The sequence below is a fragment of the Paenibacillus amylolyticus genome (assembly GCF_003719335.1).
Lineage (GTDB): Bacteria > Bacillota > Bacilli > Paenibacillales > Paenibacillaceae > Paenibacillus > Paenibacillus amylolyticus_D.
The window spans coordinates 1-57671 of sequence record NZ_RIAS01000022.1; the positions used below are offsets into that span (position 1 = coordinate 1).

Annotated in this window: 55 protein-coding genes and 1 riboswitch (1 of these 56 running past the window's edge); of the genes, 3 read left to right on the forward strand and 52 right to left on the reverse strand. The window is 46.6% G+C overall.

Annotated features, from left to right (window positions below):
- Positions 1–378: 378 nt before the first annotated feature.
- The gene (locus EC604_RS26565) at positions 379–927 is read right to left on the reverse strand and encodes a hypothetical protein (protein ID WP_123067031.1); all 549 of its coding nucleotides are present in this window, start codon (positions 925–927) and stop codon (positions 379–381) included.
- Positions 928–1015: 88 nt separating this feature from the next.
- On the opposite strand from EC604_RS26565, the gene EC604_RS26570 reads away from it, so the two are divergent.
- Entirely contained in the window at positions 1016–1618 is a 603-nt protein-coding gene (locus EC604_RS26570; RefSeq protein WP_123067032.1) for a TetR/AcrR family transcriptional regulator, read from the forward strand.
- Between the two features lie 71 nt (positions 1619–1689).
- Here EC604_RS26570 and EC604_RS26575 read toward each other — a convergent pair whose 3' ends face one another.
- From EC604_RS26575 to pth, 37 genes are all read right to left on the reverse strand, one after another.
- The gene (locus tag EC604_RS26575) at positions 1690–3027 is read right to left on the reverse strand and encodes a TrkH family potassium uptake protein (protein ID WP_123067033.1); all 1338 of its coding nucleotides are present in this window, start codon (positions 3025–3027) and stop codon (positions 1690–1692) included.
- A 157-nt stretch (positions 3028–3184) separates the two neighbouring features.
- Positions 3185–4696 carry a lysine--tRNA ligase gene (gene lysS / locus EC604_RS26580; RefSeq protein ID WP_123067034.1) on the reverse strand — a complete coding sequence of 504 codons (1512 nt, stop codon included), beginning with the start codon at positions 4694–4696 and terminating at the stop codon, positions 3185–3187.
- Between the two features lie 114 nt (positions 4697–4810).
- Positions 4811–5290 carry a transcription elongation factor GreA gene (gene greA / locus EC604_RS26585; protein ID WP_090924651.1) on the reverse strand — a complete coding sequence of 160 codons (480 nt, stop codon included), beginning with the start codon at positions 5288–5290 and terminating at the stop codon, positions 4811–4813.
- A 251-nt stretch (positions 5291–5541) separates the two neighbouring features.
- Positions 5542–6561 carry a tRNA dihydrouridine synthase DusB gene (gene dusB, locus EC604_RS26590; RefSeq protein WP_090924641.1) on the reverse strand — a complete coding sequence of 340 codons (1020 nt, stop codon included), beginning with the start codon at positions 6559–6561 and terminating at the stop codon, positions 5542–5544.
- A gap of 167 nt (positions 6562–6728) precedes the next feature.
- Positions 6729–6923: a helix-turn-helix domain-containing protein gene (locus EC604_RS26595; RefSeq protein ID WP_123067077.1), complete on the reverse strand. Its 195-nt coding sequence runs from the start codon at positions 6921–6923 to the stop codon at positions 6729–6731.
- Positions 6884–7432 (reverse strand): 2-amino-4-hydroxy-6-hydroxymethyldihydropteridine diphosphokinase, encoded by a 549-nt coding sequence (folK, locus tag EC604_RS26600; RefSeq protein WP_123067035.1) that lies wholly within the window; start codon positions 7430–7432, stop codon positions 6884–6886. Before folK ends, EC604_RS26595 begins: the two co-directional genes overlap by 40 nt.
- Before the next feature lie 9 nt (positions 7433–7441).
- Positions 7442–7804 (reverse strand): dihydroneopterin aldolase, encoded by a 363-nt coding sequence (gene folB / locus EC604_RS26605; protein ID WP_123067036.1) that lies wholly within the window; start codon positions 7802–7804, stop codon positions 7442–7444.
- A 133-nt stretch (positions 7805–7937) separates the two neighbouring features.
- Positions 7938–8804 (reverse strand): dihydropteroate synthase, encoded by an 867-nt coding sequence (gene folP, locus EC604_RS26610; protein WP_123067037.1) that lies wholly within the window; start codon positions 8802–8804, stop codon positions 7938–7940.
- On the reverse strand, positions 8801–9694 hold the full coding sequence (locus EC604_RS26615; RefSeq protein WP_123067038.1) for an aminotransferase class IV: 894 nt from the start codon (positions 9692–9694) through the stop codon (positions 8801–8803). The genes folP and EC604_RS26615 overlap by 4 nt, the downstream gene beginning before the upstream one ends.
- 1 nt (position 9695) lies before the next feature.
- The gene (gene pabA, locus EC604_RS26620; protein WP_123067039.1) at positions 9696–10274 is read right to left on the reverse strand and encodes an aminodeoxychorismate/anthranilate synthase component II; all 579 of its coding nucleotides are present in this window, start codon (positions 10272–10274) and stop codon (positions 9696–9698) included.
- Positions 10275–10325: 51 nt separating this feature from the next.
- Complete coding sequence (locus tag EC604_RS26625; protein WP_123067078.1) at positions 10326–11969, reverse strand: anthranilate synthase component I family protein; 1644 nt, start codon at positions 11967–11969, stop codon at positions 10326–10328.
- Positions 11970–12236: 267 nt separating this feature from the next.
- Positions 12237–13175, reverse strand: a complete 939-nt coding sequence (gene cysK, locus EC604_RS26630) for a cysteine synthase A (RefSeq protein ID WP_123067040.1) — start codon at positions 13173–13175, stop codon at positions 12237–12239.
- 627 nt (positions 13176–13802) lie between these two features.
- Positions 13803–14753 (reverse strand): peptidylprolyl isomerase, encoded by a 951-nt coding sequence (locus EC604_RS26635; protein WP_123067041.1) that lies wholly within the window; start codon positions 14751–14753, stop codon positions 13803–13805.
- Positions 14754–14776: 23 nt separating this feature from the next.
- Complete coding sequence (gene hslO / locus EC604_RS26640) at positions 14777–15694, reverse strand: Hsp33 family molecular chaperone HslO (RefSeq protein WP_123067042.1); 918 nt, start codon at positions 15692–15694, stop codon at positions 14777–14779.
- 77 nt (positions 15695–15771) lie between these two features.
- On the reverse strand, positions 15772–16542 hold the full coding sequence (locus tag EC604_RS26645) for a type III pantothenate kinase (RefSeq protein WP_123067043.1): 771 nt from the start codon (positions 16540–16542) through the stop codon (positions 15772–15774).
- Positions 16543–16548: 6 nt separating this feature from the next.
- Positions 16549–17415 carry a carboxylating nicotinate-nucleotide diphosphorylase gene (gene nadC / locus EC604_RS26650; RefSeq protein WP_123067044.1) on the reverse strand — a complete coding sequence of 289 codons (867 nt, stop codon included), beginning with the start codon at positions 17413–17415 and terminating at the stop codon, positions 16549–16551.
- The gene (gene nadB / locus EC604_RS26655; protein ID WP_123067045.1) at positions 17412–19049 is read right to left on the reverse strand and encodes an L-aspartate oxidase; all 1638 of its coding nucleotides are present in this window, start codon (positions 19047–19049) and stop codon (positions 17412–17414) included. Before nadB ends, nadC begins: the two co-directional genes overlap by 4 nt.
- Positions 19050–19084: 35 nt before the next feature.
- Positions 19085–20023 (reverse strand): quinolinate synthase NadA, encoded by a 939-nt coding sequence (nadA, locus tag EC604_RS26660; RefSeq protein WP_123067046.1) that lies wholly within the window; start codon positions 20021–20023, stop codon positions 19085–19087.
- Positions 20024–20319: 296 nt separating this feature from the next.
- Complete coding sequence (ftsH, locus tag EC604_RS26665; RefSeq protein ID WP_123067047.1) at positions 20320–22362, reverse strand: ATP-dependent zinc metalloprotease FtsH; 2043 nt, start codon at positions 22360–22362, stop codon at positions 20320–20322.
- Positions 22363–22462: 100 nt separating this feature from the next.
- A complete protein-coding gene (hpt, locus tag EC604_RS26670) occupies positions 22463–23002 on the reverse strand; it encodes a hypoxanthine phosphoribosyltransferase (RefSeq protein WP_123067048.1) in 540 nt (179 codons plus the stop codon).
- Positions 23003–23054: 52 nt separating this feature from the next.
- Positions 23055–24494, reverse strand: coding sequence for a tRNA lysidine(34) synthetase TilS (gene tilS, locus EC604_RS26675; protein WP_123067049.1), 1440 nt, complete (start codon positions 24492–24494; stop codon positions 23055–23057).
- 43 nt (positions 24495–24537) lie between these two features.
- Positions 24538–25485 (reverse strand): protein kinase domain-containing protein, encoded by a 948-nt coding sequence (locus tag EC604_RS26680; protein WP_123067050.1) that lies wholly within the window; start codon positions 25483–25485, stop codon positions 24538–24540.
- Positions 25469–26221, reverse strand: a complete 753-nt coding sequence (locus tag EC604_RS26685; protein WP_123067051.1) for a VWA domain-containing protein — start codon at positions 26219–26221, stop codon at positions 25469–25471. Before EC604_RS26685 ends, EC604_RS26680 begins: the two co-directional genes overlap by 17 nt.
- A 147-nt stretch (positions 26222–26368) precedes the next feature.
- Positions 26369–28876, reverse strand: a complete 2508-nt coding sequence (gene spoIIE, locus EC604_RS26690; protein WP_192895165.1) for a stage II sporulation protein E — start codon at positions 28874–28876, stop codon at positions 26369–26371.
- A gap of 500 nt (positions 28877–29376) precedes the next feature.
- Entirely contained in the window at positions 29377–29901 is a 525-nt protein-coding gene (locus EC604_RS26695) for a S1 domain-containing RNA-binding protein (RefSeq protein WP_056697430.1), read from the reverse strand.
- A 197-nt stretch (positions 29902–30098) separates the two neighbouring features.
- Entirely contained in the window at positions 30099–30434 is a 336-nt protein-coding gene (locus EC604_RS26700) for an FtsB family cell division protein (protein ID WP_123067052.1), read from the reverse strand.
- A complete protein-coding gene (yabQ, locus tag EC604_RS26705; protein ID WP_123067053.1) occupies positions 30427–31020 on the reverse strand; it encodes a spore cortex biosynthesis protein YabQ in 594 nt (197 codons plus the stop codon). Before yabQ ends, EC604_RS26700 begins: the two co-directional genes overlap by 8 nt.
- On the reverse strand, positions 31017–31301 hold the full coding sequence (yabP, locus tag EC604_RS26710) for a sporulation protein YabP (protein ID WP_123067054.1): 285 nt from the start codon (positions 31299–31301) through the stop codon (positions 31017–31019). Before yabP ends, yabQ begins: the two co-directional genes overlap by 4 nt.
- 181 nt (positions 31302–31482) lie before the next feature.
- Positions 31483–31761 (reverse strand): RNA-binding S4 domain-containing protein, encoded by a 279-nt coding sequence (locus tag EC604_RS26715; protein WP_090924618.1) that lies wholly within the window; start codon positions 31759–31761, stop codon positions 31483–31485.
- Complete coding sequence (locus EC604_RS26720) at positions 31761–32033, reverse strand: HU family DNA-binding protein (RefSeq protein ID WP_090924617.1); 273 nt, start codon at positions 32031–32033, stop codon at positions 31761–31763. The genes EC604_RS26715 and EC604_RS26720 overlap by 1 nt, the downstream gene beginning before the upstream one ends.
- Before the next feature lie 304 nt (positions 32034–32337).
- The gene (gene mazG / locus EC604_RS26725) at positions 32338–33831 is read right to left on the reverse strand and encodes a nucleoside triphosphate pyrophosphohydrolase (RefSeq protein WP_123067055.1); all 1494 of its coding nucleotides are present in this window, start codon (positions 33829–33831) and stop codon (positions 32338–32340) included.
- Between the two features lie 315 nt (positions 33832–34146).
- Entirely contained in the window at positions 34147–36021 is a 1875-nt protein-coding gene (locus EC604_RS26730; RefSeq protein ID WP_123067080.1) for a putative polysaccharide biosynthesis protein, read from the reverse strand.
- Between the two features lie 433 nt (positions 36022–36454).
- Entirely contained in the window at positions 36455–36997 is a 543-nt protein-coding gene (gene spoVT / locus EC604_RS26735; protein ID WP_123067056.1) for a stage V sporulation protein T, read from the reverse strand.
- 345 nt (positions 36998–37342) lie between these two features.
- Positions 37343–38488 carry a peptidylprolyl isomerase gene (locus EC604_RS26740; RefSeq protein ID WP_123067057.1) on the reverse strand — a complete coding sequence of 382 codons (1146 nt, stop codon included), beginning with the start codon at positions 38486–38488 and terminating at the stop codon, positions 37343–37345.
- Complete coding sequence (mfd, locus tag EC604_RS26745; RefSeq protein WP_123067058.1) at positions 38472–41999, reverse strand: transcription-repair coupling factor; 3528 nt, start codon at positions 41997–41999, stop codon at positions 38472–38474. Before mfd ends, EC604_RS26740 begins: the two co-directional genes overlap by 17 nt.
- 334 nt (positions 42000–42333) lie before the next feature.
- Entirely contained in the window at positions 42334–42564 is a 231-nt protein-coding gene (locus EC604_RS26750) for an anti-sigma-F factor Fin family protein (protein WP_123067059.1), read from the reverse strand.
- Between the two features lie 111 nt (positions 42565–42675).
- The gene (pth, locus tag EC604_RS26755; RefSeq protein WP_123067060.1) at positions 42676–43236 is read right to left on the reverse strand and encodes an aminoacyl-tRNA hydrolase; all 561 of its coding nucleotides are present in this window, start codon (positions 43234–43236) and stop codon (positions 42676–42678) included.
- 116 nt (positions 43237–43352) lie between these two features.
- Here pth and EC604_RS26760 point away from each other — a divergent pair, with 116 nt between their 5' ends.
- A complete protein-coding gene (locus EC604_RS26760) occupies positions 43353–43553 on the forward strand; it encodes a hypothetical protein (protein WP_090924609.1) in 201 nt (66 codons plus the stop codon).
- 107 nt (positions 43554–43660) lie between these two features.
- On the opposite strand, the gene EC604_RS26765 is transcribed toward EC604_RS26760, so the two are convergent.
- The 13 genes from EC604_RS26765 to EC604_RS26825 all read right to left on the reverse strand — a co-directional run bounded on the left by EC604_RS26765 (position 43661) and on the right by EC604_RS26825 (position 56698).
- The gene (locus EC604_RS26765) at positions 43661–44614 is read right to left on the reverse strand and encodes a ribose-phosphate diphosphokinase (RefSeq protein WP_017691370.1); all 954 of its coding nucleotides are present in this window, start codon (positions 44612–44614) and stop codon (positions 43661–43663) included.
- A gap of 99 nt (positions 44615–44713) precedes the next feature.
- Positions 44714–46105 carry a bifunctional UDP-N-acetylglucosamine diphosphorylase/glucosamine-1-phosphate N-acetyltransferase GlmU gene (glmU, locus tag EC604_RS26770; protein ID WP_429352085.1) on the reverse strand — a complete coding sequence of 464 codons (1392 nt, stop codon included), beginning with the start codon at positions 46103–46105 and terminating at the stop codon, positions 44714–44716.
- A 355-nt stretch (positions 46106–46460) separates the two neighbouring features.
- Positions 46461–46745, reverse strand: coding sequence for a septation regulator SpoVG (gene spoVG / locus EC604_RS26775; protein ID WP_017691372.1), 285 nt, complete (start codon positions 46743–46745; stop codon positions 46461–46463).
- A gap of 188 nt (positions 46746–46933) precedes the next feature.
- A complete protein-coding gene (gene purR, locus EC604_RS26780; RefSeq protein WP_090924607.1) occupies positions 46934–47761 on the reverse strand; it encodes a pur operon repressor in 828 nt (275 codons plus the stop codon).
- 97 nt (positions 47762–47858) lie between these two features.
- On the reverse strand, positions 47859–48713 hold the full coding sequence (ispE, locus tag EC604_RS26785; protein ID WP_123067081.1) for a 4-(cytidine 5'-diphospho)-2-C-methyl-D-erythritol kinase: 855 nt from the start codon (positions 48711–48713) through the stop codon (positions 47859–47861).
- Positions 48714–48861: 148 nt separating this feature from the next.
- On the reverse strand, positions 48862–49038 hold the full coding sequence (locus EC604_RS26790) for a small, acid-soluble spore protein, alpha/beta type (RefSeq protein WP_090924606.1): 177 nt from the start codon (positions 49036–49038) through the stop codon (positions 48862–48864).
- Between the two features lie 251 nt (positions 49039–49289).
- Entirely contained in the window at positions 49290–49565 is a 276-nt protein-coding gene (gene veg, locus EC604_RS26795; protein ID WP_090924605.1) for a biofilm formation stimulator Veg, read from the reverse strand.
- A gap of 198 nt (positions 49566–49763) precedes the next feature.
- Complete coding sequence (yabG, locus tag EC604_RS26800) at positions 49764–50660, reverse strand: sporulation peptidase YabG (RefSeq protein ID WP_123067082.1); 897 nt, start codon at positions 50658–50660, stop codon at positions 49764–49766.
- Between the two features lie 57 nt (positions 50661–50717).
- On the reverse strand, positions 50718–51620 hold the full coding sequence (gene rsmA / locus EC604_RS26805; protein ID WP_429352078.1) for a 16S rRNA (adenine(1518)-N(6)/adenine(1519)-N(6))-dimethyltransferase RsmA: 903 nt from the start codon (positions 51618–51620) through the stop codon (positions 50718–50720).
- Positions 51621–51624: 4 nt separating this feature from the next.
- Positions 51625–52170, reverse strand: coding sequence for a ribonuclease M5 (gene rnmV / locus EC604_RS26810; RefSeq protein WP_123067062.1), 546 nt, complete (start codon positions 52168–52170; stop codon positions 51625–51627).
- 155 nt (positions 52171–52325) lie between these two features.
- Positions 52326–53510, reverse strand: coding sequence for a 3D domain-containing protein (locus EC604_RS26815; protein WP_123067063.1), 1185 nt, complete (start codon positions 53508–53510; stop codon positions 52326–52328).
- Positions 53511–53779: 269 nt separating this feature from the next.
- A riboswitch (cyclic di-AMP (ydaO/yuaA leader) is annotated at positions 53780–54033 on the reverse strand.
- 242 nt (positions 54034–54275) lie between these two features.
- On the reverse strand, positions 54276–55043 hold the full coding sequence (locus EC604_RS26820; protein WP_123067064.1) for a TatD family hydrolase: 768 nt from the start codon (positions 55041–55043) through the stop codon (positions 54276–54278).
- A 377-nt stretch (positions 55044–55420) separates the two neighbouring features.
- Entirely contained in the window at positions 55421–56698 is a 1278-nt protein-coding gene (locus EC604_RS26825) for an HD domain-containing protein (RefSeq protein WP_123067065.1), read from the reverse strand.
- 328 nt (positions 56699–57026) lie between these two features.
- Between EC604_RS26825 and EC604_RS26830 the strand changes: the two genes are divergently transcribed.
- On the forward strand, positions 57027–57281 hold the full coding sequence (locus tag EC604_RS26830) for an AbrB/MazE/SpoVT family DNA-binding domain-containing protein (protein WP_017691383.1): 255 nt from the start codon (positions 57027–57029) through the stop codon (positions 57279–57281).
- Between the two features lie 236 nt (positions 57282–57517).
- Here EC604_RS26830 and rsmI read toward each other — a convergent pair whose 3' ends face one another.
- Positions 57518–57671, reverse strand: partial view of a 16S rRNA (cytidine(1402)-2'-O)-methyltransferase gene (rsmI, locus tag EC604_RS26835; protein ID WP_123067066.1) — the final stretch only. 731 nt of this gene lie beyond the right edge of the window; 154 of the gene's 885 nt are visible here — the last part of the coding sequence; the start codon falls outside the window, past its right edge; it ends in the stop codon at positions 57518–57520.

Here is a 57671-nt window from a genome sequence, read left to right on the forward strand (position 1 = left end):
GTACCAATTTTTCCAGCGTCGATCTTGCAAAGCAAGATCGTTACTCACTCGTTGTTCAGTTTTCAAAGATCAAACTTATTTCGCCGCTGACTTTCTCTCGCCTCAGCAACTTTTATATCATATCACTTCCGAACCAACTTTGCAAGCTCTTTTTTTTAAGTTTCTTTCGAAGCTTTCTTAATTCATTGCTTGCCGCACCGTGTAAACCGTGTTTTCTTGGCCGGAATTAGAATATACCATGTGTAGAAGATGAATGCAAGTGTTTTTTTGATTTTTAATTACAATGTTGATCTTCTCCTCCATTGAGGATAAATTCTATGGAGATATGCATATCAGTGCTTCACCCTATATAACAAGTTAATCCTTATTTTTAGATAATTATCCTATATCTTTAACAGGAGCTTTCCTCGGCCACAAGCTATAGCTAATGCTTATCAACAGGTCAATACCCAGCACTATTGCCCATACTCGGATCTGACCTGAAAACACCTCTGTTCGAGCCGGATCACCAATCCACCATATCATAATATACAAAAGCGCACTCCCTATACTCCAAGCCAAAAGATGTCTGGCCCACCCTATACGCTCGTTCCTTGCATGTTCTCTTCCATATAACTTGCTCTGCCTAGGATTCTCCCCCCCTCTAAACCAGTATTGGAAGTAACGATCAGCCCAAGCAATCATCTGATGTCCAAAAGCAATGCTTACTCCAATATAGATAGCTGCTATGCCATGAACCATACTTGCTGTTGCTCCGGCTTGGAGATCTACTACAGTGGCTATGAGCAACAAAATATCAACAATCGGTGTGGCCGCCAACAAAGTCAATCCCAATCGCTTCATACCAAGCATATACCGAACGCTTAGCCCTGCAGCAACAAATATCCAAAATGCAATCTCACAGGCAACAATGAAATAAACAACCATAATTACCCCCCTTTTTATATAGTACAACTGTATTATAAATATTTTAACACATTTGTACCAAAATAAGCAATGATGTTATAATAAAGCCATGCCTAAAATCGTAGATCATGACAAACAGCGCGTGCTCGTAGCCGAGGCCGCTTGGCGTATTATCCGGAAAAATGGTATGGAACAAGCTTCTGTTCGAAATATCGCTGAGGAAGCTGGAATCTCGGTCGGATCCATGCGCCACTATTTTTCCACTCAATCGGAGCTTCTTTTATATGCAATGAATCTTGTATCGGAACGGGTCACTTCCCGGATTCAAAGCATGTCTTTCGACGGGCCTCCGATGGAACACATGAAACAGTTACTGCTTGAATTCATACCAAATACGGATGAGAAAATGGCGGAAATGGAGGTGTGGTACGCTTTTACTGCCAAATCCAAAACAGATCCTGCACTCAAAAAACTGGCTGACACTGTATATAATGATATTAGACGAGCTGTCGAGATCGTTATTACATCTCTGGTGAAGCTGAATATCTTCAGAGCAGATCTAAATCAGGAACTTGAGATCGAGAGGCTATATGCTCTCGTTGATGGTTTAGCGATCCACGCGGTGCTTCGACCCGATCAGATGAGCAGCAAACTTATGGATCAAACCCTCACCTTACATCTGGCATCTCTATGCCCAGAGAGTGCAAAGTAAAAAACGCAGAACATTTAATGTCACCCCTTTCCACATAGGGAGTAGATATCGAATGCCTGCGTTTTTTTGTTTTATCCAATAATAATCCGGCCCTCCGGATGGCGATACAATTTCTTCTCTTTACGGGGACGAAGTGCATACGCAATCGTTAGCGGACCGATCCGACCAACAAACATGGTGAAGGTAATAATGATTTTGCCCCAATTGGTCATCTCATGGGTTACCCCTACTGATAAACCTACCGTGCCAATAGCTGATGCAGCCTCAAACATGAGGGAAAGGAATGGAGCATCTTCTGTTGTAAGTAACAGCATCACCACAATCATGAAAATACTGAGGGAAACCATAATAATCGTCAATGCTCTCATAAGCAGCTCTTTAGGTACACGTTGCCGGAAAAAGACAATGTCCTTGTTGCCCCGAATCATGGCATATACTGCACCAATCATGATCAGAAATGTGGTTGTTTTGATTCCCCCACCTGTAGAACCTGGAGAAGCGCCAATAAACATGAGCAAGATGAAGAAGAATTGAGTCGCTTGTCGCATCTGCGTAATATCAATTGTACTTGTCCCGGAAGAACGAGTTGAGACGGACTGGAAGAACGATGCGTAGATCTTCTCGCTCCAGGTCAGTGGACCCAGCGTATGACTGTTGGTGAATTCGAAAATAAACAACACCACTGCTCCTATACCGATCAACGCACCGGACACTGACAGCACCAATTTCGATTGCAAGGATAAACGGCGGCGTTTACGGTATTCAAACAGGTCATTTAACACTACAAACCCGAGTCCACCAGATATCACGAGAATCGAAGCAGTGATGTTAAAAATCCAGTCTCCGGTATAATATTGAAAACTGTTGCCAAACAGATCAAATCCACCATTGTTAAACAAGGAAACGGAATGAAATATGCCGTAGTATACAGCCTGCATAAACGGCATCTCGGTAGCCCAGCGCAAAGCCAGAATGACCGCAGCTACCCCTTCAATAGTGAACGAAAAGATCAGAACCTTGCGGATAATCCGCACAATCCCCTCCATGCTGTCCGCATTAATAGCCTCTTTCAGTAGTAGTCTGTCTTTAAGAGATATGCGTTTGCCCAGCACAAGTGCAAACAACGTGGCCATGGTCATGAAACCGAGCCCGCCAAGCTGCATCAAGATCATGATGACAATCTGACCAAACAGATTGAAAGTTGTTCCTACATCCACCACAACTAATCCAGTTACACATGCCGCTGATGTAGCTGTAAATAAAGCATCAATAAAGGCGAGATGTGTACCACTCTGATTGGAAAACGGCAACATCAACAAAACGGTACCAATCGAAATAATCAGCAAGAAACCGCCAACCAATATTAACGGGGGAGATATGAACCTGGCGATGTGAAGCCTGAACTTCATGAAGGGCACCTCTTTTACCAAAATAAAAATGGGAGCAACTTGTGGCCCGTAGCCTATCTGCCTGAGTTACCTATGTAAACCCAAAGAGGAACTTGCCCCAGTTTGAAGCACGGTGGCAGGTTCCTCTTCTATTATGAACGAAAGATACGTTCCTTATTTACTCTTGTGTACGTGGACGCATATGCGGGAAGAGCAGTACGTCACGGATAGACGGTGAATTGGTCAGCAACATGATCAGACGATCGATACCGATTCCCAGACCACCTGTTGGTGGCATTCCGTATTCAAGTGCACGGATAAAGTCGTCATCCATCTCATGAGCCTCGTCATTGCCATGCTCTTTCTCCAGCATCTGTGCTTCGAAGCGCTGACGTTGATCAATTGGATCATTCAGCTCAGTGAAGGCATTGGCATGCTCACGTCCAACGATAAACAACTCGAAGCGATCCGTGAAACGAGGATCTGCATCGCTTTTCTTCGCCAGTGGCGAGATTTCAAGCGGATGTCCCATGATGAACGTTGGCTGAATCAGCGTTTCCTCAACAAACTCTTCGAAGAAAGCGTTCAGGATGTGACCAAATGTCATATGCGGTTCAACTTTTACATTATGCTGTTTCGCCAAGCTGTGCGCTTCTTCATCCGTCATATGAACGGAGAAGTCTACACCGACAACTTCCTTAACCGCATCCACCATGGTAACGCGGCGCCATTGCGGCTTAAGACTTACTTCATGATCTCCGTATTGGATTACTTGTGTGCCCAATACCTCCTGTGCGATGTGAGCAACCAGGTTTTCGGTTAAAGCCATGATATCCTTGTAATCCGCATATGCCTCATACAACTCAATCATGGTAAATTCCGGATTGTGACGTGTAGACATGCCTTCGTTCCGGTATACGCGGCCAATCTCATATACTTTTTCCAGACCACCGACAATCAGACGTTTCAAGTGAAGTTCAATCGCAATCCGCATGTACAGCTCCATATCAAGCGCATTATGATGGGTAATAAACGGACGAGCCGCCGCACCACCTGCGATCGCATGCAATGTTGGTGTCTCCACTTCAAGGTAGCCATGGGAGTCAAGATAACGACGCATGGATTGAATAATTTTGGAACGCATAATGAAGGTCTGCTGCACATCAGGGTTCATGATCAGGTCTACATAGCGCTGACGATAACGCAGTTCAACATCAGTCAGACCATGGTATTTATCCGGAAGTGGATAAAGGGATTTCGACAACACTTCCAGGTCTTTCACTTTAACGGAAGTCTCACCTGTTTTAGTTTTGAAAACAACGCCAGTTACCCCAACGATATCTCCAAGATCAAGCAGAGTGAATGCCGTAAACTTGTCCTCTGGCACGCTATCCTGACGAACATAGATCTGGATTCGGCCGCTCAGGTCCTGAATATGTGCAAAGCTTGCTTTACCCATTCCCCGCTTCGCCATAATCCGTCCGGCAATACTGACTTCGATGTGCTTTTCTTCCAGCTCTTCCTTGGTCAGTTCTTCATACTTCTTCAAAATGGAGCCGGCTTCTTCGGTACGTACGTATTTTTGGCCAAAAGGGTCGATTCCCAAGTTGCGGAGCTCGTCCAATTTGTCGCGGCGAATCTGTAACAGCTCGCTAAGTTCGGTTTCCTGATTCAAGACTTCATCCGTCATGATCTGTATTCATCTCCTTATTTACATTGCAGCCTGTGTCTGGACGCTTGTCCGTAATGTTGAAAAAAGCTTCCCTAAGGAAGCTTTTGTCTACTGCGCATGACTGCTTCGTTACTACAGCTTTTTAATATCTACAATTTTATATTGAATTACGCCAGCAGGCACACTTACATCAACCACTGTGCCTTTCTTCTTGCCTAAAATTGCTTTACCTACAGGACTTTCATTGGAAATCTTGTTCTGAAGCGGATTGGATTCCGCTGTACCTACAATCGTATATTCTGTGATATCGCCGAATTCCAAATCCTCTACAGTTACGGTTGCACCCACACTTACGGAATCGGTATCGATTTCGTCACTGTTGATAATTCGTGCATTACGCAACAGCTTCTCGAGTGTAATGATACGGCCTTCAATAAAAGCTTGCTCATTTTTCGCATCTTCGTATTCGGAGTTCTCGCTGATATCACCATAGCCGATAGCTACTTTGATCCGTTCAGCCACTTCGCGGCGCTTCACTGATTTTAGTGTTTCCAGTTCTTCTTCCAGCTTCTTGAGTCCTTCTGGTGTAAGGATAACTTCCTTGTCGCTCATCTCAACCGATTCTCCTGTCATGGGAATAATTTGATTGTACGGCAACGGAATCAGTGCTGATGACAGAACTCCGCCCGCATACATCTTCAAAACTATATGAAGTTCTCCAGAGAAATAGAATATTCCTCCTGATGCACTATACTTAGTAAACGCACATGGCGAATTTATACTGAGAAATTATAGGTGAACGATCTCGAAAAGTCAATGTTACATCCCCTGCGGCTGTAAACGTTTTACAACACACCTCTTAATTAAGAGGCATTACCCGCAATTACCGGTTCAGACTCCAGATTTCCTTCCATTTTCAACTGCTCCACAAAGTTCTCCAGAATGCCCACCATTTCGTCTCGCTTGGTTCCTTCCATAATAACATCCTTAATCCGGGCCGATCCTTTTAATCCCTTCAAGTACCAAGCCAGATGTTTACGCATTTCGCGTACAGCGACTGTCTCATTTTTGAGTGCAATTAGTCGATCCATATGCAAAACAGCTACGCGGATTTTCTCCTCCGCATTCGGGTCAGGGGGAAGCTGGCCTGAACTCAGGTACTGAATTGTGCGATATAACATCCATGGATTACCCAAAGCAGCGCGCCCAATCATTACTCCGTCACAGCCGGTCTCATCGAGCATACGGCGTGCATCTTCCGGTGAAGATACGTCGCCATTACCGATGACAGGAATAGAGACTGCTTCTTTGACATTTTTGATATGTGACCAATCCGCTGTACCTGTGTAGAGTTGTTCTCTTGTCCGTCCATGCACGCTGACAGCACTTCCGCCAGCTCGTTCCACCGCAAGAGCGTTCTCTACCACATAGATGTGTTCGTTGTCCCAACCGATCCGCATTTTAACGGTGACTGGTTTCTCAACAGCTTCTACAACAGCCGATACCATCTCATAGATCTTGTTCGGGTCCAGCAACCAGCGTGCACCTGCATCACACTTGGTTACCTTCGGAACAGGACAACCCATGTTAATATCGATGATATCTGCGTTCGTTTCCTTATCCACGATTCTAGCTGCCTCGACAAGCGATTCCCGGTCGCCTCCCCAAATCTGCAGACTGAGCGGTTTCTCACGTTCATCCACAAATAACATCTCGCGTGTCCGCTGGTTGCCATGCACAATGGCTTTACCACTCACCATCTCGGCACAGACAAGGCCCGTACCAAACTCTTTCGCGATCAAGCGAAAAGCCGGATTACATACACCAGCCATGGGTGCAAGCACAACCTGATTTTTCATTTCAATATTACCAATCTTAAGCATGTTTGCTGTTTCACCTCTTTATCCATTCCAAACCCGGACGTATTCGATATTCCAGAGCTGTGTTGGTTTCATTTTGGTTGTACATTGGCGTTCATCGTGTTCATCGTATTTATCCTATTGGTGCTTGTTCGGAGTTGTTATCTGTGTTCTCCTTTGTCCATCACTCGTTACTTCCCTTGTAATTCCTCGATACTAATCGCGAGCACACCAGCAATCTTACTTAGTTCCTGTGGTGTTACTCTCCGATTTCCTCGTTCGATCGTTCCCAGAATAGCCAAAGATATACCTGTCTCGGCCGCAAGCTCATGCTGGGTTAACCCTTTCAGCTTCCGGAATGCCCGGATTCGGTTGGCCAATTGCATGTTTTCCAACGCTGTATTCCATCCTTTCCATCCAGTACAGACAACGATGCGTGTACAAAGGTATGCAGACCTGATGCCTCGTCCTGCGGTACGATGTCCGACAGCGGCACCAGTACAAAAGCCCGCTCTCCCATACGGGGATGCGGCAGTTGAAGCAGTTCAGTATCTCGCGTCTCTCCATGCATCCAGAGCAAGTCCAAATCCACCGTACGCGGGCCCCAACGAATATCCCGAACCCGTCCAAGCTGATTCTCTACACTGAGCAATTCGGCGAGCAAAAGCTCCGGTGTCAGACTTGTACTAACCGTAGCAGCCATATTCAAAAACGCAGGCTGATCGACATATCCTACCGGCTCTGTCTCATACAGTGCAGAACAGCGTAGCACAGATATATGAGGGTGTTCATTCAGAAGCGTTAACGCTTCAAGTAGCGTCTGCTCCCGATTACCCAAATTAGCCCCTAAAGCAATATAAGCCTCTGAGGATTCAGAGGTCGAATGTGCAATCATGATCGGTTCTCACTTTCTTGAGCGGCGAAGCTCTATCGTTACGCCTCCGAAATGAATATCAAATGGCGGATGAGGCTTCGTCACCTTGACTGTCAATGCATTGATAATAGTATAAGTGTCTAGTAAAGAAGATGCAATATGTTCACCCAACGCTTCAATTAACTGGAATGATTTATTTTCAACGATCTGTTTCACCAGTTCATGAATCTCTGCATAATTAATCGTTTTGGTCAGATCATCATTACGTCCAGCCTCACCCAGATCCATATCGATCTCCAGATCAATGTAATATCGCTGACCCAGCTTTCGTTCTTCTGCAAACACACCGTGATACCCGTAATACTCCATGCGGTGCAGTACCATTCTATCCATCCAGTTCCCCTGCCTTCTTTTAAAATATCAATGTAAGTAGTAAGTAGAGAGATGTATGCTCGTTATAGCTCCCTTTGCTTTTCTATGTTAAAACGCTTCGCTCCAACATGGATGGGCCGCAAAAGGCCCTCCATTATGATCTTCTCCGTAAGCCGGGAGAACGATATAACATTGCATCACACATGTCCACCGTCCGCCGAATCGGCTTCACATCATGGACCCGTACCAGCTGGCAGCCTTGGGCAATGCCAAATGCAACCGTTGCCGCCGTGCCTTCCAGCGTATCATTAGCACCTACATCCAGCGTGTGCTGGATGAATCTTTTGCGGGATGTAGCAAGCAGCACCGGATAACCCAACTCGTTTAACAGGCCGAGAGAAGACATCAACTTCAGGTTCTCCGAGAGATCCTTCACAAAACCAATCCCTGGGTCCAATATAATCTGATGTTCCTCTACACCCGCTGCAAGTACAAGCTGAACGCTGTCCTGCACATCACGTACAACATCAAGCAGGTAATCGTTGTAGTCCCTTGCCTGACGGTTATGCATCAGAATAATGGGACAGCCCAGTTCAGCTGCCGTCCGCGCCATCTCCGGGTCAGCCTTCGCCCCCCATACATCATTGATAATATGGGCCCCTGCCTGAATGGCTTGACGGGCAACATCTGCCTTGTACGTATCCACAGAGATCGGAATATGCGGCGCCTCTGCACGCAAGGCTTCGATCACTGGTATAATTCGGTGAAGTTCCTCATCTGCACTGACCACCTCTGATCCCGGACGGGTGGATTCTCCGCCGATATCAATTAAATCCGCACCGTCCTCCATCATTTGTTTCGCATGGGCTACTGCTCGCTCCACATTAATGTAGCGCCCGCCATCCGAGAACGAATCTGGCGTAACGTTCAAAATGCCCATAATCTGTGTCCGAGATCCCAGCGTAATTGAAGCTGGTCCCCATTCGTATTTCCGTTCATAGATGACTGGTGTAAGTGTCATGAAGTATACCCCGCTTTCTCCCGGTACATACGCAGTAGCACTGCGGTTACCGGACCAATCCGTCCATTACTGATCGTTGTTTCTGTGCCGCTCAGATCCCGCAACGTCGTCACCGGCACGAGTTCAGCCACGGAACCCGTCAGAAAAATTTCATCTGCTTGTTGCAGATCCTCCCATGGTGACTGCACTTCTATGCAAGCAATGCCTTGATCTGCGGCAATCTCCATGACCACCGCTCTAGTGATACCTGGAAGAATGCCTGTAGATAGCGACGGGGTGTAGAGGACTTGCTCTCGCACCCAAAATACATTGCTGACAATACCCTCCGCAACATAATCGTCGCGTGTAAGCTGTAATCCTTCTGCGCTCCATATTCGCTGGTCTTGCTCGCCATAACCGTTTAATTCACGTTTCGCCAAGATACTGTTCATGTAGTGAAGCGACTTAAACCTGATCTGGCTTTCCGGTGTATTGCGCGGTGTGGACAGACGTTGCAGCATTTTACCCCTCTCATACAGAATAGAAGATGGTTCGGGTAGTGATTTTGCCAGTACGATATGTTTGGGGTCTGTATAATCCCCCGAAGGTAGTCCAAGCGGCGCTTCACCAGCAGATACTGTATAACGTACGTACGCATCCTTAAGTTCATTTCCCTGCATCAGACGGGATATCCAGCCTTTGACTTCCTCTGCTGTCACTGTGAAAGGAATGCCCAACTCTTCACAGCCTGAAGCCATGCGCTCCAGATGCCTTTCCAGAAGGAAGGGTACGCCTTGGTATGTTCGAAAGGTCTCAAACAGCCCAAGTCCGTACAAAAAGCCGTGATCCGTTACAGGAACCACGGCTGACGCCAGTTGAACCAGTTCTCCGTTAATCGCGGCATATTGCATGTTATACGTTCGCTTTTTGTTGTGATAGGAAATTGCGAAGCATCTGATGGCCATGATCTGTAATGATGGATTCCGGGTGGAACTGTACCCCTTCAATCGCATATGTTTTGTGACGCAGGCCCATAATCTCTCCCTCAGCTGTTTCCGCTGTAATCTCCAGACAATCCGGCAGGCTGCTGCGTTCCACGATCAAGGAATGATAACGAGTTGCTGTAAACGGAGAAGGTAACCCCGTAAACACCGAAGTACCCTGGTGATGCATCTCCGATGTTTTACCATGCATCATCCGATCCGCTCGAATGACATTGCCTCCAAACGCCTGCCCAATCGCCTGATGTCCAAGACAAACGCCAAAGATGGGAATGCTTCCTTTGAAATGATCGATAACCGCCAAGCTGATCCCCGCTTCATTCGGTGTGCATGGACCTGGAGAGATCAGAATATGATCCGGTGCCAGTGCTTCAATACCTGCCAGATCAATCTCGTCATTGCGGCGAACTTCCACCGTTTCCCCCAATTCACCCAGATATTGAACCAGGTTGTAGGTGAAGGAATCGTAATTGTCGATAACCAGAATCATAGGTCTGCTCCTCCTCATATTCCACCGCAGATTACGGCGGATGCCTTGTTTTTATTTTAACTTATTAAGTTTAACTGCTTCATTCCGTTCTCTTCGGGTATTTCCTGCTCTCGTTTTGGTTACTCCTGCCGATGCCTGCGCTGTGTCAGCCTCCGCTCGTTCACTATAGTTCACAGCTCTCATCATTGCTCGGGCCTTGTTGGAACACTCCTTGTACTCGCGATATGGATCAGAATCAATGACAATACCTGCACCAGCCTGCACATAACCCGTTCCATCCTTAATGGCAAGAGTGCGTATGACGATATTCAGCTCCATATTGCCACTGTAGTCTATCCATCCAATAGACCCTGTATATGGCCCACGTCGAACCGGCTCAAGCTCTTCGATAATCTCCATCGTGCGTACTTTTGGAGCACCCGTTATCGTTCCACCAGGAAACGTTGCAGCAATGACATCAAACACAGTTAATCCTTCGGCCAGCCTGCCTTCCACCTGTGAAACCAAGTGCATAACATGCGAATATTTCTCGATCGTCATTAATTCAGGCACATGAACTGATCCATACGCAGCAATTCGCCCGATATCATTGCGCTCCAGATCAACGAGCATAATATGCTCGGCCCGCTCCTTCTCACTGCCAAGCAACTCATCCGCCATCGCCTGATCCTCTGCTTCATCTCGTCCTCTTCTTCTTGTTCCAGCGATGGGCCGCGCACTGACTTTGCCGTTCTCCACTTTGACTAGCAATTCTGGCGATCCACTGACCAGTTGGAATTCGGGACTGCGAAGCATCCCCATATAGGGTGAGGGGTTTACAACACGTAGCCATTCATAGATATGCTCGCTACTGGATTGGAGCTGCTTTTCATGCCTAAGGGACAGATTAACCTGAAATACATCGCCCTGCCTGATATATTCTTGTACCTGAAGAACAGCTTTTTCAAAATCCTCTTGCGGAAAGGACGTATGCCATCCCTCTGTTTCGCGCTCGGATTCTTCTCTTCGGAGGGCAAGATGAACCTGCCTGTGGCGGAGTTCCAACGCTTGCTGTTGCTCTTCTGCCTGAGCGAAACCCATAATATGAAGCCAGCGCTGCTGCATGGCTACAGCACGTTTCCCAGCCGCAGCATAGAGACGCTGCAGATCGGTCTGCTCCTGCTTCTCAGCACTCACTTCCACATGCACCATACAGAAAAGTGCCTGCTGCTCATGGTCGTATGCCCATATTTCCTCAAAGCGCATCCACCAGTAATCTGGAAGTGCAGGATTATCCTCAGCAATCGTTGGCAGTTTCTCCAGTGATCTGGCTACATCGTAGCTGAGGTATCCAGCGCAACCGCCTGCAAAATCTGGTGATCCGTCAACCTTGGGTGCTCGGTAGGGTGACATCCACCGTTTTAACACATCCAGCGGTTTGCCCTGATCTGTTCTACTTGTTCCTTGAAACAAGTCATGAATTGTAGCTTCCTGCCCTTTGCCGGAAACGATAGATACCGGATTTAAGCCGAGGAATGTATACCTTCCGCCTTTTCCATTCTCCAGCACAATTGCATTAGGAGATGCTTGTTGCCATGCTGCCTCCCACGTTAGCGGTAAACCGCCATGATACGGTCCCTCGTCCGACTTCGTTATATATGGTAACATTGTCCAGCCTTGTCCAGCCCATACTTCCCAGTCGGCGTATGTTGTCATCAGGTGTGTCACTGCGGCCCGCCGCCCTTTCGTGTGTCACTATATAAGTTGGCTATGTAAGTCACACAGTCACCCCAATGGCAGAATAAGCTGTGCAAACAAGTGTTCAACTTATATAGTTCTTATTGTTTGATAGTATACTAAAGCGCCGTTGCTTTTAAAAGCATTACGCAAAAAATCCTCCCTACCCGTCAGGGCAGGAAGGATTGATATAAACTGTTCAGAAACATCAAGCTTATCCGGTAAAAGATAAGTTCTGTGCCTAAATTACCCTTCGAAATTGTAAAGCGGTGTGCTCAGATAACGTTCGCCATTACTTGGCACAATAACGACAACGCGTTTACCTGCACCCAATTGTTTCGCTACTTGAAGTCCAGCGCGAATCGCCGCACCGGATGAAATACCGGATAGAATACCCTCTTCTTTCGCAACAGCACGAGCCGTTTCAAATGCATCATCATTCTCGATGTGAATGATTTCGTCATATACTTCTTGATCCAAAATTTCAGGAATAAAGTTTGCTCCAATTCCCTGAATTTTGTGAGGACCAGGTTTACCGCCAGCCAGAATTGGTGATGCTGCCGGCTCTACGGCCACAATTTTGATCCCAGGAAATGCTTCTTTCAACACTTCACCCGTACCTGTAATTGTTCCACCAGTACCAATACCCGCAACAAATGCATCAAGTGTACCACCAACAGACTGAATCGCTTCAACGATTTCAGGCCCTGTCGTTTCACGGTGTATCTTCACATTTGCTTTGTTTTTGAACTGCTCCGCCATGAAGTAGGATGGATTTTCTTTCAACAATTCTTCGGCTTTTTTGACTGCACCATTCATTCCTTCTGCTCCAGGTGTAAGTACAAGCTCAGCACCATAAGCACGAAGCAGGTTACGACGCTCCAAGCTCATCGTCTCAGGCATTACAATAACAGCCTTGTAGCCTTTAGCAGCAGCAACCATCGCGAGGCCGATCCCCGTGTTACCGCTTGTTGCTTCAATGATCGTACCACCCGGTTTCAGCTTTCCTTCTTTTTCCGCTTCTTCAACAATGCTAATTGCGATCCGATCTTTAACACTTGATCCTGGGTTCTGGTATTCCAGCTTCACAAATATTTCAGCACTGCCTTCAGGTACAATATTGTTCAAACGGACAAGCGGAGTACCTCCGATGAGTTCAGTTACGTTATTAACTACTTTAGCCATATGAATGCCCTCCTTAGTGGGATGAATAATACTTATATAAGTTAAACTAAAGATTTTACACCTTACGCTCCAATGACAGAATAACCTTCCAATCGCTGTTATCCCCAGATTTTTTGATTCCCTTTAAAAAAGGGGGAAATCCGGTGATAAAGGCGAAGCCTATGCTTCCGATGCAGCTTTCTTGCAGAAAGCTTTTAGCTTCGCTTCTTCAGGTTTTTTCTGTCCTCTCCGTTATTGTGTGAAAAAACGTTCAACTTATATAGTTTCCTGTAACATTATGCGATCTGTGCCGATAAGCCTCTGGATGTTTATGAAGAACTGCGGAAATCCGGTGATTATCCGTTCCTTTCTGCATAAAGAACCACGCATACAGGTGTAGGTAGCGCCGAGTTTTCCGAAAGTATCTTTATCACATTGAAAACATCTAATTTCTTGCATGTCATGTCTTGATCCATTTATATCCGAGTAAACGAGTAGGTATTTGATTATTTTCATCTTATCAACGTTACACGTCATTGTCAATATGAGTACTCAAAAAAATACTTTGCCTTGGGTCCTTAGACCGTAGACAAAGTATTTTTATCAAGATGCAAGTTCTATAAGACAGGATAGTTATCATTTATCGTTTCAGGAGGCAGGAATTTCGGAGATGATCACAGCCTCGTATTTATCGCGCAGCATCTGCTCTACCTGTGGAAGTGGATCAGCCTGACTTAATGCCAGCTCCATACGAATCTCTTCATGTACTTCCTTTGCTGACTGCTCCTGGCGTTCCGCTTTGTCATTCAGCTTGATGATTGCATAACCATTCTCAACCTTTACCGGACCAGCAATATCACCGATTTTCATATTGGCTGCCCGTTGCAAAATGGATTTAGGTTGGAACGGGTCGTTCTGATCGATCCACCCTAGCTTACCTCCCGCATCTCGGGAGTAACTATCCTCTGATTCGGAGCGAGCCATTTCTTCGAAATCTTTCCCGTTCCGAAGCTCCGTCAACATAGCCTCTGAATCAGACTTTTCTTTCACCACAATAATGGACAGATCATATTTCTCAGGGGTTATATAGTCTTCTCGATGCTCTACCCAGTATTGTTGAATATCGTCATCTTTTACCTGTATACCTGCGGTAGCAATCTTTTCGAGCAGTAGACGGTAACCTGCCTCTAATTCGAGATCCTGCTTCGACAGACCGAGTTGTGATTTCATCGCATCATAATATGACTTCTCTGAATCATACCCATCCATCGCCTCAGCCATTTCTCTTGCGATCTCTTTGGGAGTAACCACCAAATTGCGTTGAAGGGCCTCAGCAAATACCGCTTTCCGATTCAGCATCTGTAGCAGGATTTCACTACCATAACGTCGTTTTAATGCATCCGTCCAATCTTTATCTGTGATCACTTCACCGTTAATCGTTGCAACCGTACTTCCCTCTTCCTTATTGGCATCAAGAGGTTTCTCTGCGTCTTCTTTTCCCTGATGAAGTACCTGCATCGCCATAACTGTACCCATCACGAGCACACCAAGTGTCAGAATCACAACGGCTGTCCATAATCCTTTTTCCTGTCTGGTCATACCTCATCCCGTCCCCGCATCGATCAATTCTTAGCTTGTTCTAGGATGGCCTCTAGCTGCTCTTTGTTAAAATCATAAGCTTCATTACAGAATTGGCAGACTACTTCGGCCTGTCCCTCTTCTTCAATTAATTGCTCCAACTCGGACTGACCAAGACTGATTAAGGTTTGTTCCAGACGTTCACGAGAACAACTGCAGCTAAAACGAATATCCAGTTCACCCATGACCTGCACATCGGGCAAGAGACGGCGTAACAATTCCTCTAGCTCGAGTCCTTCGTTCAACAAGGTTGTCACCGGAGGCAAGGCACCAATAGCATTCTCGATTTCTGTAATCTCGGGATCAGTGAGGCCTGGGAGAAGCTGAATAATAAATCCGCCCGAAACGATAACCGAGTTATCCGTATCGACGAGTACGCCCACTCCAACCGCCGAAGGCGTCTGTTCCGACTGTGCAAAATAATACGTAAAGTCCTCGCCCAGTTCGCCCGAGATAATCGGAATACTGCCACGGTATGGGTCTTTCATTCCTAGATCCTTCGTGATATTAATGAAACCTTCTGTTCCTACTGCTCCCGCTACATCCAATTTGCCAAAACGATTGCTCGGCAAGTGCACATGCGGATTGGAAACATAACCGCGCACCTCGCCTTTGGCGTTGGCATCAGCTACGATCTGACCGATTGGGCCATCTCCGTTCACTTGTATGGTTAGTTTTTCATCACCTTTAAGCATCGCACCCATAATGGCAGCTGTTGTTACTGTACGCCCCATAGCTGCTGTAGCCGTGGGAAACGTATCATGTCTTCTGCGCAGTTCTTCTACCAGGTCTGTGGTCTGAACGGCAAACGCTCTTACCTTTCCATTCATTGCTGTACCACGAATCAACCGGTCTTGTTTGTTGTTGTTTTCCAAGTCATTCAGCCTCCTTTGGCGTGTCATTTTAATATCCTAACAGAAAAAAACGGCTCAACATTTAAGCTGTAATCCCAGCCTGCTGTATGCCGCCCTTTATATGTCTACCTTTCCCGATTCCGCTCATAGATGACACGTAGCCCCTCAAGCGTAAGCAGTGGATCAACTTTCTCAATGCTACGGGTTTCTTCTGCAATCAGCGTAGCGAGACCTCCTGTGGCAATGACCATAGGCTCAGCCTTCATCTCTTCACGGATTCGTTCAACGATGCCGTCCACTTGGCCGGCATAACCATAGATGATACCTGCCTGCATGGCATGCACGGTATTGCGTCCAATAACCTTCTTCGGCTTCTCCAGCTCAATTCGGGGTAGTTTCGCCGCCCGCTCATAAAGAGCTTCGGTAGCAATGTGAATACCGGGTACAATCGCACCGCCCAGGTAATGGCCCTTCTCATCAATACAGTCGAACGTCGTGGCTGTACCAAAATCAACGACCACAAGGGGGCCGCCGTATTTTTCCACGGCCGCCACGGCATTTACGATCCGATCCGCCCCTACTTCGCGCGGATTCTCATATCGTAGATTCAGGCCAGTTTTGATACCAGGCCCAACCAGCAATGGTTTTTTGCCCACATATTTCACACACATCGTTTCGATGACACTCACCAGTGGTGGAACCACAGATGAAATTATGACACCCTCGATGTCGCGAACAGAGATACCGGACATATGAAATAAATTATAAATCAATACGCCGTATTCATCCACTGTGGACTGACGAGATGTGCTCAGACGAAAATGATGCAATAGTTCACGGCCCTGGTATACCCCAAGTACGATGTTACTATTGCCCACGTCTACGACTAGAATCAAAGAGGTTCACCCCTCTTTCTTTTCGTTTAAATCCAGGCTGATATCCAAGCTCTCAAAAGAATAGGTTAACCTGCCAACCGAAATTACATCCACACCCGTTTCCGCAATTCCGCGAATCGTTTCAAGCGATACATTACCGGATGCTTCTACCTTCACATGCGGAGCCTGCTCACGGATCAGGGCGACTGCTTCTCGCATCCGATCAGGTCGCATGTTATCCAGCATAATGATATCTGCTCCAGCTTGCAAGGCTTCCTGTACCTGAGTTATATTTTCCGTTTCAACTTCAATCGTCATCGTATGCGGAATAACTGCCCGTGCTCGCTGAACAGCCTCGGTAATACTGCCTGCACCTTTAATATGATTGTCTTTGATCATAACGGCATCATACAGTCCAAACCGATGATTGGCTCCACCACCTACACGTACAGCATACTTTTCTAGCAAGCGATGACCTGGTGTTGTTTTGCGTGTATCGACAAGTCTGGTCTTCAATCCTTCAAGGGCATCCACGTAGGAACGTGTTCGGGTAGCAACACCCGACATGCGCTGTAACAGATTAAGTGCGAGCCGTTCCCCTGTCAGAAGCGAATGTGTACTCCCTTCCACTTCAGCCAGTATGGTGCCAGGAGTAACTGCATCACCGTCATTAACTTTTGCCGTATAACGAAGCTCTGGATCTACGACTTGAAAAACAAGCTCAGCAACCGTCATGCCTGCAATGACCCCATGATCTTTGGCATGAATCACTGCCTTAGATTGGCTGTTTGCCGGAATGGTCACATTCGTTGTGACATCCCCTGCACCTACATCTTCACGTAGCCAGCCTTTAATCGTCTCAATAAGTTCCTCATTGTATCCGTTCAGTATCATGACATCCATTCCTCCACAATCGCTTGTTCTCGCTGCTGCAGACTATGCTTCTGCCATATTTTATCGTCCCTTGCCGGGAAGTCCTCACGGTAGTGTGCTCCACGACTTTCCTCACGGTGCAGCGCTCCGCTGGTTACGAGCCATGCACAAGTCAAAAGATTGGCATACTCCAGTTCTTCCCTTTGTGTAAGCTTCTGATCAAAAAAAGATAACTCCTGTTGCAATTTATCTATAGCCTGCCTTAGACTGGTTCCATTTCTTCGCAGTCCCACTTGACGAACCATCATCTTTTGCAGACGTAAACGTCTTTCGGATACCGGCTTGGAATGTTGTTGTTCTTTTGCACGGTTAGTATTCTTACTTTCCTTACCCAGAGATTTCACATCTCTTCCAAGTGAACCTTCGAGTGCCGGTAACGAATGGATACGATCCACGATTCTGCGGCCAAATACAATCGCTTCAGATAAGGAATTGCTCGCTAGTCGATTGGCTCCGTGCACTCCGGTAGAGGATACCTCACCACAGGCAAATAAACGGGGGATACTGCTCTCACCACTCAAATCCGTCTTTACTCCGCCCATCATATAATGTGCCGCAGGTGCAACTGGAATCCAATCTGTAGTCATGTCGAGACCGTATCGCATGCAAGTTTCGTAAATGGTAGGAAAACGATGTTTCACCATCTCCGGTCGCTCATGGGTAATGTCGAGGTAAACAAAGATACTGTTTGTCAGTTCCATCTCGCTGACGATTGCTCTAGCTACAATATCACGAGGCGCCAGTTCAAGCTGGGGATGATATTTCTCCATGAATCGCTCACCCTTCACGTTGCGAAGGTAAGCACCTTCCCCGCGTACTGCTTCAGACACCAGGAAGCGTGGAGCTCCCGGGTAACATAAGGATGTCGGGTGGAACTGGATAAATTCCATATCACGAACTATAGCCCCCGCACGGTATGCCATAGCTACCCCATCAGCTGTAGCTACATCCGGATTCGTCGTATAGCGGTACAACTGTCCTGCCCCGCCTGAGCAAAGCACTGTTGCTTTTGCTTTGACAAACACCTTTGATCCGTCTTCTTTCAGAATCAGAGCGCCGATACATTCTCCTCGATCCGTAATCAAATCCACCACAAAGTGCTCATCCCAAACGTCAATGCCCGGATGCTCGTGAACCTCAACAGCGAGCGCTCTTACGATCTCATATCCAGTTGCATCCCCATTGGCATGTAAAATACGGCGGTGGCTGTGCGCACCTTCCTGCGTCAACGCCAACTCGCCGTTCTCCAGATCAAACAATGTCCCCAGACGAATCAGTTCTCTGACACCGTCCGGGCCCTCATTCACCAATACTTCAACTGCTTCGGATCGGCATAAACCTGCTCCTGCAACAAGAGTATCTTGCAAGTGGTACGCAGGAGAATCATCCTCAGCAATAACAGCCGCAATCCCGCCCTGCGCATATCTGGTGTTACTCTCAAGTAAAGACTTCTTCGTAATCATCAGTACAAGATGCTGTTCGCTAGCCTTAATTGCGGTAAACAGGCCAGCAATGCCTGAACCGATCACCAGCACATCGGTCTCCACCATCGGCAGCGCAGAGAGGTCAAAATTATATATATATTGCGGTATCATCTTATTCACCTGTCTCGGAGCAAGAGTAACGCATGTTACTTCACCAGTAACATGCGCTCTAGTGATTCTCTGGCTTTATCAGCAACAGCCGGTGGAACATAAATCTGCGGTTTCATCGTTTCCAGACATTTAACCAGCTTCTTCAGGTTGTTGACCTTCATGTTTGGACATACCAGAAACTTGGTTGCAAAATGGAACTGTTTATCCGGACTGTCAAGGCGAAGCTGATATCCTGTGCCATCCTCCGTGCCGACAATGAATTCCTTAGTGGAGGATTTCTTGCAATATTCCAAGATCGCTGTTGTACTGCCTACAAAGTCACCCATCTCTACAACTTCAGGGCGACATTCCGGGTGCACCACAAACTCAGCATTTGGATACTTAGCCTTCATCTCAACAACATCTTTTACCGTGAGCATATCGTGTGTATTGCAGTAACCTTCCCAGATGATCATCTTTTTGTCGGTGTGCTGCTGCACATAATGTCCTAGGTTTTTGTCCGGTACCCAGATGATTTCCTCTGAATCTACGGACTGGATTACACGAACAGCATTCGCTGATGTACAGCAAATATCTGTTTCTGCTTTGATCTCAGCCGAGGAATTAATATAGGTGACTACCTTGGCGTTCGGATGCTTTGCCTTCAGCTTACGTAATCCATCCACGTTCACCATATCTGCCATTGGGCAGCCCGCACGTTCATCAGGGATCAAAACGGTTTTGCTAGGAGCCAGAATTTTAGCGCTTTCACCCATAAAATGAACACCACAGAATACAATAACATCCGCATCTGTCTGTGCCGCCTTTTGGGCCAGCAGGAAAGAATCTCCACGGAAATCTGCGACTTCCTGTACTTCATCACGTTGATAATAATGAGCAAGAATAATGGCATTACGTTCCTTCTTGAGTTCCATCAGCCGCTCACGCAGCTCACGATTCATCTCAGCCTTGCGCTCTAAAGCCAGAGCTTCCACCTGTGATCCTCTCCTTATCGGGACAGCGCCAAGCACTGTTTCATGGGCTAACCTATGTCATAATGTTCGCTGGTGAAACGAATCACAAGCGGTTTAACAACTAATGTACACAACGTTCACGACTCTGTCAATAAATGAAAAAAGGCAGGATATACTGCTCTATCCCCCTTATGCTATCTGGTTCGCCATTTAGCTCTTGATTATCTGTTTCTTCTCCACATGAATAAAAACTACAAAAAAAGAGAGCCGCATGGGCTCTCTTTTCTTTCCGATAACATGACCAGGGACCTGACATATTAAGATGTCGGCTTTGTACCGCCATCATTAGGATCGTTGTTCCCTTTATCCAAGTCAGGAGCTTCGTTTGGAATATCTCCAGCCGGTGGCTCAGACGTTTCATCTTTACCCTGAATGCGTACGCGAACATCGCCGATGTTATCCACGATTGGCTCGCCGCCTTCATTTGGCGTACCTTCTCCCGAATTGTCTTCGTCTGCTTTTGGTGTCAGGGAACCTGTTTCGATCAATTGCTTGATCTGATCCATTTCCAGTGTCTCCACTTCAAGCAGTGTTTCTGCGATCAGATGCATCTCTCTCGTATGTTTTGTAAGGAGAGCTTTACACTTCTCATAACAGTCGTTAATAAAACGCTGCATCTCTTGGTCGATCTCATATGCAATGGAATCCGAGTAATTCTGTTCATGACCGATATCCCGTCCAAGGAATACCTGTCCTTGTGAACTTCCGAATTGCATTGGACCCAGTTTCTCACTCATACCGTATTCCATAACCATGCTGCGCACGATACCTGTCGCTTGCTGGAAGTCACTATACGCACCGGTACCGATCTCACCGATAAATAGTTCTTCCGCCACGCGACCCCCGAGAAGTCCAGTTACCTTATCCAGCAACTCCTGTTTGGTAACGAGCATGCGGTCTTCTTTTGGCAACATGATTACATATCCACCCGCACGTCCGCGCGGAATGATGGTCACTTTATGTACCATATCAGCATGTTCCAGGAAGTATCCTACAATGGTATGGCCTGCTTCGTGATAAGCAACGATGCGTTTCTCTCGATCACTGATGACACGGCTTTTCTTCTCCGTACCAACGATGACACGGTCAATCGCCTCATCCACTTCACGCATGGAAATATCTTTTCTGTTACGGCGTGCTGCGAGCAATGCCGCTTCATTCAGCAAGTTCTCCAGATCTGCACCCGAGAAACCTGTTGTACGCTTCGCAATAATGTCCAGTTTCACATCTTTCGTGAGTGGTTTGTTACGGGAGTGTACTTTCAGAACAGCTTCACGGCCTTTAACGTCTGGACGATCCACTGTGATTTGACGGTCAAAACGGCCTGGACGCAACAATGCAGGGTCCAGAATGTCTGCACGGTTCGTTGCAGCAACGATGATAATACCTTCGTTTGCACCGAATCCGTCCATCTCAACGAGCAATTGGTTAAGGGTTTGTTCACGTTCATCGTGTCCGCCGCCAAGACCAGCACCACGCTGACGTCCCACTGCATCAATCTCATCAATAAAGATGATACAAGGTGCATTTTTCTTTGCATTTTCGAACAAGTCACGGACACGTGATGCACCGACACCGACAAACATTTCGACGAAGTCAGAACCGGAAATGCTGAAGAAAGGTACCCCTGCTTCACCAGCTACAGCACGAGCGAGCAATGTCTTACCTGTACCTGGAGGACCTACGAGCAATACCCCCTTCGGAATACGTGCCCCAACGGCTGCGAACTTCCGAGGGTCCTTGAGGAAGTCTACGACTTCAACAAGCTCTTGTTTCTCCTCGTCTGCACCCGCCACATCTTCAAAAGTAACGCGCTTCTTCTCTTCATTGTAGAGGCGAGCACGACTTTTACCAAAGTTCATTACTTTACCGCCGCCGCCTTGAGCCTGATTAAACAGGAAGAAGAACAGCAGGAACATAATGATCAAAGGAATAAAGGAAGTCAGCAACGTCAACCAGATGCTGTCACCTTTCATTGGTTCCTGATGATATTCAAATTTGTTAGCTTCACTTGCAGCTACAAGTTCGTTAATTGCCTCATCCGTAGGAGGAATATACGTTGAGAAATTTTCTGATTTGGCCCCATCAGGTGCTTGTTTGTATCGGCCGGTCACGAGATATGTCTGACCGTTGAATTGAACAGTCACTTCGGCGATATTATTGGCTTTAACCTCAGCACGAAACTGATCATATCTAGGGTTTTCTATAACATCGTTTCCATCTGTGATAAATCTAACTAAACCCACCACAACTAAAAAAAGAATCAAATAAAAACCAGAATTCCGGATGAACCGATTCATCCCCTACCTCCTCTCGAGACACTTTAATTATTTTAACATAGCCCGACATGGCTTCTCAATAGAAGCCAAGAACAGCTCAAGGCTTGGGCCTTACAGGATATTAGCTTGTGTAGATTTCTGGTTTCAAAATCCCGATATAAGGCAGATTCCGATAGTGCTCGGCATAATCCAAACCGTATCCCACGATGAAGGCATCAGGGATATCAAAGCCAGTGTAATGAGCTTCCAGTTCCACTTTGCGGCCGGATGGTTTATCGAACAGTGTAACCACACGGACAGTTTCAGCACCGCGGTTTTCCAAAAGTTCAATTAAATAGCTGAGCGTAAGTCCACTGTCGATAATATCTTCGACAATCAGAACTTCACGTCCTTCAACGGATACATCCAGATCCTTGATGATTTTGACAACACCGGATGACTTGGTCGACGCACCATAACTGGATACGGCCATAAAATCCATCTCAACCGGTACCGTTATGTTTTTAACCAAATCAGCCATAAATATAAACGCACCTTTGAGCACGCAAATGACCAAAGGGTTCCGGTTAGCATAATCGGCACTAAGTGTTGCGCCTAATTCCTTAACCTTACTCTGAATTTCTTCTTCACTGATCAATACTTCCTGAATGTCGTTCTGCAACTGTGCGAACCTCCTAAGTTATACTATGAAAGCCTTACTTGAACCATAACCACTACCCCTGAATCGCTGAATCGCCTACAGTCATGTACAGGATTGCGGAAGTGCTCTCCCTGACAGGAGCCATATCGGACCGGCGAACACCCGGTAACCAGATGACATTGCCTGCTCCATCACACACCACAGGAATGCGTGGTCTGACAGATGGGGGAATTTTCTCGTCGATGAAAATATTTTTCACCTTTTTGCTTCCGTTTAATCCCATTACCTTCATGGTATCTCCAGGTAACCGTGAACGTACGACCAACGGCATCTGAAGCCCATCCGCATCAAATGCGGCTTGATCAGCCGATTCCGGTACATGATAGTTTTCGGGACTCATCGGCGTCAACCGAATATATCGGTTAATTTCGGTGAGTGAAAGCTCGTAAGTTCCGCTCCATTGTGCAAGACGATACTCGTAAGATTGACCCTTTACGCTTGTTCGTTGGCCAAAAGAGATCCGATCATACTCCCGGGTACAAGTAAGTGTCTGTCCTATATCCAGACTCCAAGTTGTCCCTTCGATCTCCATGACCTTGCGCCGAATAGTTTCAATACGGGTAAAGTCGACAAAATCACTGTCCAAAGGCAGATAATTCAATATTAGTTTAATCAACCTTCGTTGTAAAGCGACATGTAACTTCAAGAAGGAAGGCACCTCAAAGGTCTGCCTTCCGCCGTTCACCTGTACTAGACACCTGTATGTGTCATGAGTACTCTGCTCCATGAAATCGTCTTCGTCACCCACAATTTCGGCAAGTCGATTCAGTGACGGCGTGAGTTGTCCATTATATTGCCCCAAAAAAGGAAGCACATCCAGACGAATCGCATTACGCCGATATTTTCGTTCATCATTGCTCTTATCACGAAAATAGGTAAAACCCTGTGTATTACAAGCTTCTACAAGGTCCGTCTTGTTTATACGAAGGCATGGACGGATAAGTTCCACATTTTTTTCGCGGCGTTTGAACTTCATGCCTGCCAGTCCCGAAAGCCCGCTGCCCCGTAGCAAATGAAGCATAACCGTCTCGGCCTGATCATCAGCATGATGAGCCAAAGCAATGCTTGCTGCACCATACTTATCAGCCACTTCATGCAAGAAGGCATAACGCCGATTACGCGCCGCCTCCTGTGGACCCTGACCTGTTTGTTTCATATAGGAGGGTATGTCGGCTTTGACCCACTCAAAGGCAAGACCAAGCTGACGTGCCATATCCATCATCTGACGGGCTTCTTCATCCGACTCAGCCCGAAACCCATGATGTACGTGGGCACAGATTAATTCAATCGGCACATGTTGCTTGCTAATCTCATGCATGATATGCAAAAAAGCTACCGAATCCGGCCCGCCCGATACAGCGACGACAATCCGATCTCCGGGAACCCATAACTGATGCTCTTCCGCTGCATCCAGTACGTTATTCACCAGTGTCTCCCAGCGTAAAGCTTCCATACCTGTTCCTCATTCCTTGCGTTATGTATATGCACCCCCAACATCAAAAACGCAGTGCATAGATAAGTACACCGATAAGTAGAATTACCGATAGAGCAAATGCATTTTTCAGCCATCGCGGTGTGTTGCTTCTGGAACGACGACGCACCTGTGCGGGGCGTGCCATCAATTCCTTCCACGATTTTGCAGCATGGTCTGCATTCGGGAATTGTCCCCGGAGCGCATCAATGATCCACCCACGAAAAGGGACCAGCCGTTCGCTTTTCTCCACCAACATCACGAGTTGATTCACATTCCGCAATTGCGGGAGCCCATTTGCAGCCAAAGATTTCAACGCATCCGCTTCTAAGATATGAATCATCAGCAGCGCATAGGCAAACACGTCGTACGTTGCATCTGCGGTTCGGCTACCAGCATTCCAAAATCCCCGGTCATACCATTCCGTGAATTGTTTAACACTTCGTCCAATGGACGTTACTCCGCCATAATCAATCAGTTCGACATACCCGTAATCGGACACGAGTACATTCTGAGGTTTAAGATCGCCAAACACCCAGCCTGCCTGATGTAATTGAGCGAGTCTCTGTAACAATCTTAATCCAACCAGCAGTGTCCAGTCCGTTCCCTGACGCCGAATGAAATGATGAAGAGCCTCGCCCCGAACGTAGCGCATCACATAAAAAGGAATGTCCCGTCCATGAACGGCATAGTCATCCACATCTTTAAGATAGGAAGGAATGCCGCTCTGCCGAAGGGCTTCATGATGACGCTGTAACTGAAATGATTTGAGTACATTAATCTCCGATTGCAAATCAACCGGATCAAATCCCATTTTAAGCGCATAATGTTTGCCATTCTCTCCAAGCTGGACGAGGAAAACGACCCCATTGGCGCCTCTGCCCAGCAACTTTCGAATCGTATACCGGCTTCGGTTCCATTTTCCCGTAATGACCGTTCCCGGCGGGAAAGAGGCATCAGACAACGTTGTCACCGAGCATCCCTTCTCTTTCAATGCGATAGTTCCCTTCTATTTCCTGCTGTTCCTCCAGTGTACCATAACGGTAAAAATCAATCACCTTCTGAATTGCAGGGCCTGTCGGCGTTGCCCCCTTTGTCTGCAACCGTCCAAACAAGGAACGAACACGCCCGGGATCATCCGTCCAGTCGATGTCCATTACCGCATCCTCTCCGCTGTGGCGGCCTGGAAAATGAAATACAGATAACCGACTTTGTCCTACTCGAGCCTGCAGGCTTAACATCAAATCCCGAATCCCTTCTTCTACTGCTGCCAATTTCGGTTTCATACTAGCACTGACGTCAATCAGAAGCGTAACCTGCAGAGCAGCATTTTCCGTCAGGTTGTCAATCACTTCCACCACTTGCGAGCGCTGGGATGGCTCCAAATCCGTTACTGTCTTGGTGCCCTTCTCTCCCAAAATTTGTGTTAACTCTCTATTAACCGCCTGTTGGATGGTCTGAACCACTGTTTTTCTCGTCATCATCTGCATCGTGTGGGCAAGCTGTCGTGTGCCTACAATTTGGCTAATACCCCCACCAGCTCTAGCGATATCCTCGATCTCCCGACTACCTAACTCGCCAATCGTACCATAATCAATTACACCTACAACATTGACTGTAATACCCTCTTCGCGTGCCTCGGCCGCTGCCAGTACCGGGCTTACCCCCACATTGGAACAACCGTCGGTGATTAACAAAATTTGTTTCATCCGATATCCCTCCGTTTTTCGTACTCTCCAACTCTATGACTAGCATTGCCAGATTGAAGAGAGTTCAAACGGATCGAGTTTTTTGGGTCATGGAATGGGTTAGACTATGGATCCAATCCCTGATCATGCGCATCTGCACCCGAGCACTTAACTTACGGTGCGAGGACGCTCCATCCGATTAATACCAGGCACACGTAAGGTGGCCCACTCCGGGCGATAATGTTCAACTTTGCCAACTACGACAGTCATGTCATCCAAAATCTCTTGCTGCTGATAGCGGATAACACTCTCAAGCAAGCAATCTGCGAGTTCCTGCGGGTCATCTGTATGAATCTCCTGAATAAGTCGTTTCATCCACATCTCTTTATTAACCGCATATCCTGGAGCATCATAGATGCCGTCTGTCATCATGATCAAGATATCACCCGGCTGTAACTGAAGAGTGACCAGATCCACTTCAATATCTTTAATGATACCAATTGGCAAATTGCTCGCTGAAACTTGAATAACCTCCTGTCCACGTTTGATAAAGCTTGGTGTTGAACCAATTTTCATAAACGTTGTCTCTGCCGTATATTCATCGATCAGTGCCATATCAACTGTGGCATACATCTCCTCTGGAGAACGTAGCATCAGCACAGAATTTACAGATTTAATTGCTAATTTCTCGTCCATTCCCGATTGAAGCAGTTGCTCCAAAATATTTAATGCAGCACTGCTCTCCATGCGAGCCCTTTCCCCGTTGCCCATTCCGTCACTAAGTGCCACTGCAAACGTACCATTGCCGAGTTCCACAGTACTGAAGCTATCTCCTGACATCACATCGCCTCCTTTGGCGGCGGCTGCTACACCTGTTGTAATCTCGAATGTCTTCGCTGAACCGAAGGTTACGGTCGCCAGCCCCTGACGAGGATCAGTCATGGTCTCATGCAACACAGCAATATGCTCGTCCAGCACGTTAGAGATCAGCGGAGCGATCATTTTACGGCATTCATCGAATCCTCTTGTATATGCATGTACAATCTCAATCTCCACATTGCCAGCTTCCAGATTAATAATCTCTATAGAATGAATAGATAGTCCCAATGACTCCAGTGCATCCCGAATTTGTTCTTCCTGCTGTACCATCTCCTCACTTTCACGTTGAATTTCTTTGGCCAGGTCCTCCATCACCTGTGATACTCCCGACAATTGCTCAGCAACCAGCTGACGACTGTCCATAATTTGGCGTTTCCATTGCATGTTATGTTGATGCAGGCCATATTGGGCGCGCATCACTTCAAGTACCTCCTCCGGCTTGGCACACACCCGGTTCCATTCCACCGGAATTTGGTCCCCTGACATCTCCGGGTTTGCCTCAATGGAACTCATCACATCGGTCATGTAACTATACGTTTGAATAAACTTCGCATCCCAGCATTGCGCACGCTTGAAGCATCCTGCACAAGTACCCTCAGCAACTGCGTTCATGAAGTGATCCATCCCGCCTTCTTTATGTGCCGGCTCCCCCGTACCGGACATCTGATCGAAGCTGCGTGACAACTGACGGAATACCTGTGAGAAGCGCGTTACTCGCTCCGCCGTAATATCCCGAATACGTTTCGCATATTCATGCTGGGATTTGGTATGATCCTGTGTGCCGGGTACGTATTTCGAGATGGCTGTGAACATGCTTTTTGGTGTTAGCATAAACAGGACGATAGCTGCACACGTTTCCCACAAGGAATTCACCACGTCGCTTGGGCCGCCCAAATAAATCGATAGAATAGATGAACCCAGCAACATCCCTAGGGCAACCCCCATACGTTTCCCCTCACGAAGCATACCTGCCAACATCCCGGCAAAAGCAAGCAAACTCATCTGATACACGGCAGACATATCGGCTAGGCTCAGAATTAACCCTGTAATCACTCCAACCGATGCACCGAGGGGGGCTCCGCCCACTAGCGCAAAGACGAGAATAAGATACCTGGAAAGCATATGCTCCACCGAAAGGGACTGAATCGTCCACCCAACTGCCCCGGTCATCACGGAAGCCAGAAGAATGATCAGGCACAGGATTTCCTCGTTCTTTAGGCTGAACTTTTTTTTGCGATACGTAAAAATGGGAATGGCCTGAATGAACACCAGGGTTAATACGAAACTTAGCACGGAATCCATGGTGAGCATCATCATCGCATACCAACTGAATGAAGGCCCAATCACAACGGCGAATAGTTTCACCATAAAAGTTGTCGTAAACACCATCGTTGGTGCATAAGATAATTCAGAACGATCGTAAGACTCGAGCCCTCGAAACAACAGATAAAAGATGGCAAGCTCAGAAGCCACAATCAGCGAAACCGGAAATGGTGCAAACAGACTCCCTGCGAGTAATGCCGCACCAACGGGTATGATATAATCCCTGCGCATAAAAGCAATAACTGCAAAGTATGCAATGGCAAAAGGAGATAATTCATTCAGGATCATCGCCTTTCCCAGTAAGAATCCCATAAATGTAAGTAGCAAAAGCCACTTACGAGATACCATAGCCTGGACAGCCTTGCGGGAACCCAGCCATTGTTTCAGACGTACCGACAGCTCCTCCCGAGCTGTAGCACCTCCTTTGCCTGTTTTCATCCCCGGAAATTGAATGACATTCCACTTCTCCATCATGCTCAAGGCACCCCATTCGATTAATTTGATTTCTTGTTTCACTCTCGATGGTTCTGATTATAAATAGAATAGAAGACGTAGTTTGTCAGAATAGCTGGACGAGCTTCAAAAAGTTTACGACAAAAGAAACCGCTGTGGCGCGATGGTGTTTAACCCTCGGCCTTATTGTGCTTTCCAGCATTTTTGAGCAGTCGGTTGAACGGTGGCATGTCTGATTTTGAACGAGAAGTTAGAAGGTGTCGTCATGATCTGAGCAGAATAACTGGAGAATGCCACGGAAACATGTCGGTAAAAAATGGAAGGCGACAAATGTTCTTATTCTCCCCTGTATAATGCAAATCATGAAGAAATCGTGTCGCGTCATACCTGAAAATCCACTCTTCTCTAATGTTTCATCAAAATACGAAATGGTCATCAGATTATAAAAAAAGAAGCACAAAAAAACCGTTAGCCAATAGGCTAACGGTTTTACTTATATATTCATATCAGGTTGAAACAGATTAAACACGCTTGGCGCCACGGCCACCGCGTTTGCCCTCTGTATTCTTCTTAAGCGAAGATATCCGTTCTTCGCTATCTTTCAGGAAGCGTGACATTTTATCCTCAAATGAAGGTTTGCCTGCTGCGGGCTTGAAAGAACGGCCTCCACGGTCACGGTTAAATCCACCGCCACCACCACGACCTTGGCCACCACTTGGGCCGCCGCCGCTGAATCGTTCGCGATCTCCTCCACTGCGTTCCGGTCTAGGAGCTCTCGGGGGTCTGGATTGAGTTTGTTGCTCTACCGGTTTGTCAACAGCCTGTTTAATGGAAAGTCCGATCTTGCCGTCTTTGTCAACGTTAATAACCTTTACTGTGACTTGGTCATTCAGCTTCAGGTGGTCGTTGACATCTTTGACGTAATTGTCGGCGATTTCCGAGATGTGAACGAGACCCGTGACACCTCCTGACAGATCCACAAATGCTCCAAAATGCGTGATTCCTGTCACCTTGCCCTCTAACTTGGTGCCCACTTCAATTGCCATAGAATAAAATGATCCTCCCTTAAAAATATACAACCCGATTTTTGAATGCCAAAATCATGCTGTGCTACTTGTAATTATACCTTATGCCATAAACCAAGGTCAACTGAGCACTAGCTCATTATAGAGCCTATTTTTTCCGGTTTACGCTTATAAGACTCATGGAAAACAAACCATGCTCAGCAAAAGTCTGAATTCCATTAGTTTCCTGACTCCTCAACCTGAATTGGTGTTTCTTCAGGGAGGTAGTATCCTTTTTTTCGTGCCAGCTGTCCTATGTATTCAGGGTCCTTCAACCGACTGACCTCATACTTCAGCTGTTCCAGCTGTTTCTGCGTATCCTGCTGCGAAGTTTGCTGTGTGGCCAAGTAAGCACTCTTGTCCGAAATTTGCGCATTCTGTACAAGAAACGTATACCCTGCCCAAATTGCAAACACAGCTACAAATGTTAGCCACAGCATCAGACGTCTTCGTGCACCAGCAGATTTCCCCTGGTTAGCTGGGCTCTTCTTACTACCCACAGGTGTTCTACTCATTCCCCGGACGACCTCCTTGAAACCAGCGTTTCCATATCGCTGCAATTCTTGTACCCGCTTGGATCATCCACCCAGGCGTTACCCAATATCTCAGGAGCGGCCTAAACATCCAGCGGAACAACTTGCCGAAAGGGATTAAACATTGCAACACCAGCTTGCCCAGGAATAGAAGGATCGCGATGACGAAACCAAATAATACGCGAAACAATCTGTATACTCCCTTCGCTGGCACAACAATCAGGATGTTAAGGATATGTCCACACCACTGAATCAGTGTTCTCGCGAGTTTAATTAACATTACCACAAAATGCTGGGTTGTAACACTTAAAAGCCAAAAATAGAAGCAAACTCCGATAATCAGCCCTAAAAAGACATAAAACCGCAACTGTCCGTGGTTTCCGGCATACAACATCCGGAAAACGAACAGTGCGGAAGCGACCCAATACAACAGGTCCAACGTATGGATGCTCCATCTCGGAAATCGCAGCTGTCCTGACAGTACCCGGTAACTGTCATAAGCCACACCCATCACAACTCCCGACAGCAGCATCCAAGTCAGTGTGATCCACTGCGCATCCAGAATCATCGGAACATCTTGCCAAACAGGCCTTTACTATTTTTGGACTGGGAACCGGGATCAAGATACTGAAGCGAGCTAACCGTACCCTCAATAGATAAAAGACCTTCCTCCAGGCTCAGGTTTTTGATATGTAAATTGTGCCCCCGGATCGTCAGATGCCCAAGTTCGGTCTGAAGCAAGAATTCCTCACTATCAAAGCTCTCCACATTCGAAACCCCTGTTAAATCCAGCAGTTTCCGATTTTGCATGTTTAGATAGTGTTGTTTAGCTTTTCCGTGCTCAACCATGGCATGTACCCCTCCTTCTTTAGTACCTAGCTTATGGATGAGAAACCGAGATTAGAACTATCTTCTAACCGATCCTTCTTATTGCATTCAGGGTGTAACATAAAAAAACGCCCTCCCGTTACCGGGAGGGCGTTACATTCAAGTAATATGAGCTAAAATTCAAATATTGTCAGGAGTCCTGTTACCAGTCCATCCCGTTATCCTTGGCAATCGGCTCTTCCTTAACCAAGGTATAGAGGCTGCTCGCCTCATCCTTCTTGGTACTCTCAGCAAGACGCTCCACCTTCACAGTGACTAGCTTCTGACCAAACTGAACCGTCAGCTCATCGCCTACCTTTACAGCAGCGCTGGGCTTAGCTTCCCGTCCATTCACCAGAACACGCCCCTGCTCAGAAACGTCCTTGGCTACGGTGCGGCGTTTGATCAGCCGAGATACCTTCAGGAATTTATCAAGACGCATTATTTTACAGCTTCTTTAAGTTTGTTACCTGCTTTGAATGCAGGAACAGTGGACTCGGGAATCACAATCTCATTCCCTGTTTGTGGGTTACGTCCCGTACGACCAGAACGTTTGCGGGTCTCAAAAGTGCCAAAGCCGATCAATTGTACTTTGTCTCCGCTGGCAAGTGCATCTGTAATTTCTCCTAAAAAGCCGTTCAATACGGACTCGACATCTTTCTTTGTCAAACCGCTTTTGTTTGAAATGTTGTTGATCAGGTCTGTTTTGTTCATGTTAAAAGCCTCCCAAATTAAAAAAAAAGTATCTGCGAGCCTTGGCCGTTTTTAAGATAACCAAGTCGATTCTCGCACGGTTACTACACATGTATTCTGGCTTTCATGCTGAATTCCTGCCTTACCAACGACTTTTTTTAGCTTTTGCCGTTGCATGACAGAGAATCGTCTAAGTCCAGTACCCGAAATGATGTCTCTTCAAACACCAGACTCAATATAATGTTGAACACATGTTCGTATCATCATAACACACTGTCCAGCCTGATGGAATAAGGTGTTTGGGTATTTTTTTATCTTGTTAAAATCAGAGTCCGGCCTTCTTTGCCATCTGCCAAAATTGCTCCATCTCGTCTACTGTACTGTCCGCAGGTGTTTTGCCCTGTTCACGCAACCGATCCTCGATATACTGGAACCTGGCAACAAACTTGCGGTTCGTGGCGGCAAGAGCCTCTTCCGGATCTGTATCAATAAAGCGTGCCACATTCGCCGTGGCAAATAAAACGTCACCGAGCTCAAGCTTGCGTGCTTCTGCATCATGCCCTTGATGCACCGCTTCTCTGAGTTCAGCCAGTTCTTCTTCGATCTTGGCAAAAACGCCCTCCACATCATCCCAGTCGAAGCCAACTTTGGCTGCTTTCTTCTGAAGCTTATATCCTTTCATAAGGGCAGGCAGATCAGGCGGTATACCGTCCAGTACGGAACTATTTTGTACATCTTGGCCTTTACGTTTTTTCTCCTCTGCTTTCATCTGTTCCCAGTTTTGCAGGGCTTCATTCGCGTCTTCCGCTTGATTATCGCCAAATACGTGCGGATGACGGAAAATCAACTTGTCATTCAGTCCTTCTATAACGTCGTATACGTTGAATGTGCCGACCTCTTCCTCCATCTGAGAATGCAGCATAATTTGCAACAGCAGATCACCCAGTTCTTCTTTCATATGATCCGGGTCATCCTCATCAATGGTTTCAATCACTTCGTATGTCTCTTCAATCAGGTTTTTACGAATCGACTGATGTGTTTGTTCCTGATCCCATGGGCATCCACCCGGACTGCGAAGAATGTTTACAATCTCATGCAATCGCGCGAAAGAACGGCGGCGTAGTGCATCATCTGTATTTTTCGGCACATAGATCAGCGACAGGTTACCATAACCGGGGGTGCGATCCAACTCATGCAGTGGTACTTTTTGGATGACTTCCTGACCCTGTACGCCAAGTGCGTGACCCACAAACACTGGATAATCATCCGGGTATACCTCCATTAGACATAGCTTCACATCAGATGCAGTAAAACCGTCGTAGACTTGTCCAATCAACGTATGTAGCTGAGGTTGTATCAGTTCGGGACTCAGGCTGCTAGCATCGAGCAGTTGAAAGCCTTCAATAGGATCAAATCCAAGCCGAATAAAGGCTTCATCCAGGAAACTCTCTCCGCCCATAATACGTAACGAAATACCCTGCTGCGGACAACGTTCTTTCAAAAATCGTACACTGGCTTCGGCTACCATTGGATGGCCTGGTACAGCATAGACAATCTCGGTGCCTGCATCGCCGCTACGAGCCGCGTCGATTAATTGGTTCGCAATCTCATCGTAAACCTCCGGGAAGGAAGATTTGGACTCATAGATGGCATCAAACGATGTCATCTCTAGCCCTTCCTGCTGTAAATCATTCAACACTGGATGATCCAGTGTGCGTACATACAGCGTAGCTGCATGTTTCATTTTTTTAATAATACCTAACGTCAGTTGGTCTGCATCTCCAGATCCTAGACCTACCACTGTTAAAGCTGCACTCATTGCGCTTAAACCTCCATCCGAACCATCCTGTCCTTTGCGGGCTACTTATAGAACATATGGCATATCAGCGCCCATAAGCCTCTCTCTTCTCAAATGAACAGGATGGCGCTCAATAATTAAACGTATTATACCAGAATCTGTCGATATCCTATAATTGCATCTGCAATGACATCTGCGTGTTTCTTACTGTTCGTATTTTTTGGCGCTCCATTCACTTATGCGGACGATAATAATGCGCTACGGAATTGCTCACAGGCAGAGCGATAGCATAAGAGGTGTAGCGTGCAGCTAAACACCATAGTAGCTATGATTTGGCTAGTGCAGTACACGCAGCCTGCGCAGCAACTTCGCCATACGCGGCCCCAGCTTCGGCATGGCCGCCAGCTCTGCGGCGGTCAGCAGCCCTGTCCGGGCCGCGCCGAGCACAAACACGGCTGCGCCTGCGGCAATGCCCAGCAGGCTCATGCCCATCGCAGCCAGCCGATGCGTGGCTGCGATGCCCAAGCCGCCGAGCACTGCTTCGGCGGCCCAGGCCATGCCTAGCGCCGCCAGACTCATGGCGGCGATCACCAGCGCCGGCTTTGCCAAGACGGCGCCAGGGGCAGGGCGCATGGCGGTGAGCCGCGCCAGCAGCGCCACATTCAGGCCAGCCGCCAGCATGTAGGCGGCTGCGCCCGCAAGCGCCGCGCCGCTGATGCCCAGCGCTGGCACAAGCATGACGTTCAGCAGCACCTTGACGCCTGCGGCGGCCAGCATGCTGAACGCGGGAGCACGCACGGCGCCGAGGCCTTGCAGCAGCGCCGCCGCGATGATGCTGACGGTGCTGCCTGCTGCCGTCAGCGCCATATACCGCAATGCTTCGGTGCCTGCGGCATCCCCGTACAGCATGCGGTTAATCGGATCTGCCAGCACCGCAAGTCCTGCGGAAGCTGCCAGACCGATCAGCCAGAACCAGCGCAGCGCCATGCCTGCTTGCTGTCTAACGGCTTCTGGCCCGCCCTTGAGACGCGCTTCAGCCATTGCCGGAATAAACAGCACCGAGAGTGACGTGGCAAGCATCGTCACCAGTTGCACCAGCGGCAATCCGCGGTTGTAGATGCCGAACGATACCATCGTTTGCACGTCATCTAGCCCTTCACCGCGTAGCAGACGCGGAACGGTAAAGGTGTCCACCAGATTCATCAGGGGCACTGCCAGTGATCCGAGACAAACCGGAATGGCATAAATAAGCAAAGTACGTATCCATTCGGCATTTGAGCGCCTGATCTCCCGAGCTTGACCGCTTTCTCCCACTACTGTAACGTCATGGTCCACTACTCCGGGTTTTGAGCATTCTCGGGAAGCATTTGCGGACAGTCTAGTCTGACTAATTTCCCTCGGGCACTCTGACTCCGCATAAAATGCATCTCCCTCTACCATCTTACCTTGGATATCCCGATCTGCTCCTGAATCCAAAGACTCTTCACATACTGCCTCGCCTTTTTTCTTGCGATCTTCTGCGAACATCGTCTCCCCATCTGTGAAACGCACTGCCTGCTCTTTCCGCCGATGCCTGTATATGAATCCCAACATGACGATGAGCCCCGCACATCCTCCTGCTACAGAGCCTAACATTGCCCCTGAAGCAACCGTTTCAATCGAAGCATCCTCGCGGATCAGCCACAGTAACACCACAATCATGACCGTGACCCGCACCGTCTGTTCAACTACCTGAGACACAGCTGTTGGCACCATCTGCTGCATCCCCTGAAAGTATCCACGTAAACCCGTCATTAGTGGAACACATAACAAGGCTAAGGATGCTGCACGAATGGAAGGAACCACATGCTGATTCCCGATTAGACTTGCAATCCACGATGCACTTCCATACATCACCACCGCGGTAATTATGCCTAATCCGCCGAGCAACATCGAAGATAATCGGTTAATTCTTCGGCTCTCGTCTGGTCTGCCGAGGGCATTCTGTTCGGCTACGAATTTGGATACAGCCAAGGGCAATCCAGCCGCAGCCAGCGTAATAATGAGCATATATAACGGATAGACCGTATTGTAGATACCAAAGACACCGTCTCCCCCTAGATTTTGAAGAGGAATCTTTTGAAAAGCACCAATAATTTTGGAGATAATGGCGGCAAGCCCAAGGATAAAAGCCCCCTGTAGCAACCTTGTGCCTGAAGATGGCTGTTTCATCAATTTCCCGGTTCCTTCCATGTGTATTCTGGCATTCAAACGAAGTATACAACTCCCTTTGCTATTATACCTTCCAGAAGGCACACACGAACATCCTTTGATCAACAACCTGTGACCAGATCAGAACCTCTTCCTATCTGCCCCACTCAGTAAGTTGGAATATTTTTTACACGTTAACGGAGAGGACAGAAAAAACCTGAAAAAGCGAAGCGGTGGCCTAAAAGCTTTCTGCAAGAAAGCTACATCGGAAGCATACGCTTATCACCGGATTTTACCCATTGGAAAAGGGAATCCAAAAAATCTGGGGATAACCGCTACTCTCCAGGTTATTCTGTCATCGGAGTACTTGTGTAAACACCTATAGTTCAACTTATATGTAAAAAGCAAAAACTCCCGTATGCCCGGTTCAGGCTCACAGGAGTCCATCTGCTGTTTATTGTTCCATCTGCTTGCCAAGGAAACCTGCTGCCGTCTCGGCCATTTTGGTTTCCATCTGAGACATCTTCACGGATTCATCCTTGTTGAACATAATAACGGTTCCGATGGGATCACCACCAGAGATAATTGGCGCAATAACAAAAGAGGATAACGTCTCGTCATGATCTTTGCTAAGCTCATAAGTGCCGCTTGTTGCTTCCATGATCGTTTTGCGATTCTCCATGCAACTTTCGACAAGGCTTCCTACCTGTTTATCCAAATACTCCTTCTTGGAACCGCCGGCCACCGTGATAATGGTATCCCGGTCAGAAATCATCGTTACATGACCTGTACTCTCATACAGGGATTCAGCATATTCTTTGGCAAAATCACCAAGCTCGCCAATCGGCGAATATTTTTTAAGGATAACTTCCCCGTCGCGATCCACAAAAATTTCAAGCGGGTCCCCTTCACGAATACGTAACGTACGACGGATTTCTTTTGGAATGACCACACGACCCAGGTCATCTATACGGCGGACAATACCAGTAGCTTTCATTTACATGTTGCCCCACTTTCTCGAGAAGATTTTTCAACTACTGTTCCTTAATGGGTAGAGGAAAGTCCCAGAACGTTTAGTGTGATTTCTTGACCATAGTATTCATCTGTTCCCATATCCTTATACATGCTTTGCCGAATATCGTGAATTTACTTTTTTATATAATGATAAAAATGGAATCTCTACTCGTTTTACACTCCATATAAACAAAAAACAAAGCAGGAGAATGAACCGTCGTTCTCTCCTTGCTTTGTTATAGGTTGTCCATATTACGGTGAGTATAACCCGTCTCAGTGAGCTTCTTAGGCTTCTCTGAAATGCAGGTCAGGATCACTGTAAATGAAATTATTTACTGCTTGTACCTTCTTCGGTTTTTGCATCTTTGTCCGTTCCTGTTGTACCTTGATCCGTTTTGGCATCCGTACCTTTGGAATCCGTTTTGGATTCATCTGTTTTCGTACCTTCCGTACCTGTTCCCGTCGTACCTCCTGTTGTACCTTCTTCTTTCTTCTCGGTCTTAGGAAGCTTCACTTCTTTAACGATTTTATCCAGCTCTTTTTGCATAAACGTATCGATTTCTGCAGCAGCCAGCTGACTTTTCAGTGTGTCTTTCTGCTCCGCTGTCAACTTGGAGAAATCTGCTTCTGTGCGAGCTTCCACTTTCATAACGTGGTAACCGTACTCTGTTTCAACAGGATCACTGATTTTGTTCAATGGCAGTGTTTTCGCAGCTTCTTTGAAAGCTTCTACCCAAGTTGAAACAGGTGTATCTTTATACAATCCACCATCGGGTACAGAGGCACTGTCATCCGAATATTTTTTCACTATTTCAGCAAAATCAGTTCCGCCTTCAAGTTTCGCTTTTACTTCTTTCGCTAACTTTAATGCATCTTCTTTCTTACGTTCTTTCTGCGTTTTTGAATCCGTGAATCCGATCAATACGTGACGTACAGAAGCCGTTGTGAACTGATCTTTGTTTTTCTCAAACTCTGCCTTGATCGCATCTTCGGTTACGCCTGTTTCTTTATCTTTGATTACCGTCATGATCCGGGTCATGTAATCTTTGATATTCTGGTCTGTCAAATTTTGATTCTTCAACATTTCAGTCCATTGCTCTGCCTTAACGGAAGCCTTCATTTTGTCGAATTGTTCGGATGCTGTTTTGGCTCCAGCCGTTTTGGCTTCTTCACTTGCTTTGCCACTCAAATATTCATAAGCAATCTCTTGCTTCACCAAGTATTCCTTAAAATCATCCATATCCATCATTTGTGCATACTCCGGATAGAGGAATTTCATAACACGTTGTTCCATGTCGAATTCATTCGCAGTAATTGTGCCACCATCATAAGTAGCTACCACAGCGCTCTTATCTGTCGATTCCGGTGCTTTTGCTTCTTCCTTCTTGCCACATGCAGCAAGCAAGGACAGGGACAGTACTGCTACCATACCTACGGACAGCACTTTTCCCACTTTTTTATACTTTGCTAACATCTTTTAGTTCCCCCTTTGATTTAAAAGCAGTCTTCATGGACTCCAGAAACTTTTCTACCAGCTCCATCAGTTGCTTATCCCCAAGCCCCTTGCCTTTGACATGAATCAGCATATGGGGTCCTTGTTCAAATTGTACACGTCTTTCGAACTGATTTCCAATGTGTGCGATTTTTGACAACTCGAAGGCATGTTCACGTCCTTCGTAAAACTTGACTGTAAGATCATCACCACGCTGCGTGATGGACTCAATGCCATAGATTCTGCCATACACTTTGAGACGGGCCACCGCCATCAAATTGATTACAGCCTCTGGCAAATCACCGAATCGGTCAACCAATTCGTCTTCAAGTTCCATCGCGTCATCAAAGGAAGCAATAACAGCCACCTTTTTATAAATCTCAATCTTCTGAATACTGTCATAAATATAATCAGATGGCAAGTAGGCATCAATACTGAGGTCGAGCGTTGTATTCCACTGATCGGAAGGAACCGGCTCTTCACCAAGCATGGTGACTTTGCGTTTGTTAATCTCTTCCGCCAGCATTTGTGAGTACAGATCAAACCCGACGGAGGCGATAAAGCCATGTTGCTCTGCTCCAAGCAGGTTACCAGCTCCACGGATGGACAAGTCTCGCATTGCAATTTTGAAGCCTGAACCAAGCTCTGTGAATTCCTTGATCGATTGCAGACGCTTCTCAGCAACTTCGGTAAGAACTTTGTCCCGTTGGTATGTGAAATACGCGTAGGCAATTCGATTAGACCGTCCTACCCGTCCACGCAGCTGATACAGCTGAGAGAGTCCCATTTTGTCTGCATCATGCACAATTAGTGTATTTACATTCGGGATGTCCACACCTGTTTCAATGATACTCGTGCTCACCAGTACATCATACTCTCCGTCCAGGAAGTCAAGAATCGTCTTCTCCAGCTCGGTTTCCGTCATCTGGCCATGTCCAACACCCACTTTGGCTTCTGGTACCAGATCCGAGATTTCGGCAGCCATTTCCTGAATGCCTTGCACCCGGTTATAGAGATAGTACACCTGACCACCACGGGCCAGCTCACGCTCAATCGCTTCACGAACAAGCGCCTGACTATGCTCTACCACATAGGTCTGAACCGGAAAACGGTTCTCCGGCGGTGTCTCAATAACAGACAAGTCACGCACACCCAACATGGACATGTGTAAAGTACGCGGAATCGGGGTTGCCGTGAGGGTCAACACATCCACGTTTGTTTTAAGCTTCTTCAGCTTCTCCTTATGTGTTACACCAAAGCGTTGCTCCTCATCGACAATAAGCAGTCCCAGATCTTTAAACACCAGATCCTGCGATAACAAGCGGTGCGTACCAATCACAATATCAACTGTTCCGGCTTTGATGCCTTTCGCTGTCTCATTCTGTTCCTTGCGGGAACGGAATCGGCTAAGGACATGAATGTTAAATGGATAACCAGAGAAGCGTTCACGGAACGTTTCATAATGCTGCTGTGCCAAAATCGTTGTTGGCACAAGCACAGCCACCTGTTTGCCCTCGATCGCCGCTTTGAATGCAGCCCGAATAGCCACCTCTGTCTTGCCGTATCCAACGTCTCCACACAATAAACGATCCATGGGGCGGTTTTGTTCCATATCTTTTTTGATTTCTTCAATTGCGCGCACCTGATCACGTGTCTCATCGTAAGGGAACATATCTTCGAATTCTTGCTGCTCAGCAGAGTCCTTGTCGAACCCGTAGCCTTTGGATGTTTGACGTTCTGCGTACAATTTGATCAGATCATCGGCGATATCCTGAACGGATGAACGAACTTTATTTTTAACCCGTGTCCATTCGTTACCGCCCAGCTTGTATATCTTCGGCTCCTTCTCTTCGGAACCCACATACTTTTGAATAAGATCAATCTGTTCAATCGGAACAGACAATTTGTCGCCGCCTGCATACAGAATGTGCATGTAGTCTTTGTGAATACCGGCAACTTCAAGCGTACCAATTCCAAGGTATTTACCAATCCCGTGATTTTGGTGAACGACATAATCGCCCACTTTGAGTTCGCTATAGGATTTAATGCGCTCCGCATTATCAATGTTGCGAATCGGTTTACGGGCTTTACGCTGTTTCTGCGAGAACATCTCACCTTCTGTAATGACTGCTAGGTGAATGGATGGCATCTCGAAACCAGTTTGCAAGTTACCATTCAACATCTCCGGCTCAGGAATGTCATAATCCTGTAGCACCCGGCGCATCCGATCCATCCGTTCCTCACCATTAGCTAGCATTAAGACCTGAACCCCGGCCTTCTGCCAGCGTTCCATCTCTGCCTTCAGCACGTTCATCTGTCCGTGGAAATCTTGCATGCCCCGGCTTATAAAATTCAGAATATTCTGTGGCTGGGTATGCGGAACCTGCCGCAAAAAGATTGACATAAAGATGGTCTGGAATGGACGCTCATAGAGCAAATCATCCCCATCTGCCGATAACGGCAGATCCGGCAGCGTTTTTCCATTTTGCATCAAGTGCAAATTCCACTCAGACTCATCCCGATCCAGCTGTTTCGCTGTCTCTGACAGCCTTGCAGGCTCATCCATAACGAGAATCGTATCTTCTGGCATATAGTCATAAATCGTTTTATTTTCAGGATAAAGCGGGGAGATGTATTTGTACATTTCCGAAAAATAGACATGCTGGCGCAACAACTCAATCTCCCGGTGCATCTCTTCCCGAAGACGCAACTTTGCTTGGCGATCCGTCATTTTCTCCAGCTGCTGCTCGAGCAATATTGCCGCCGTATCCGCTGCCTTCTCCATACGCTCCCGATCAGCGATTAATTCTTTACATGGCAAAACAGTAATTTCCTCTATCCGTTCAATGGAACGCTGATCCGCAGGGTCAAATGTACGGATGGAATCGATTTCGTCGTCAAATAACTCCACCCGATATGCAATCGATGAAGTTACTGGATAGAAGTCGATAATGCCTCCACGTACACTCATCTCTCCGCGAGATTCAACCCGCTCTACACGTTCATAGCCAAGCGTTACCATCTCAAGCAGGAACGAATCCAGTTGAAGCGTGCTTCCTTGCTTAATCTGGATATGTGCATTAGCCATAACCTCCGGCAGTGGAACATAACGTCTTACGCCAGAAAAGGGAATGACAACAATACCCCTGAATCCCTGGGCGCAGCGAACCAAAACTTCAATCCGTTGAGCGAGTGTCTCTGGACTAGATACAGCCGCTTCAGCAGCTACAAGTTCATTCGCGGGATAGATCAAAACCCGATCTGGTGAAAGCGCTTCCTGTAAATCTTCCGCTATTTTTTGTGCAGCAAACATATTATGTGTCACGACGAGCAATGGTCGATCCATCTCTTGATGCAGCGCAGCCAGCATAATCTGACGAGCCGAACCGGATAGGCCCGAAACCAATTGCTCCTTCATGCCGGAATTGACCCCGGCTGTAATGGACGCAAAGTCCGGATCTTTGGAAAAAGCCTGTATGAGTGCTTGTAACAAAAGGGGCACCTCTCTTATAACTTTCTTGATTATTGATTTATTGCACATAGATGTGCAGCATCTTCGGTCATTGTAATTTTTAAAATTGGATACTTATTCCTTTTTCTCCTGTTTCATCATAAAGGATTACTCCAAACATTTCCACATCTGTTCCTGTAGGGACCACTCCGGATTCAATTACAAGGCTTGAATACCTATAATTCCGTCCCAACTGAAAAGAAGCCTCAGCAGGCTGCCAAGGCTATAAAAAGGCGAACCGCTTTAACTGCGGCCAGTCTCTCTGTCATTTTTCAACGTTCATTCATATCTTCAATACAATCGATGCAGGCTAATACTACTGAAGCGGATTCGCAAGCAGACTCAGCTCGGGATTATGTTCCAGGGCTTCCTTGCAGTAATCACATGTAATCCGGACAGTAATGTCACCACCGGAATTATACGCTATTATATCCCTCCGCTCGTCGGGGGTCAAGAAATGAAAACCGAGCTGCGCTTCTGTGATTTTAGACGAATCAATCTGGCCAATAAAGGTACGGCAATGCCGACATACATAATTCACTGACATAATTATGCCTCCTGAACATGGTTTATACATCCAGTATGCCCAGGTTGTCTGATTCGAAGTCGGTCACTTCAATCTTTTTTCCAGTGTTACTAGCCTTGTTACTGTAGTGTCTCAGCCGTTGAATTTGGCCATCGTTTGCTCGAACGTATTCGTCAAACTATATTCTAGCGCATCGCACGTTTGCTCAATCGTCTGCTCCAGCGCTTCTTTTTCCTTTTTCATGAACGTAGACAGTACATAGTCGACGATGGCATGTCCCGGATCAGGTCTGGATATGCCCATACGAACCCGGTTAAATTGCTGTGTACCTGTGTGCTGAATAATGGACTTGATTCCATTATGTCCACCGGCACTGCCTTGATAACGCAATCGCACCTTGCCGATCTCTGTATCCATATCGTCGTATACAACGATGAGGTCTTCCAGATTCACTTTATAAAAATCCATGTATGCTCGTACCGATTCCCCCGAAAGGTTCATATAGGTCATCGGTTTGATTAGTACCGTTTTGACGCCGCCAATGTTGCCTTCTCCGATCAGTGCTTTACACTTGTTCTGTGTAATCGAAATGTTATGGCGACTTGCCAATCGATCGAGTGCCATAAAACCGATATTATGCCGGGTTTTGGCATAGTTTGAGCCGGGATTTCCAAGTCCGACAATCCACTTCATCTTGTTCCCTCCTTCAAGCATCTATTCGGTGAGGCATAGACTTCGAATGTTATATTTCATATAATATCAGGAAAGTACGTATCGAACATTTATCCACCCAGGAAGGTGAGCGGGTTTTGCGCGAAGATAACGGACAACTGACTCAACATAGTGACTTTATTTATCATCTGGAACACCACGTGCCTGTACAGGTGTACGACCGTGACACCCATATCGAGATTGGAGTGATTACCCGTTTCGATAGTCAATTTGTCGAAATTGCCGATACACTCTTTCACAGACGACGCTTCCGCTTTATTTCCCGCCCGGGATATTAATGCGCCAGCGCGCTTTTTTACCGCACATTAAAAACGGCACGCCGACAGGGGTTACATTTTCCGTTTAACCGGAAGACGTAACCCCTCTACTACTTTATGCAGACATCCTATTCAATTTCAAACAGCTTGCTGATTGACAATTCCTCATGAACCCGGATGATCGCTTCTCCAAGCAATGGTGCTACTGAGAGCACTTTAAGCTTGCTTGTTGGATTTGCATGTGTAATTGGAATGGTATCCGTCACAATGACTTCCTTCAGCGGTGCGTTTTCCAAACGTTCCATCGCAGGGCCAGACAATACCGGGTGAGTACAGCATGCATATACTTCCTTCACGCCGCCTTCCATCAGAGCATTCGCTCCCAGTACAATTGTTCCGGCAGTATCAATGATGTCATCAATCAGAATCGCTGTTTTGCCTTCGATATTACCGATAATATTCATAACTTCGCTGACGTTCGGCTCAGGACGACGTTTGTCGATGATCGCAAGCGGTGCATTCAGGAAGTCAGCCAGTTTACGCGCACGAACCACACCACCGTGGTCAGGTGACACCACAACCGGGTTTTCAATCTGTTTCGAGCGGAAATATTGAGCCAGAATCGGTACGCCCAGCAGATGATCGACTGGAATGTCGAAGAATCCCTGAATCTGCATCGCATGCAAATCCATGGCGATTACACGTGTTGCGCCTGCTTTTTCAATCAGGTTGGCAACAAGCTTGGCCGTAATCGGGTCACGTGAACGCGCTTTGCGATCTTGGCGAGCATAGCCGTAATACGGAATAACAACGTTAATTGTTTTGGCCGATGCACGTTTCAATGCATCAATCATGACCAGCATTTCCATCAGATTGTCATTAACCGGCAAGCAAGTTGACTGCACGATATATACGTGGCAACCACGAACACTCTCGGAGAGTTTCACTTGAATCTCGCCATCACTAAAGCTGGTTGTATGAGATTCACCCATAGGAATCCCGATATAATCAGCAATTTGATGAGCAAGCTTGGGGTTAGAATTGCAAGTAAATATTTTTAATTTCGAGTCAAAATAAGTCATAAAATAAAAACCCTCCGTGCTGGTTCATTGGAATCTATAAGCGTCTGCGACATGTCGGCACCTCCCTGGTAGCGGGAGGCAATTGGTTATCAAAACCCCTTATTCGGGTTTAGCGTTTTGTTTCTTAGCTTTTGCACGTCCGCGGATTTTCTCCGCATAACCTGCTTTGTTTTCCTGACGTGGACGAGCAATCGCCAGATCATTCTCAGGAACTGAATGTGTTACGGTGGAGCCTGCAACGACATAAGCGCCTTTTCCAACCGTGATCGGTGCAATCAAATTAACGTTGCTACCTACAAAAGCATCATCTTCAATGGTTGTTACAGCCTTATTATATCCATCATAATTGACCGTTATTGCCCCGCAACCAACATTTACGTTCTTACCTACCTGTGCATCCCCGATATAACTGAGATGTGACACTTTAGATCCTTCATCAATTGTAGCATTTTTCACTTCAACAAAGTCACCAATTTTTACGTTACGACCTAACTTGGTGCCAGGGCGCAGATTGGCAAAAGGACCTACGGTTGCATCAGGGCCAACTTCTGCCTTGGAAAGCACCGAATGTTTAATCGCGGCACCATCTTGGATGATACTGTCTTCAATATCTGCATGAGGACCGATATGACATGCTTCGCCAATGGAAGTAGTGCCTTTAAGAACGGTTCCCGGATACAGTACGGTATCTGATCCAATCGTAACATCTGCTCCGATATATGTCGATGAAGGATCAATAATCGTTACCCCATTCAACATATGGCGGACAGCCAGACGTTCGCGCATATATGCTTCTGCTTGTGAAAGGGCAAGTCTGTCATTAACTCCGATGGATTCCGCGATATCGTCAGACATATAAGCTTCGACGACTTCACCCTCGCTCTTGAAAATGCCAACAACGTCTGTCAGATAATACTCACCCTGAGCGTTCTGGTTTGTTACCTTCTCCAGTGCCGCAAACAGCTTTGCATTATCAAAGCAATACGTGCCTGTATTAATTTCCTTTACGGCATCCTCTTGCGGTGTGCAATCCTTTTGTTCAACGATTCGCTGTACAGAACCATCTTCCCCGCGGATCACGCGTCCGTATCCCTTAGGATTATCGAGCTCAGCTGTAAGTACTGTAGCAGCTGCGCCGCTTTCCTCATGCAGCTTCATCAGGCCTTCCAACGTTTCGCTGGTAACGAGAGGTGTATCGCCACAGACTACAATCGTTGACCCATGTTCATTGCCGAGCAGGGATTTGACCTGTTTCACGGCATGACCTGTACCGAGCTGTTCCGCTTGAAGTGCGTACTCTGCTCTGGAACCTAAAAATGACTGCACCGCTTCGGCCCCATGTCCGACAACAACTACGCTGCGTTCAACGCCTGCGCGAAGTGCTGCATCCAGCACATGTCCGACCATCGGTTTACCGCATACGGGATGCAGTACTTTGTACAATTTGGATTTCATTCGTTTGCCCTGCCCTGCGGCTAGAACAATTGCCATGCGTTTCAAAATTAACGACCTCCTGTTCTGAAAACCCCATTGAATACCTTACACATTCATCTCCAATGAGAATCATTCAGCCGGCTTCAAGCCGGTCTTGTTCATCGCCTGCTGTCTCTTGTAATCACGCGTAACAACATAGTCACGAGTGTATCATGACCTCATAAGTAACGCCGTGTACCTGCGAGCTTAACTGAATCCCAACGATTCCTAAGATGCCGCTCTGCTACCGAACGCAGGATGCGCTCCGGTTCTCTCTTGAATAAACTCAATACTGAATATATCTTATTCCGATCAAAAAGAAAAGAGAGCCATAAGACATGGCTCTCTTTTCCTTCGAACCCCAATAATGTTCTCAGGCACCTTCTTCAATGACTTCTTCCTCAGTAGCTGCACGATCGTACTCAGTTAATACTGCTGCCTGAATCTTCTCACGCGTACCAGAAGAGATCGGGTGGGCGATATCACGGAACTCTCCGTCAGGAGTCCGCTTGCTCGGCATTGCAACAAACATTCCGTTGTTACCATCGATGACACGAATGTCATGAACGACGAATTCGTTATCGATGGTAATGGATGCGATAGCTTTCATTCTCCCTTCCGAGTTAACGCGGCGGAGTCTGACATCCGTAATTTGCATGTGTGTGTTCACCACCTTTTTCCATCAGAACTTGGTGTATAATTCCACACAGCCTATACGAACTCCTTCTTTTCACGACCATAAAAATATCCTAATTTCAGGAATTTTTTTATTTAATACACAATTCGACAACGTTAGTGCCAGGTCGATGGAAAAGAACCTTTCCCGACATGTAATTCGTCATTATTCTACAGGTCAAAATAGTTACCCGGCGAGACAGAAATGTGTCTGCTCTTGGCATCAACCGCTGTCAGCTTCGCGAGAGATACATAATCCGTCAGCAGACGCTCCTCAGAATCTACGGAACCGGATTCCACCAACACGCCAACTCCCGCCACCGTTGCATTAAACTCCGCAAGCAGATCAATCATGCCTTGAACGGTACCCCCGGCTTTCATAAAATCATCCACGATCAGTACACGGGAATGTTCTTTCATCGCCCGGCGAGATAGGGACATGGTATGCAGACTTTTGTGCGATCCCGATACATAATTAATACTTACGGCCGATCCTTCCGTAGCCTGATGGTCCCTGCGAACGAGTACAACAGGAAGGTTAAGCTGGGCTCCAGTCGCATAGGCTAGCGGGATGCCTTTGGTTTCCACCGTCATGACTACATCAATATTCATATCGCCAAAAGCCGTTGCGAAGATTTTGCCAGCTTCATTCATCAGGGCCGGCTGTCCAAGAAGATCTGACATATACAGATACCCTCCTGGTAAAATCCGATCCGGCTGCGCAAGCTGTGTAGACAGCCGCTCAGCAAAAGCAAGAGCATGTTCTTCCGATACTTTCGGAATCCACTTCACTCCACCAGCAGCCCCTGCCAGCGTATGCAGTTCTCCCGACCCACCTTCTTCGAACACTTCCTTGATAATAGCCAGGTCTTCACTGATGGACGACTTGGCAGCACCATAACGTTCGGCAAATGTGGTGAGCGGAATCACCGTATGTGGTCTGGATAACAAGTATTGCGTCATTTCAACCAGCCTTGCGCTTCGTTTTAACTTCTTCACAGAAATCCATCCTCACGATCACGGAAACATCCAAATCCGAATAATTATTTAAAAATATACCACCTTTATACGTGTTTGTACATTATAAATAGTAAATTTACGTTAACAACCGTACAGCGTATACCTCTTTGCAGAACCCCCGAAGTCCGTTATAAATACGTGCCACTTTGGCTTCTTTGGACACAAGTCCAAATACCGTTGGCCCACTGCCAGACATCAACACTCCGTCTGCTCCAAGACGAATCATCGCTTCCTTGAGATGTTGCACTTCCGGGTACAGCTTGAGCGTCACATCCTCCAGCACATTGCCTAGCTGACGGCAGACCTCTGTAAAGGATTGACTGCGAATAGCCTGCTCCATTCGGGATGCACTTGGATGCCGAACAATCTTGTCGCTGCGGAATCGTCCATATACATCTGCTGTAGACACATTGATTGGAGGTTTAGCTAAAATAACCCAGCATTGAGGCGGGTTCGGAATCGGGGTTAACTTCTCCCCACGCCCGGTTGCCAGTGCAGTGCCGCCTGTAATACAGAACGGAACATCCGAGCCCAGTTCTGCACCCAGTTCTTGCAACTCCTGATCCGGTATATTAAGCTGCCATAGACGGTCTAGTCCACGCAACGTTGCGGCTGCATCACTGCTTCCGCCAGCAAGGCCAGCAGCAACCGGAATTTTTTTGTCCAGATGAATGTGGACCCCTGTGCGTACGTTATAACGTTCCTTAATCAGTCTTGCCGCCTGAAAAGCCAGATTCTTCTCATCCAACGGGATATAACCGGCCTGGCTAGAGATGACAATCGTATCTCGAGGAAGTTCCGACATCTCCAGTCGATCAGCCAGATCAACCATCGTCATGATCATTTCAACTTCATGAAATCCATCACTTCTTTTATGTAGAACATCCAACATCAAATTAATTTTAGCAGGCGCTTTTTCGTAAATTTTCAAGACGTTCACCCGTCCTCACCTTTTCCCTAAGACAACTTAACATATTATATCAAAATGGGGCTGTCAAGTCATTTGTATTCCACATCTATGGGGAAAAAGCGGGGTGATTCCTGAGAATTGCCCCGCTCTCCAATCTGGATGAACCCGATTATGATTTACGCGCTGCTTGCTCAGCCATTTGAATAGCTCGTTTCACCATGTTACCGGCATCCTTGGCTTTAATACCGCCCCATCCTTCTTGTTGAACGGTATCGTAGAATCCCAAATCCTTAGCCAGTTCATACTTCAGTTCCTCCGACATGACACTTCTTCTTCTCCGACTCATGAACCATCCTCCTCCATATCTTATTCAAGACACTATGAGTCCCGGCGATTCGAGATTGTTCATCCCAAGTCTTGGTTCAACTCCCTGCCTTGACAGTGAGCCTCCCCCTGACTTGTTCACATAGTATGCCGCCTGCATTCCGTAGTCATTCCTGCATATGTATGGTTCCATGCTTGTGAGAAACTGAATGTGTATTAAAACAATACAAAAAAGCGACCCACCTAATAGGTGAATCGCCTGTAAACCAATGCTTACGTCTCCATGTTGTAAGAGCTAGTCTCACTGCCCGGGTCAAAGACCATGACTTCCACAGACTCCGTAAGTATATCCGCATAGCTGTATGATACTCGCTTGAAGGTTTCTTGTTCCTCATCAAGCTTTACAATAAAAACAGAAGGGTACGTTTCTTCCAATACACCCGTACGCTCAATCGTCTTACGGCGGCCACCATTAGCCCGCAGCGTAATTTTCTGACCAATATGTGCATCGAGATTGCGTTTGATATCCAACAGCGTGTTTTTAGCCATTGTGGACGTCCACCTCTTTTCTTGTCCATTATACTGTATTTTACAGTCAATGTCAAATCAAAACTAAATATTATATCAGCACTAAAAAGTCGTTGTCAATGAATTTTTTCGCAAAACAAAAAAGCCCTTTTCAGGGCCTTTTTCGAATCGCAATGTGAATTTCACATGACTTCATTATTGTGTTGCCACAGGACTAAATCATACTGCGGATGGATTCACTTTTAGTGTAGATAAATCGTTAAGTCCCGGCACCCCTACCCGGTAACTTCCCTTCGTTTCCACACCGCCAACACCTTGGATGCCGCTAATCGTGTTATGCAGCACATCATTCATGTTTACGGTATCACGAACAGACGTGAAAGAGGCCTTAGCAGCCACGTAGACCGGATCAAGTGCATGGATGAGAATTCGCCCTGGCGAACTAGCAAAGTTCGCACCCGCACGTAGCAGTGCTTCAAAGTGAGACTGACATGCTCCTGCAATAATCGTCAGTGCATCCAAATGACGCTCGTATTGCCTTGCAACCTGAATAGCCGCGACAAAGTTTTGTGAATTTTTATAGCTACCCAGACTGTAGAGGTCATAGGGCTGGCGTGTCCTTAACACACCGTCATGACCAGTAATCACAACGATGTCTGGACGGACTTTGGGCAACAGGCGATATAACGTATCAGCCATCGCTGACTCATGTACATACTGTCCTTCTGCAGGAACACGAAGCTGTTCATACAGGTTCATGCTTTTCTTCAGATAATTCGGGTCACCGTCCAAATGCAGTACCTTGCCGGGCATTTCAAAATAGGCAGGTTCTTGCTGTGCAGTCCATTCTTGCATCAGACCTTCCCGGTTACGCTCAGCCTGCTCCATGCGGTTCTGCTGCAAGCGTGAGAGCGTCTGATGAGCTTTGATATGTGCCTGGCGTGTCTTTGCGCTCTGTGGTTCATAAGGAACCTGTATCAAATCGTTCACCGGGGAGTCTGCCAGCAACCGGAACTCGGTCCCTTTAATGACCGCAGCATCCGACTGGAGTCCTTCTACCCGGAAAGTCACATCGCCGCCGTATGACTTCCGAACGACCAAGTCTCCGATATTCATCACCATTATCACCTCTACCCCATCGTATGGGCAGAGACCCGGATTGGTTCATTGAAATTAAAGCTCGCCGCGAACCCCAGCTTCCCACATCACGGTGCTAAGGGTTGCATACTCCTGTAGACTCAATGTCTCACCACGCCGCGAAGGCTGAATGCCTGCCTGCTCTAATAGGTGATCTGCCTGTTCTCTGTTCTCCTTAGTGAAGAAGCGAGCTTTGAGATTATTGGAGATTGTTTTTCTCCGCTGGGCAAAAGAAGCCTGTACCACCTCAAAATAGTGTGCTTCGTTCGGAACCTGCACTGGGGGTTGCTCACGCACCTTCAGCTTAATTACTGCAGACTCTACATTCGGCTGTGGGATAAATACCGTAGGCGGCACCACACAGACCATTTCGGGCATACTGTAGTACTGCACGGCGATGCTCAAGCTGCCATAATCTTTGGAACCTGGTGCAGCCGCCATTCGCTCGGCTACTTCCTTCTGTATCATGACCACAATGCTATCCACTGGCAACTTTTCTTCCAAAAGCTTCATCATGATCGGAGTCGTTACATAATAGGGCAAGTTCGCTACTACGCTTACCTTATCAACGGAGGCAAAGTCCGTGGCAAATAGTTCTGCCAGATCCAGCTTGAGTACATCTCCATGGTGAACGCGCACGTTAGGGTACGGTTCCATCACTTCTCCAAGAATCGGTAACAGGCGCTGGTCAATCTCAACAGCTGTAACAGGGCCCGCTATACGCGCAAGACGCTCCGTAAGTGCTCCAATACCCGGACCAATCTCCAGCGCTCCCTTAGACTCGTCCAAGTCAGCTGCGCCTACGATTTTGTTCAATATATTTTGATCGATCAAGAAGTTCTGACCCAGACTTTTCTTGAAGGAGAATCCATGCTTTTGAATAATTTCTTTGGTACGTTTGGGTGTCGCTATTTCAATGGTTTGCTCCATATCCTTCATATGCTCACATTCCTTCACGTTCGATTTGCGCTAATGCAGCGGAGAACTCTTCTCTTGTAATCTGAAATACACTCAACCGTTTGTGGAACTGCTTGCCGTTACAATACCCGATACCAAGCAGGTTGCCCATCTCCATACGACGTGCGGCTGCTTGCGGGTGTATGATCAATCCTGCTTCAATGAGGTCCTCCCAATCGATTAGACTCGGTGCCCCCTCATAGGACGTGTGTACGCGAGCCAGTGCATGACGAATCGCTTCCGGAGAAGCATTCTCTACCCCGATATCTCCTTTGCGCGTTGCATCCGCCTCTGGAATGAAGGCATGTTTGCAACCAGGAATCTTATTGGCAATAATTTTACGGATACGCTCTCCCGCATGATCTGGGTCTGTCAGGATAATGACACCGCGTCTCTCTTGAGCAAGAGCAATTCTCTTCAGAATACGCTGATTAATCGCAGAGCCTCCGGTTTCAATCGTATCCGCTTCAACTGCCCGACGAATCGCTACCGTGTCGTCACGACCCTCCACAACAATGACTTCTTTTATCATGTTCCTTTTCTTCCTTTCTAACGCAAAAAGAAGAGGAATATCCTCTTCTCTGCCAAACGGCGGAGGAGACTGAATTCAGACCCCTCCGCCGCATATTCCGCATGAATCATTCATGCAACTATTTTATAGCATTCCCATTTCAAAGTAAAACGATTTTAGTTCGCCTCCGGCTTAACCGGACCAATCACATAGACCGTTTTGCCTTTTTTACGTCCAAAATTCAGGGCATGCTTCACACTGTCATAATAAACATCAATTTTGTTGCCTTTAATAGCGCCGCCTGTATCTTCCGCACGACGGAAGCCGAGGCCCTCAATGTATACCCACCAGCCGATTGGAATGACCTTGGGATCAACTGCAATGGTGCGCCCCTCCGTTACACGTGTACCGGAAGCTGTTTTTGTACCAATACCCGGCTCTTCCGAAGAGTAGGCTGTCATCGATACATTTTTCAAAACTTTAGAGTATTTAAAAGAGTTCCCGGAGACCGTAATCACCTTGCTGCCCGAGGCAGATGTTTTCTTCGAGTTCGTTGTTACAGCTTTTTTGGTAGTTGAAGTTTTGGCCGATACCAATTGAACCTCAGGTTCCTTCACAACCGGTTTAGCCTTCGTACCTACCGCAATCACTTTATCTACACGGTTGGTGGCGACCGTTTTACCTACCACTTTTTTGGAGACGAGTTCTCCATCTTGAAATACCTTTTCGATATGTTGCACAACTGTGCCTTCCTTGCCTTTCACTACAACACGGTTATCCCCTTGGAACAAACTAGGGTCTGCCGTTTTCACAACCTTGTAAGCAATCGGTTGTTTCACATCCACTGTATGCTTTGTTACACGCACTACACGAATCTTCATATCCGCCTTAATTGCGGTTCCGAGCGCTGGATACACTTTATCATGATTTGCAACTTCAATACCTGATTGCTGAATTACACCCTGTACCGATGAATCGGTTGTATAAAGAGTCTTGGTGTCTCCGTCTGCCGTAATGTTAACTGGAACGGCCCGCTCAATAACGATTCGGTCTCCGTCGGTGATCGCCCCATTCATGGGCATGGATACCTTGTCGTGAGGGCTGACTGTGATTGACTGCTCCTCCAGCATTTCCTGAAGCATTCCTGTACGAGTCTCTACCACTTGAGCTTTGCCGTCAATAACCAGTGAAACCTGCTTTCCGGCCTGACCGTAAACGACTAACAAGATCATGATTGCAAGCGCAATTGAGAATATCGCGATCAGTGCCATTTGACGCAAGTTCTCATGCTTCCACCGCAACGCGAAAGACTTACTGGATGATCGTGACTCATGGGTCTCTTCTGGTTGGAATATGCCCACTTCTCCGTCCTCCTTCATAGCCTCGCCGTCTAAAGTAATGCATGATGTCTTTGACGCGACTATAACAATTTTTCTACAGAACACAGATCAGAGATAATGACCGGTTCTGCACCATGAACCCCTCTTCGCAACATGATGTCATCCTCCTGAATACCTACCGTATGATGACAATATTTCTTTTATTCAAAACAAAAAAAGCCAAAGAAAGAGTGTAAGAGACCCTTTCGTGGCTTCCGAATGATTTTGAATATCGGAAATTCATGCACGAGGTTGCCTCTCTTTTTCCGCTTGCGAGGTTAGCTGTCGGGTTCGGGCGAAAGAGAGCCGCCCTATCTTAGGTCACCCGCTCATGGCGGACGCCCTTGAATTCACCCCGAGACCCAAAGAAGAAATCAAATACGGCTTCGCAGAACATTCCGCTGCTTTTGGGTCAGCGAACGATGCGCATCGGCTAGAATCACCGATGTTTAAGCCCTATTGGTTCCCCCGCTCTCCGTTAACGGAGACTCAGCGAGATTGATTCATGAAAAGTAATGTTGTCTCATCGGAAAGTGTCCCTTTGTTCATCCCCCGAACATCTGTCCAATTTTCCGCGCAACAATTCACTGAAAAGATGATATCCTGTTTTGATGCATGTTGTAAAGCACGGATCAAGTACGTTTTTCTAAATATTTGGTTAAAATATTGTAATATTCTGCAATAATTCGAAACAAAGAGCAAATTAACTCTCTGTATCTCCCTTTTTCACCTGATTTACTCGTTTTCTTATCGAATCCCAAATCGTTCCATGGCATTTTTGGTGGTAATTGCAGCAATTTCCTCTACCGAAATGCCTTTAATTTCCGCAGCTGCTTCAGCAACCAGACGTACATGCGCTGTCTCATTTCGTTTTCCACGATAAGGATGAGGTGTAAGATACGGGGAGTCCGTTTCCAAGAAAAATCGATCCATCGGTACCTTCGCAAGCACCTCTTTCGGTTGCTTGGCATTTTTGAACGTGACCGGTCCTCCAAAGGACAGATGGAACCCCAAATCCAGACACATTTTCGCCGTTTCCCAGCTTCCTGAGAATGAATGCATCACACCTCCAACCTCTCCAGCCTTCTCCTCGCGTAAAATACGTACAATGTCCTCATGAGCATCCCGATTATGGATGACAATGGGCATATTCAATTCCCGTGCCAATGCAATTTGTTGTCGTAATACGCGGTGCTGCACCTCCTTAGGAGAAGTGTCCCAATGATAGTCTAGACCGATTTCGCCAATCGCTACCACTTTTTCATGTTTGCACAATGATGCAATCCATTCCAGATCACCCTCTTGCATCGTAATTGCATCCACCGGGTGCCAGCCTACAGCTGCGTGGATAAAATCATACGTTTCGGCCAGTTTCATCGTCGTTGGAATCGTCTCCCGATTAAAGCCGATATTAATCATGCGAGTAACTCCCGCCTCAATGGCCCGCTGAATTATGTCCTCTCGGTCTTCGTCGAATTGTGGTGCATCCAGATGAGTATGTGTGTCGAATAACATGCTTTCTCGTTCTCCCTTCATGTCGAAAGTCAAATGCCGCTGATTTATTCATGGGAACTCCTCTTATTCTTGTACAGGAATTCTTGCGTTTGAATTTCAAATTTATTTTTTTTCATCATTAAATGATTGGGACAAGCATCAATTTCAGTATTTTCAGTTTTAGCACTCAAGCTACTATATATAGAAGGAAAATAAAAAGTCAAATCAACATCTTGCAAGAAAAGGCGTTGGAAACTGTATAATTACTCACTCGGATTACAAAATTATGTCGATCTACATATCCTCGCCATTAAAGCAGATTACTGTATCATGTAAAATAGCTCTCTTAGAAAGTCTTTTGATATCAAAATGTTTCACCCAGCTGCATCGACTCAAGATTACAGAAAATAGGGGCGTATATGGGACGGTAATTCATGAAGAATGGCATCCACCTTGTTTTGCGGATAGTACAAATGATGTTTGCCCAGATGAAGTCCACTGATCGAACGCACAATATCAGAAACTTCTGACAGCTCATGCAACTTGTCCTGCCGATCCAGCAGTAGAATTTGCTTATCGGTAGATTGATCTGGACGAAACACATCATACGGATTATCCGTCGGAAAATCAATTTCAAGATCATACTCGGGATTCAATCCTGCTTGTACAAAAGCTTCCCGAATCTCTTCAATGATGTCCAAGTCGATCTGTTCGAGTTCCACATATTTATATAACCTGCGATCCATAAAACGTTCGCACAACTCACTCAGAACAGAATCGTCCTCCTTACGCCACTGCATAAAGGCTGTTTGAATTAACGATTCGTCAAGCTGCAGATATTCATCAACTGAAATTTCTCCATGAAACAGTTTGGGCAGTGGCTCTACCATGAAACGGAATGGAAAGCCTTGCTTCACAAGTTGTTTTGCCCGCTTAAAGATTTGTCGCAATATAATCTCGGAGCTGCGCGTCACAGGATGGAAGTAAATCTGCCAATACATCTGGTATCGTGACATCAGATAATCTTCCACAGCATGCATACCAGACTCTTTAACTACAATTCGTCCATGGAATGGACGCAGCATGCGAAGAATGCGATCCAAGTCGATCGTGCCATAATTTACCCCTGTAAAGTAGGCATCCCTGAGCAAGTAATCCATTCGGTCCGCATCAAGCGGACTGGTTACCAGATTCACAACAATCGGTTTATCATACGTCTTCTGGATAACGGAAGCCACTTTTTCATCAAAATCAGGAGCATACCGTCTTAGAATCGCCCCTACTTCGGTATCACCCTTGATAATGCGGCATGTCCAATCCTCATGATTCATGTCAAAAGCCTCTTCAATGGAATGAGAGAATGGTCCATGTCCGAGATCATGAAGTAAGGCAGCACACAACGTCACCAGCTTTTCTTCCTTGGGCCAGTCCGAATAATGGCTTCGTTCAAACTGAGAGATGATCTTTCGGGTAATTTCATATACACCTAGCGAATGGGAGAAACGACTGTGCTCTGCCCCGTGAAAAGTTAGATAAGATGTCCCTAATTGACGAATGCGGCGTAGCCTCTGAAATTCAGGTGTATTGATCAATTGCCATATAATCGGTTCTTGCACATGAATATAATTATGTACCGGATCTTTAAATACTTTCTCTTCCGTCAGACGGTGTTCCATTTCGATTCACTCCTTTTAAATTGTTCTCTTGCCATAAAGAATAACGCGTCCAGCTTCAATTTTCACCAACAATTCGACATGAAATGACGAATTTTGTCGAACAAAGCACTTTTGTCGTTTTCCAAATCGACAAAGCTGACATGGATGTTTAAATACGAAAAATTGCTTTTAATCCCTTACCACCAGTAAACTTAAGAAAAACACCCTTTATTTTAAGCTAATTTTAAGGTTGACTGTTTTGGGAATCGTTGGTATGATGAGTATCATAAAACATAAAATAATGTCGAATAATGACAATGATAGTTAGCTGAGAGGAGCACTGATTATAATGATGAAATCAACAGGTATTGTAAGAAAAGTGGATGAACTGGGACGGGTAGTTATTCCAATCGAATTGCGTCGTACACTCGGTATTGGCGAAAAAGATGCTTTGGAAATCTACGTTGATGGTGAGCGCATCATGCTCAAAAAATACGAGCCAGCTTGTATCTTCTGTGGTAACGCTGAGAACGTAACTTACTTCAAAGGTAAAATCGTTTGTAACGAATGTATTTCTGAAATCCCTGCACCTGTAGCAAAATAAGAAAAACAAGTATACTGGAATTATCCAAATCGTTAATTCTAACCTTTTTATATTCCCTCATGGCCTTCCCGGTGTAATCTCACCGTTGGAGGGTCTTTTTTTTCACCCTTAAGAGCAGACACATATCTTTCACATTTTGGTGTGCTGCTCTTTTTACATTTTAAGGTTATATTAAGCTTTGTTTTAATCTCTCTTTAAGGTAATTACAACTAAATTTGGTATTTTTAAAATTTTGGCTACCCAATCAAAGCATTATATACGTCCCGTTTTGCCAACCCTCGATCAGCTGCTGTTTTTTTCATCGCATCTTTACGACTGTTTCCTTCATTTTCATAGTGTTCCACGTGTTCTTCCAGCGACAAAACCTGCCACCATGCTTCCCGTTCAGCC

Excerpts from the sequence above, each read along its gene's own strand:
- EC604_RS26715 (WP_090924618.1), bottom strand. The coding sequence starts at position 31,761 with ATGCGTCTTGATAAATTCCTGAAGGTATCTCGGCTGATCAAACGCCGC.
- EC604_RS26700 (WP_123067052.1), bottom strand. The coding sequence starts at position 30,434 with ATGAGTAGAACACCTGTGGGTAGTAAGAAGAGCCCAGCTAACCAGGGG.
- glmU (WP_429352085.1), bottom strand. The coding sequence starts at position 46,105 with ATGGCAATTGTTCTAGCCGCAGGGCAGGGCAAACGAATGAAATCCAAA.
- mazG (WP_123067055.1), bottom strand. The coding sequence starts at position 33,831 with ATGAGTGCAGCTTTAACAGTGGTAGGTCTAGGATCTGGAGATGCAGAC.
- nadC (WP_123067044.1), bottom strand. The coding sequence starts at position 17,415 with ATGATACTGAACGGATACAATGAGGAACTTATTGAGACGATTAAAGGC.
- EC604_RS26685 (WP_123067051.1), bottom strand. The coding sequence starts at position 26,221 with ATGAAACAAATTTTGTTAATCACCGACGGTTGTTCCAATGTGGGGGTA.
- spoIIE (WP_192895165.1), bottom strand. The coding sequence starts at position 28,876 with ATGATGGAGAAGTGGAATGTCATTCAATTTCCGGGGATGAAAACAGGC.
- EC604_RS26825 (WP_123067065.1), bottom strand. The coding sequence starts at position 56,698 with ATGGAACACCGTCTGACGGAAGAGAAAGTATTTAAAGATCCGGTACAT.
- yabP (WP_123067054.1), bottom strand. The coding sequence starts at position 31,301 with ATGGTTGAGCACGGAAAAGCTAAACAACACTATCTAAACATGCAAAAT.
- hslO (WP_123067042.1), bottom strand. The coding sequence starts at position 15,694 with ATGACACGCCAAAGGAGGCTGAATGACTTGGAAAACAACAACAAACAA.
- greA (WP_090924651.1), bottom strand. The coding sequence starts at position 5,290 with ATGAGCGACAAGGAAGTTATCCTTACACCAGAAGGACTCAAGAAGCTG.
- EC604_RS26830 (WP_017691383.1), top strand. The coding sequence starts at position 57,027 with ATGATGAAATCAACAGGTATTGTAAGAAAAGTGGATGAACTGGGACGG.
- lysS (WP_123067034.1), bottom strand. The coding sequence starts at position 4,696 with ATGACGGATGAAGTCTTGAATCAGGAAACCGAACTTAGCGAGCTGTTA.
- EC604_RS26720 (WP_090924617.1), bottom strand. The coding sequence starts at position 32,033 with ATGAACAAAACAGACCTGATCAACAACATTTCAAACAAAAGCGGTTTG.
- EC604_RS26765 (WP_017691370.1), bottom strand. The coding sequence starts at position 44,614 with ATGACTTATTTTGACTCGAAATTAAAAATATTTACTTGCAATTCTAAC.
- EC604_RS26790 (WP_090924606.1), bottom strand. The coding sequence starts at position 49,038 with ATGAGTCGGAGAAGAAGAAGTGTCATGTCGGAGGAACTGAAGTATGAA.
- dusB (WP_090924641.1), bottom strand. The coding sequence starts at position 6,561 with ATGCTTAAGATTGGTAATATTGAAATGAAAAATCAGGTTGTGCTTGCA.
- rnmV (WP_123067062.1), bottom strand. The coding sequence starts at position 52,170 with ATGATAAAAGAAGTCATTGTTGTGGAGGGTCGTGACGACACGGTAGCG.
- pth (WP_123067060.1), bottom strand. The coding sequence starts at position 43,236 with ATGAAGTGGATTGTCGGACTTGGAAATCCCGGCTCAAACTATGCCAAA.
- veg (WP_090924605.1), bottom strand. The coding sequence starts at position 49,565 with ATGGCTAAAAACACGCTGTTGGATATCAAACGCAATCTCGATGCACAT.
- EC604_RS26740 (WP_123067057.1), bottom strand. The coding sequence starts at position 38,488 with ATGTTAGCAAAGTATAAAAAAGTGGGAAAAGTGCTGTCCGTAGGTATG.
- EC604_RS26615 (WP_123067038.1), bottom strand. The coding sequence starts at position 9,694 with ATGCAATATGCCGCGATTAACGGAGAACTGGTTCAACTGGCGTCAGCC.
- tilS (WP_123067049.1), bottom strand. The coding sequence starts at position 24,494 with ATGGAAGCTTTACGCTGGGAGACACTGGTGAATAACGTACTGGATGCA.
- yabQ (WP_123067053.1), bottom strand. The coding sequence starts at position 31,020 with ATGATTCTGGATGCGCAGTGGATCACACTGACTTGGATGCTGCTGTCG.
- EC604_RS26625 (WP_123067078.1), bottom strand. The coding sequence starts at position 11,969 with ATGACAACATACGCCGACTGGGAAGTATGGGCTGGACAAGGCTGGACA.
- spoVT (WP_123067056.1), bottom strand. The coding sequence starts at position 36,997 with ATGAAAGCTACTGGTATTGTCCGCCGTATAGATGACCTGGGTCGTGTG.
- EC604_RS26570 (WP_123067032.1), top strand. The coding sequence starts at position 1,016 with ATGCCTAAAATCGTAGATCATGACAAACAGCGCGTGCTCGTAGCCGAG.
- EC604_RS26695 (WP_056697430.1), bottom strand. The coding sequence starts at position 29,901 with ATGGCAATTGAAGTGGGCACCAAGTTAGAGGGCAAGGTGACAGGAATC.
- EC604_RS26820 (WP_123067064.1), bottom strand. The coding sequence starts at position 55,043 with ATGTTATTCGACACACATACTCATCTGGATGCACCACAATTCGACGAA.
- EC604_RS26730 (WP_123067080.1), bottom strand. The coding sequence starts at position 36,021 with ATGAAACAGCCATCTTCAGGCACAAGGTTGCTACAGGGGGCTTTTATC.
- nadB (WP_123067045.1), bottom strand. The coding sequence starts at position 19,049 with ATGATACCGCAATATATATATAATTTTGACCTCTCTGCGCTGCCGATG.
- folB (WP_123067036.1), bottom strand. The coding sequence starts at position 7,804 with ATGGATAGAATGGTACTGCACCGCATGGAGTATTACGGGTATCACGGT.
- EC604_RS26565 (WP_123067031.1), bottom strand. The coding sequence starts at position 927 with ATGGTTGTTTATTTCATTGTTGCCTGTGAGATTGCATTTTGGATATTT.
- spoVG (WP_017691372.1), bottom strand. The coding sequence starts at position 46,745 with ATGCAAATTACGGATGTCAGACTCCGCCGCGTTAACTCGGAAGGGAGA.
- yabG (WP_123067082.1), bottom strand. The coding sequence starts at position 50,660 with ATGAATATCGGAGACTTGGTCGTTCGGAAGTCATACGGCGGCGATGTG.
- EC604_RS26575 (WP_123067033.1), bottom strand. The coding sequence starts at position 3,027 with ATGAAGTTCAGGCTTCACATCGCCAGGTTCATATCTCCCCCGTTAATA.
- rsmA (WP_429352078.1), bottom strand. The coding sequence starts at position 51,620 with ATGAAGGATATGGAGCAAACCATTGAAATAGCGACACCCAAACGTACC.
- folK (WP_123067035.1), bottom strand. The coding sequence starts at position 7,432 with ATGATTGCACATTCGACCTCTGAATCCTCAGAGGCTTATATTGCTTTA.
- EC604_RS26595 (WP_123067077.1), bottom strand. The coding sequence starts at position 6,923 with ATGCAATTGGCCAACCGAATCCGGGCATTCCGGAAGCTGAAAGGGTTA.
- cysK (WP_123067040.1), bottom strand. The coding sequence starts at position 13,175 with ATGGCTAAAGTAGTTAATAACGTAACTGAACTCATCGGAGGTACTCCG.
- ftsH (WP_123067047.1), bottom strand. The coding sequence starts at position 22,362 with ATGAATCGGTTCATCCGGAATTCTGGTTTTTATTTGATTCTTTTTTTA.
- EC604_RS26635 (WP_123067041.1), bottom strand. The coding sequence starts at position 14,753 with ATGACCAGACAGGAAAAAGGATTATGGACAGCCGTTGTGATTCTGACA.
- pabA (WP_123067039.1), bottom strand. The coding sequence starts at position 10,274 with ATGATTCTGGTTATCGACAATTACGATTCCTTCACCTACAACCTGGTT.
- EC604_RS26750 (WP_123067059.1), bottom strand. The coding sequence starts at position 42,564 with ATGTCAGTGAATTATGTATGTCGGCATTGCCGTACCTTTATTGGCCAG.
- folP (WP_123067037.1), bottom strand. The coding sequence starts at position 8,804 with ATGACACTTACACCAGTCATCTATGAACGGAAATACGAATGGGGACCA.